Origin of the sequence: Terrisporobacter othiniensis, assembly GCF_000808015.1 — a bacterium.
Taxonomy (GTDB): Bacteria; Bacillota; Clostridia; order Peptostreptococcales; family Peptostreptococcaceae; genus Terrisporobacter; species Terrisporobacter muris.
In genome coordinates, this window is the sequence record NZ_JWHR01000091.1 from 1 (window position 1) to 40,417 (window position 40,417).

Here is a 40,417-nt window from a genome sequence, read left to right on the forward strand (position 1 = left end):
ATTTAGGTAGATGACTATATAGATTATTATAATAATTTCAGATACCAATGGAATTTAAAAAAGCTGACTCCTATTCAATTTAGAAATCAGCTTTTGATGGCGTCTTAGCCATGTCTTTTTCTTGTGTCCTTGACAAAGGATCCACTTTACTTTTTTATTAAATATATTCATTTGAATTTTATAAATAATTCCTTCATTATTTGTTTATATCTAAATGTATTATTATATACTATTGTAAGAAATCCACCCATCATCTTGCAAATCCAAATAATATTCCTATAATAGCAGAACCTACTATAAAGAATACCGGATGAAGTTTTTTAGTTTTTTTCACATGATTAGACAGTAGATAAATTATTACTGCTAAAATTAAAGCTTTCCAATTAAATAAATCTAATACTTTTCCACTACTTTTAAATAAATCAATTTGAAGTAGTGTTATTGTCACAACAGTCATACCTGCTGCTGCAATCAGTCCTGTAGATGCTGGACGAAGTGCATAGAAAGCTGCATCTACATATTTATTTTCTCTAAAAGATTTTAAGAAATATGAAATTATTACAATAATTATAATAGAAGGTGTTATTAGCCCTATAGTTGCTATTATTGCTCCTCCTATTCCTGCAGTTGTAAACCCTACATATGTAGCCATATTTACACCTATTGGCCCTGGTGTAGATTCTGAGACTGCTATCATATCCGCAAGTTGGCCTGACGTAAACCATCCTGTTTTTTCTGACATATCATAAAGAAAAGGAAGTGTTGCCATTCCTCCACCTACTGCAAATAAACCAGTTTTAAAAAATTCAAAAAATAATTGAAGGTAAATCATTCAGACTTCACCCCCAAATTCTTAATTATTATACCTGATACTGCAGTAATCAATACAAATAATATTGGTGATAAATCTGTAAGTACAGACCCTAAGAATACTCCAATAAAAGTAATCATCGTCGCCTTATCAACTACAGAACTTTTCCATAATTTAACCACAGCGTTAAATATAAGAACACACACACAAACTCTTACTCCAGCAAACGCATTCTTCACTATAGCCAGGTCTGAGAAATTACTTATAAAAGCTGCTATTGCTGTTATTATTATAAGAGATGGCATTACTACTCCTAAGGTTGCCATAATCCCACCTATGATTCCTTTGTTTTTCTGACCTATAAATGTTGCTGTATTTACAGCTATTACTCCTGGTGTACATTGCCCTATGGCATAGTAGTCCATAAGCTCTTCATCAGTTGCCCAATTATTTTTTTCTACAATTTCCCTTTGTAAAATTGGTAGCATGGCATATCCACCGCCAAATGTAAGCACTCCCACTCTTGCAAACGCAATAAATAAATCCATTAATCCCTTCATATATTACCTCCTCTTTATCTATTTAATAAACTGCTTTCTTTTAGATGAAGATAATATATTCATTTCTTCTCTATATTTTGCCACAGTCCTTCTAGCTACTGTTATACCTTCATCTTTTAATAATTTACATATTTTATCATCACTTAAAGGCTTTAATTTATTTTCTTCGTTTATAAAGCCTTTTATCATATTTTTAATTTTAGTACTTGATGTCCCTTCCTCTTCCTTACTTTGGATGGCAGTACTAAAGAAGTATTTAAATTCAAACAATCCAAAAGGTGTTAGCATATATTTGCTATTTATTCCTCTACTAATAGTTGATTCATGGTATCCAAGCTCTAGAGCTATATCTTTTAACCTCATTGGTTTAATATATTTTACTCCCTTACTAAAAAACTCATTTTGCTCTTTTACTATTACTTCTGCAATTTTTAATACAGTACTTTTTCTAGTCTCTATATTTTTCAAAAGATTAAGAGCATAGTTAAGTTTATTTTTTATAAATTCTTTAGCATTTTCATCTGATGTAGGATTGCTTAATACACTTTTATAATAATTATTTATACATAAATGAAAATTAGCATTGTCATTCATATAAACAATAAATTCTCCATTGATTTTTCTAACCATAACATCAGGTTGAATATATATTGTTTTTTCATTACTACACAATCTTCCTGGCTTAGGATCAAATTCTTTAATTTTTTCAATATATTCCACACAATCTTCTATATTTATATTGTATTTTTTACTTATAGATTTTATTTTATTTTGTCCTATTAAATTTAAATCTTCTATTATAATAGATTTTAGAATATCATCATTTATATTTTTATTTTCCATTTGAATCAATAGGCATTCACTAAGATTTCTAGCCCCTATTCCACTAGGTTCTAATTGTTGAATATACTTTAAACACTTTTCAAAATAATCTTTATCTATTTTTAGTTCTTTAATTATGAATTTTTCCTCAATTCCTAAATATCCATCCTTATCTAAGCAATCAACAATATACTCACAAACTTCCTTTTCTTTCTTATTTAATTTTAAAAATGATAACTGATCTTTAGCATAATCATATAAATTACTTTCATATTTGGCTAAGTTTTCCAAAGTAAAATCATTATCTAAATCATAACTTTTTATATTGTAACTCTTGTTATCAATATTTTTAGCAAACTCTTCCCAATCTACATCACCCTTGCTTTCCATTTCCAATACAGGATTTTCTTCTGCTTCTCTTTTTATTTCATCTTCTAGTTCTAAATTACTCATATTTAAAATATCTAGGGATTGTTTTAATTGAGTTGTCATAACGAGTTTTTGCGATTGAATTATATCTAGCCTATTATTTAAGTTCATACTATCTTATCCCCTTTTCAATATTCACAATAATTATTAAAAATTATTATTTTTAAATTTAAATATCTAAATCCATTATAGTTAATATATTTCAACACTTCAATAAATCTTCTTACTTAACTTGACAATTTCCATGTATAATAAATATTGAAGCCTATAAACTTATTACAATAAATAATTTCAAGGAGGTAATATGAAAACTCTATGGCAATACACATTAAAGTATAAATATCAATTTTTATGCAGAATAATAACCATCTCTTTAGTCGCTCTAGCAAGTATTTGCTTTGATTTTCTAATGGGATTTATAGTAGATATATTCGCAAGTGGAGATAGTAGTAAATTTACAACTATAACAGTAGCCAGTATAACTCTAATAGTAATTATGTTTTTAACAGAATATATAGACGGTCTTGTTATGTCATCTTATATAAAGAATACTGTTAATTACTTAAGAACAGATATTTTTTCTAAAGTAATCAACAAGGATATAAAAGATTTTTCTCTAGACAATAGTGGAAAATATATTTCAATTTTATATAACGATATAAAAATTATCGAGGATAGTTTTTTTAATAATCTTTTCCAAGTTATATCATGTATCATATCCTTTACAATTTCTTTAGTTGTTTTATTTTCAATTAGTCCAAGTATAGTTATTTTTATTTCTATTTTTGGAGTTTTAGGATTTATAATACCAAACGCCTTATCAAAAAAATTAGTTGTACAAAAAAATGAGTACTCTGAAAATTTACAACAAGTTACTTCTATTACAAAAGATTTGTTCTCTGGTTTTGAAGTAATTAAAGGATTTAATATAAGTAAAAAAATAAATGAAATTTTTAGTAATGCATCTAATAATGTAGAAACTTCTAAGAAAAAATACTCTGTCTTAGAAGCAATCATAAGAGGATTTTCATTATCTTTCAGTGTTACAATTTATCTAGGAGTTCTTCTTCTTGGAGGATATCTAATGTACAAACAAAGTATCACTGTTGGTACTGCCATAATTATTATTCAACTAAGTACTCATATTGTTGGTCCTGTAAAACTAAGTATTTCTTTAATAAATCAAATTAGGTCTGTATCTCTTATAGCAGATAAAATAGAAACTATTTTAGAAGATACTAAAGATAGCTTTGAAAATACTAATTTAAATAATTTTGTAGATTCAATAGAAATTAAAAACCTTGATTTCTCTTATAATGAAGAAAGAAAGGCACTGGATAACATTAATTTAAGTATAGATAAAAATAAAAAATATGCCATTGTTGGTGAAAGTGGTTCTGGAAAAAGTACATTAATAAAACTTCTTATGAGATATTATAATGATTATGAAGGAAGCATCCTTCTAGATAATAATGATTTGAAAAATATTTATAGCTCTGACTTATATAAAAACATGTCTATGATTCAGCAAAATGTATTTATGTTTGATGATAGTATAAAAGAAAATATAAGACTTTATTCAAATCATACTGATGATGATATTATAAATGCTTGTGAACGCTCTGGCTTAACTAAATTAATTGATAAATTACCTGAAGGAATTAATTCCTTAGTCGGTGAAAATGGTAATAAACTATCTGGTGGCGAGAAGCAAAGAATTGCCATTGCAAGAGCTTTAATAAATAATACACAAATACTTATTTTAGATGAATCCACTTCTGCTTTAGATAATGAAACTGCTTATAATTTAGAACATTCACTGTTAAACTTAGATGATTTAACTTTAATAACAGTTACACATAAATTAATAAAAGGCATTTTAATTAATTATGATGAAATAATTGTAATGAAAAATGGTAAAATTATTGAAAAAGGTTCATTTAATGATTTATTAAATCAAAAAGGCTATTTCTATAGTTTATATACTATTCAAAATGATAGCTTAGTTGTGTAATAAATTTACTTACCTATAGATATATCCTTTATTATATTCAAATAGTACAAAAAAAGGTTGAATCATTGATTCAACCTTTTTATATTAAATAATAAATTAACTTATAAATTATTCTGCTACAACCTTAGCTTCTTTTCCTAAGTTTTTCATTGCACCAGCTATCATACTAGCTCCAGTGTAAACTAAAACTGCCATTACAACCCATTTTAATGTTTCTATTGGTAATGACTTAACTATAAATGCTGCTACAAATACTCCTACTGCTCCACATAAACTCAATACTAATGAAGCTTTTCTTGGATATGCTCCTTCTTTTATAAACTTAACAGAAGATACTGGTTGTAACATTGCACAAGATCCCATCATTATTGGGAATGTAACTTGTGGAGATAATCCTAAGAAATAAGTTAATGCCATACATGGTGCAAATAGACCAACACCAGCTGTCATTAACGCTCCAAGAATTGCGTTACCCACAACACCTATTGCAAGCTTTGCACCAGAAAGTCCTATTGCATCTCCACCTCCTGGCATATATCCCATTTTGCTACAGAACATTAATACTGCAGTAGCTAAAAGAGCTAGTCCCATTACTAATTGGATCTTTGCTTCATCCATCTTAGATATTATACCTGCTCCTACGTATGAACCTACAGCTGCAGCAATTAACATTGAAAATAATGTTACAGGATCTACCTCTATAACTGTAGTAAATATAAATGCTTCACACATAACTGGTAAACAACATCCAACATTTAAAAATCCTGGAAGTTCTTTATCTTTTATTCCTATTTTAAAGAATTTGTTTGCTGCTACTATAATTGCAAATGAACCTATACCTAATGTATCAAAGAAGTTAGCCACCCATCCTAGAGCTCCAACTTTAACTACAGAAGTATTATCTAATTCTCCTGCTTCTTTTACTTGTCTATAATCTTTAAAGAATGTATAGTAATAAACACCCATTAAAGATAATAGAATTCCTCTTAATGCTAATAACATCTGTTAATTCCCCCTAAAATTTATCTTTTATTATATAGTATAATATTCAGCTCGACAATATTTTTTTCATCGCCAAACGTTTACATTTTTATTATAGTAATTTGTTAAAAAATATTCAATCGATTTATTAATATTTACATAAATCTATTTTTTAATGTATAAAAGTTTTTAGAAATAATTAATAATAACTTCTTTATTATAGAAATATTCTATATTTTCTCATATTTGAATTTCAGTAAAATAAAAAATTCGCTTCGCTCATATCGCTAACGAGATGCCTTCGCCCCTCTTCAGGCAACTTTGTTGCTCAAAAATCAACTTTTTTTACATCTCAATATTTGTTGATATTACTTAATTCTAGTAGTTTTCCACAGATTTGAAAATAATATAATGTCCTTGTATGTAAAAAATATGCCACGATAACTCGTGGCATATTCTTATTCAAATACATTGTAATCTCTTAATTTTCTATTTTGTTTCAACGCTTTTGCTAGCTTTGTTAGCAGCCATTAACATAGATGCAGAAGTATAGAATATAACAGCTATTACTAACCAAGTTAATATATTCATTGGTAAATTACTAACAAACGTAGCTGCTATGTATACACCTACAGCTCCAGATAAAGCTATTATTAAAGCTGCTTTTCTTGGATAAGCTCCTTCTTTTATGAATTTAACTGATCCTACTGGCATTAATGTTGCACAAGATCCCATCATTATTGGGAATGCAACTTGTGGAGACATTCCTAAGAAATAAACTAAAGCCATACATGGTGCATATAATCCTATACCAGCAGACATTAAAGCCCCAAGTATAAAGTTACCTACTACACCTATAACTAATCTTATTCCAGTTAATCCTATAGCGTCTCCTCCACCTTGAATTAAACCTAATTGCTTAAATACCATTACTATAGCAGTTATTAATAATGCAAGACCCATAACTTTTTGGACTTTTAATTCATCCATTTTAGCTATTACACCAGCTCCAAGATATGATCCTAAAGCTGCTGCTGCAAGCATTGATATTAGTGTTATTGGCTCAACTTCTATAACTGTAGTAAATATTACTGCTTCAACCATAACTGGAAGAGTATCAGCAACATTTAATAATCCTGGAAGTTCTTTATCTCTAACTCCCATTTTCATAAACTTGTTTAATGCAACTGTTGGCGCAAATGAACCTATTCCTAATGTATCAAGGAAGTTTGTAAGAAAACCTATAAAACCTGCTTTTCCTACACTTACATCCTCTAATTCACCTGCCGCAGATACTTGTCTGTAGTCTTTTATGAAGAAGTATCCATATACAGACATTAACACTGCCCAAACTACCCTAATAATATTAACCATAATATGATTCCCCCTATTTCTTCTTTTGTAATTATTGCATTTATAGTTGAAATCTTGATTAAGTTATTGGTTTAGATACTATTTTAATATAAAACCGTATTTAACTGGATCTTCATCATCTATAACAAAATGATTAAATCCTGTTATATAAGCTGATGCAGTTATTTCAGGTCTTACTGCATCAAATTCACCAACTTTATCAAGACCTACTATCTTTCCTTTGAAAAGAGTTCCTAATATACTTTCGTATACGAAATCTTCTCCTTCTTTGATTTCTCCTTTTGCATATAAAGTCGCAAGTTTAGCACTTGTTCCAGTTCCACATGGAGATCTGTCTACTTGTCCTTGACCAAATACAACTACGTTTTTATAAGTTGCTTCTGGATGAGTAGGGTCATCATATATTTCAACTAAGTCAACTGTTTTTATATGATCTAGTGTTGGATGTTGTACTGGTATTTCTCTGTTAACTATTTCTCTCATTTCCATACCTATGTTGTTTAATAATTGAGTATTTTTAGGATCAACTTTAACACCAAATTGACTAGCATGAACTATAGCAAAGAAACTTCCTCCAAATGCTATATCAAATTTTATTTTCCCATATGGTGCCATTTCTATTTCACAATCTCTCTTATATAAGAATGCTGGCACGTTTACAAAAGATACTTCTCTAACTTTTCCATCAACTATTTTAGCATCTGCTTCTATCATTCCAGCTGGAGCTTCCATTCTAACATGAGTAACTGGCTCTACCATATCTACCATTCCAGTTTCTATAGCAGCAGTTATAGCACCTATTGAACCATGTCCACACATGTTTAGGTATCCTCCGCCATCCATGAATATGATACCAAAATCAGCAGTTGGATCACAAGGTTGAGTTATTATTGAACCAAACATATCATTATGTCCTCTTGGCTCTAACATTATAGCTGTTCTTAAATGGTCAAGATTCTTTTCTAAGTATTCCTTTTTCTCAGCCATAGTGTTTCCTTTTATGTTAGGAATTCCTCCTGTAACTATTCTTGTAGGTTCTCCCATAGTATGAGAGTCAATTGCTTGAATGCTTCTTGAAAATTTCATTTGCCTGTTCCCCCTAATATCATTATTAAAATAAATATTTATAATATATTTATTAAATTAATCTATGATAAATAGATAAAAAAACGGTTTCATCTCTATGCACTTGCTCCCTAATGTTAATTAATTGTCAATAAAATATATATGCTTAGCGTGAATACCGTTTATACAAAAAAAGTAAATTTTCAGTCATTTATCGACTAGCTTTTACAACTTATCCATTTATCTACCTTCATTATAGTTAATTCAAATAAACTATTCAAGAAAATTTTTACATTTTTAGATAATGTTTTTTTATTACAAAAAATATATGCCATACATAGAAAATATGGCATATATTTAATATTAATTCAATTTTATTTGTTAAATTTTATTCAATCTATACCATACATTTGGTATTTTATAACCATTTTTATAATACAATTGTTATTTTTTTTATTTATCATCATTACTATTTTCTACTATTACATCTTCTCCTGAACCTTTACCTTTATTTGCTGAAACTAACATAGATATAGATGTATAGAATATAACAACTATTACTAACCATCTTAATATATCTAATGGTAGTGACTTAACTATATAAGCTGCGAAAAATACGCCTATGGCACCAAATAGTCCAAGTAATAAAGACGCTTTTCTAGGATAAGCTCCTTCTTTAATAAACTTAACTGAGCAAACTGGCATTAATGTTGCACATGACCCCATCATTATTGGGAATGCTACTGCAGGAGACAATCCTAAAAAATATACTAATGCCATACATGGTGCATATAATCCTATTCCAGCCGTCATTAATGCTCCAAGTATAAAGTTTCCGACTATACCTAATACTAATTTACCACCAGTAAGTCCTATAGCTTCTCCGCCACCTTGTATTAAGTTTAACGCTCCTAAAACCATTAAAATACCCGTTACAAATAAAGCTACTCCCATAATTTTTTGGATTTTAATTTCATCTAATTTTGAAATTATACCAGCTCCTAGCCAAGAACCAACTGCTGATGCAGCTAACATGGTAACCAATGTTATAGGCTCTACATCGATAACTGTAGTAAATATTACGGCCTCACACATAACTGGTAAAGTATCCCCAACATTTAATAGTCCAGGTAAATCCTTATCTCTTACACCCATCTTTAAGAACTTATTAAATGCTACTGTTGGCGCAAAGGAACCTATCCCTAAGGTATCAAAGAAATTAGTTATAAATCCAACAATACCTACCTTTGCCACGCTCACTTCATCAAGTTCATTAGCTGTCTTAACTTGCTTATAGTCTTTAATAAATACATAGTAGTAAAACGCCATTAATATCGCCCAAACAACTCTTATAAAGTTTAACATACTACTCCCTCCTTATTTTTTCATAGTTAGGTCTCATCTATCTAGATTTAAAACTAGCTGGTTTTATTTCTAGAATGCTCACTATATATTTATTACTGCAAATATGTTTTTAGAATATTTCTTTAACAATATACATAATACATCTAATAAGTATATAAAAAGACCTTCCTTGTATTTCACAAAGAAGGTCTTTTTATATATCTAGCAAGCTTTGCTAATTTTTTTCTCAATTTTATTTTCTTTTTTCTTTGACATAAAGTAAGTTAAGAATCCGTAGAATCCTGCTCCACCAACTAAGTTACCTAACGTTACAAACAACATACTATATAATGCATTTATAACTGTAACATCATTTGGTACTGGTGAGAATAAACATACTAATAAAGTAGTCATATTTGCTATACAGTGTTCAAATCCACTTGTTACGAATGCAAATATTAATAAGAATACTATAGCTATCTTAGCCATCTCATCTTTTGTTTTATATGCTGCAAGTACAGCTGCACAAACTAATATATTAGCAAGTATTCCTCTACAGAATAATTGTAGCGCTGGTGCTGCAACCTTATATGCTCCAGAGTATGCAAAGTATTCCATTGTAAGTTGACCTTCTGCAGCAAATCCTGTTCCTACAAATAAAAGCGCTACAATTATAGCTCCTAAAAAGTTTCCAAAATAACTATAACCCATTATTCTTATTCCATCTTTTACACTAGTAGCCTTTGATAAACTTCCCATAGTCATTATCATTGTATTGCTTGTAAATAATTCATATCCTAATACTATAATGGCACTAAGTGCAAATGAGAATGACATACCTACTACTATTTTAGTTGCAGGTGAATGAACTGCATGTAATTGTCCACCTATAGTAAATATTAATATACATCCAAGTCCTATAAACATGCCTGCAAATATCGATAATACTAAGTACTTTAATTTACTCTCATTAAGCGTATTAATTTTGTCTTCAGCCTTGTGAGCTAATAATTTAATTGTCTCTTCATTCATTACCTATGTCTCCTATTCATCATTTATTCCGTTTTGTATTCTGTATACAACATTAACTATTTTAGCATATAGATATGCTTTTTTAAAATAAAAAATAAAGTTTTAAACAGGAAAAATTTTCATTCATATAAAATTTATATTTTTCATAAATCTCTCTACTTATATTCTATATATAAGTAAAAAATAAAAAGAAGTCATATTAAATATAACTTCTTTTTATTTAACTTATAATATATAACTTCTTGCTAACTCCCCTTCTATGCAGCTAGCATAGTATTTTAAATATTTTATAAACTGTTCTTTTCTCTCATCATTTAATCTGATAGTTGGTGTAGCAATACTTATGCTTGCTATTGCAGATCCATCTTTACTTTTTATAGGTACAGCTAAGCAAGATAAATATTCTATATATTCTTCATCATCAAATGCATATCCATTTAATTTTATATCCTCTAACTCTTTAATTAACTCTTCACTTCCTACAATAGTTTTTTCAGTAAACTTCTCGAAATTTATACTTGTAAAATCCCTTCTATTACTATATGCTAGTATAGCCTTTCCCAACGAGCTACAGTATATAGGTACTTTTTTTCCTACTTCTAAATCAATTCTCAATGGTTCTTTTGTCATTATCTTATCCAAGTATATAATATTATCACCAGTTACTACTGCTAAATTTACTGTTTCATTACATTCATCATAGAGCCTTTGCAAATAAGGTTTTGCAATTTTTTTTATGGGCATTTTATCTGTAACACTATTTCCTAGTTCGAATATTTTTATAGTTGCATAATAAGTATTGTCTTCTTTACTTTGATCTATATAATTCATTTCTTTGAATGTTGCTAAAATCCTATGAATAGTACTTTTACCTAAATTAGTTATATCATTAATTTCTTTTAAACTCATTCTTTCATTTTTAACAACTAATTCTAATACTTCAAAGGATTTCATTAATGATTTTATTAAATATCTATTTTCTTCTTCCATCAAGCTATCTATTCTATCCCCTCTACATTTATATTAAAGCTATACTCTGGTGATGGGAAACTTCCTTCTTTTACTTCTTCATTAAATTCATCATACGCTTTTATCATTATATCTCTTATATTTGAATATTTTTTTACAAATTTAGGTGTAAATTTATCATACATTCCCATCATATCTTGTGTAACTAAAACTTGTGCATCAACATCTGGTCCTGCTCCAATTCCTATTATCGGTATATCAACTGATTCTGACATTAATTTAGCAACTTTAGATGGGACACATTCAACAACTGCTGCAAATGCTCCAGCTTTAGCAACTGCTTTTATATCCTTTATTAATTTTTGAGCTGTTTTTAAATCTTTTCCTTGAACTTTAAATCCTCCAAGTTGTGCTGTTGTTTGAGGTGTTAATCCTAAGTGAGCCATTACAGGTATACCTGCTTTTACTATTGCTTCTATTGTATCTGCAAATTCTACACCACCTTCCAATTTAATACAATCACATCCTGCTTCTTTCATTATTCTATTCGAATTTTTTATAGCTTCTTCCACTGAAACATTATATGATCCAAATGGCATATCTCCAACTATAAATGTATTTGGAGCTCCTTTTACAACTGGTCTTATATGATGTATCATTTCTTCCATTGTCACACCTGTTGTTGAATCATACCCCAACATTACCATTCCTAGAGAGTCTCCTACTAATATCAGCTCCGCTGTTGATGAATCGACTATTGATGCACTTGTATAGTCATATGCTGTTACCATTGTAAATTTTTTACCTTCTTGCTTCATTTTCTTCATATCTAATACACTTACTTTTTTTTTCATATCTTTTCCTCCCCTAATTATAATTATATATTATTTTTGAATATAATTTACTTAGAATATACTCCCCAGAACAATTCTAGAATTTCATATGATGGTGACTTTGTTGATTTTGATACTATTATAAATGAAACTAATGATATAACTAACGGAAGCACTATTGTATGCATTCCCAAAGGTCTTGGCCATACATAACTAAATAATACATAAGTACCTATTCCGGATATAATTGCTGCTAATGCTCCCTGTGCGTTTGCTCTTTTCCAATATAGTCCTAATATTATTGGCCATAAGAAAGTTGCTATTATACCTGCATTTGCATATAAGTTTAACCAAACTATTAAATCTGGTGGGTTAAAAGCAACTATATATATGATTACACCTAAAACACTTGTAGCTAATATACTAATTTTGCCTATTTTTTTTGAATTAGATTTTATTTTAGGATTTATATAATTTATATATAAATCATTTACTATTGCACCTGATGCCACTAATAATTGAGAATCTACCGTAGACATTATTGATGCTAAAGGACCTGCTAATAATAAACCTGCTACAACAGAAGGAAATAATTGTGTAGTCAATGTTGGTACAACTAAATCCCCCGATTCTATACCAGTTACTAGAGTACTTCCAAATGCACCTACTAGATGCATACCTAATAATAATATTGCGGAAACTATTGTTCCATATTTTAAACCATCATGTAGACTTTTCGTATCTTTATAACTCATCGCTCTTTGTGATACTGATGGTATTCCTACTACTGCAAAACCAACTAAGATCCAGAATGATGTTACCCAAGCTACTGTCATATGACCTTCAGTTACACCAAAAGGTGTTATAAGTCCTTCATTTATACCTTGCATATTAGTTATTATATTTTCAACTCCGCCACCTGCTATAACCGCTCCTATAAATATACCTATAGTTGCAATTGTCATTATTACACCTTGAACTGTATCTGATATAGTAACTGCCCTAAATCCTCCTATAACTGTATGAACTACAACAGTTACACCAAATGCAGTTAAAGCTACTGAGTATGGAAGACCTACCGATCCTTGTAATAGTCTTGCAGCGCCTACCCATTGAGCAGCCATAGCTGCTATAAAAAATACTACTATAGATAAGGATGTCAATATAACTACTGCATCAGACTTATATCTTTCTCTTAAAAAGTCTGTTATTGTAACGGCATTTATTTTTCTTGAAATTATAGCAAACTTCTTGCCTAAAACGGCTAAAGTAAAATATCCAGTCGGCATTTGTGCCATTGCTAAAAACACCCATGCTAATCCTTGAGTATATGCTGTTCCAGGTCCACCTATAAAACTTCCTGCACTAAGATATGTTGTTACAAGAGTCATAGCTAAAACAAATCCTCCAAGTCCTCTTCCACCTGTCATATACTCATCCATAAATTCACCATCATCGCTATTTCTAGCTTTGTTTACGAACTTCATAGAGTAAAATCCAACTCCAAATACAACTATAAAGTATAATAAAATCGGTATTAATACACCGTAGTTTATAGAGTTCATTATTTATACTCCTTTCTATATTCTTCAATTTCTTCTTCTGATAATGCTTCTAGGGACATATTTTTAAAATATTTATTTATCATTACAACTGTAAGAATTGAAAAAAGAATGCTACCTACTATACAACTCATAAAAAACCATGTTGGAAATCCCATAATATAAGTATATTCTGAAACTGGTTTTGATCCTAAACCATATCCCCAACTAAACCACCATATTAAGTTGAAAATTCCAAGACCAAGGCCCATCCAAGCTTCCTTGTTACATTGCTTATATCTAGGATCTTCTATAAAAATATTTTTTTTACCCTTATTATCTTCCATAGGATTACTCTCCTTTTTTAGCATATTAATATTCTTCATTCAAATAATATAAAGCTGTAAGTGCATACATTTTAGATGTTTCTATAATATCGTCTATTTCACACCACTCGTCAACTTGATGCGGTACTTCTCTATCTCCTGCTCCTGTTACAATTACAGGTATACCTTTTTGACATTGAATAAATGTTCCATCAGTTGCTCCTGGTACTCCATTATAAATTGGCTCTGCATTCATTACCTCTTTATACGCTTTAGCTATAGATTTAACAACTGGTTCTTCCTTAGAAGTTTCTGTCCATGGTCTATCATCTAACACCTCCATTGTTGCAGTAAATTTATCATCTCCTTCTCTAAATTGAGAAGTGAATTCGTCTATAATTCCTTGTATCTGACGTTTTATAGCTTCATGATCTTGACCCGGTACTGTCCTTATATCTAAAGTTATATATGCATCTGAAGGTATAACATTTATTTGAGCAACTCCATTTATTGGCGCTTGTATCATTGTAGGTGTCATACTTGGATATCCTAAATACTCATGTTTACCAAGTCTTAGTTTTTCAAATGTTTCTAATCGTCTAACTTCGCATATAACTTTACCTATTGCCCAATTAGGACAATTTCCCGATAATGGCATACATCCATGTGCCATTTTCCCATAAAAATTAATTTTAATTCTAAGAGCTCCTTTTTGGAATATACATAAGTTTTTTTCTTCTGGTTCACAAATAACTGCTGCATCTACTTTATCTGCCCATCCATTATTTATGAAACTTTTTATTCCAAGCATTAACCCTTCTTCATCACAAGGTATACATAATAATATATTTCCACTAAACTTTTCCTTAGCATCTTTTATAGCTTTAACTGCATATACAGCAGCTGCTAAATTTTGTTTAGTATCGCAAGATCCTCTGCCATAAATTCTTTTTTTACCATCTACTTCTACTATCTCCCCACCAAATGGATCATACGTCCATTGTTCATAATCTCCTGCAGAAACAACATCTGTATGTCCTTCAAATAATATAGTCTTACCTGAGTCTTCACCTCTTAGAAAAGCAATCACATTTGGTCTATTCTTTACTGCATCTTCAATATAAACTTCAAAACCTTCTTTTTTTAAAAAATCAAATACATATTGGGCTACCCTGCTTTCATTTGCATCTTCATCTTCTGAATCAAATACACTATTAATTTGTATTAACTCCCTGGTAAAATTAATAAGACCTTCTGAATCCAACATCTCTAATACCTTTTCATAGTCACATTTCATAATATTACTCCCCCCTATTTTAAATCGTTTATTGATTTTACAAGCTTGACAATTGTACTGTTAATTGGAGTACTAATTCCAAGTTTTTCGCCAACTTTTACAACTGCTCCATTTATCTTATCTATCTCTGTTTCTCTTTTATTTAAAATATCTTGTAACATTGATGATTTATTGCTGTAAGTATTGCTAGCCACATTTTTAACTTTTTCTAATGTTTCATCCTTTTCTAAATTTATTCCTATTTCTTTAGCTATAGATACACTTTCATCAACCAAATCTTTTATTAAATCAAGACTATAGCTTGATTCAAGCAACTTTCCATTTTCTATTTTCAAAATCGCAGTTAATGGATTTATTGCAATATTTATAATTAATTTTGACCATATTAGTTCTAAAATATTTTCACTTATATCTGTGTCTATGCCACAATACTCCATATTTTTTTTTATTTTTTCTGCTTTATACTTTGACTTCTCATCTAATGGTCCTATATATGTCATACCAACACCTGCATGTTTAATTTTTCCAGGCCCAAGTAAAGTAGCTCCATGAGAAGTAGTTCCTACAATTATATTTTCTCTTTTTACTACAGTTTCTATGTCTTCTGTGTTTCCATACCCATTTTGTAATGACAGGACTATAGTATCGTCACATATTATATCTTGATTTGACTGAATTGCTTTTAAAGTATGTATGGATTTTACAAATACTATAACTAAATCAAGATGTGGTACTAATTTTGAATCTGTTGTAGCTTTAGGATATACTATATTCTCTACTTTATCTTCTACTATTTTTAATCCATCTCTATTGATACAATCTATATGTTCTTTCCATATATCTATTAGATATACATCATTTTGTTTAGATAATATTCCTCCATATAAACTTCCCATAGCCCCTGCACCTATAATTCCTATTTTCATACATCCACCACCTTGTATTATACATTTAAATAATTTTCGTTCTACAATGTGAAACATCGTTTCATATTGTTATATTTAGATTATAATTCAACACTTCCCCAAATGTAACCGTTTTCAAAGAAGTATACAGTATTTTTTTTATATATAATTTTTACATAACACAATAAAGATGTTATTTATTTTAATTATTAAGAATACTCCTAATATCTAATTCTTTTTCATTATAGCAATTAGAAGTTGATTAAATGCAACTTCTATATTTTATTCATCATCTTAATATTCGTTGTTATCACTTAGTTTCACGAATTTCTCATAGATTTGAGATCAATAAATTTCCTGATAGTATAATATTTAGTTGACTTTTAAATATTGACTTTTTTCAAAATAACGTAAAAGTCAATTATGTAATAAAAGTAGTTGGCTATCAATAAAAAAATATTACTGCAAAAATAATTGGTAAAACAATTAATGATATTCAAAGTGAGATATTAGATAAGTTTTTAGATACTAGATGGAATAAATCAAAAAATAAAATAGTTCTTTGGATATACTCACACTGTAACAAACGTAGTTTTTTTGTCAAAATAGGCCATAAATTAGGAAAGTTAAAAATATTGGAAGGTGAGATAAAGTTTAATTTATATCAAGTTACATGTAAATCTTGTAGAAAGATATTTTCACTATTTCCGCAGTTATTAGGATTAAAATAAAGAGATTCTGAAATATATCTTGTAATTTAACCAGTAAAAATAACTGTTAAAAATGGTAAAACTTATAATGAAGAAGACTATTTGCTTTTATGCTAACAAAAGCTTAAAATCCCAACTATCAAAACATTCTTTTGATAATGTAATAGTCGATGAATATACTAGTCATCTAAATTTAGTTAAGGATGTATTTGAAGAGACTACGCATATAAAGATGTAAATGGCACATAACGAGGCATTTAAATGTCAAGAAAAGCTTGCACTATTAATTTCCTCATATTATAAAAAAAGGAAGAAAATAAAAATTTTCTTCCTTTTTTGCACTACTTATTCACTTATAAATTTTGCTTCTATTAATAATGCTCTAGATTTTTCTAGATTAGTAGGACTAACAAGTACTATTGGTCCTGTACAACCCATTCCACTTTCAGCGTATATTTTATTTTTCCATAAAACTTCTACTGCATCTTCCAAGTCCATTACGTCTATTCCAGATATTTGCTCTGTAACAACTTCTTTTTCTGGAGCTTCTACTTTTTCTTCAGATGTTGTAGTTGATTCCGGCTTAGATTTTTTTAGTCCTTGTAAAACTTCATTAAATCCAGCATTTTCAACTTTTGCAAATTCTTCTTTTGATATGTTATGAACATCATTATTTACAAGTTCAGCTGCAAACTTAATTGCTCCTTCTATAACTGGTGCACCTGATGCTCTTGATATAATCATTATTAATTTATTGAAATCTTTCCCTATTCCTGGTCCGTATCCATAACCTACTGATTCATATTTCCCACCTGAATTATAAGCAGAGAACATCTTAATTAATAAATTTCCTGTTAATGAGTCTGTAACCATTACATCAGCTGATGCTGTCATCAAATCGTTACCTCTCATAACTATTCCACCATCTGCTCTATCAGACTGTGCAAAGTTTATATCATATCCTTTTTCTTTTAAAGCTTTCAGTGCTATTTCCACTTGTCTAGCACCATCTACATTAGCTATACCTACAGTTGGATTTTTTATTCCACAAGCCTTTGCAGTTATTATTCCATAGATAGCATTTTTAACCATTCCTTCTACTCTATCAGCAGAAGAAGTTCCTGTTGTAGTTGCTATGAACATTTCTCTTCCTTTTTCAGGAGTTATAACCCTACCTACTGTTGATACTCCTATTGGGAATGGATAATGCATAGTTACAGCTCCATCAACTTTTTTACTGTCTAAAAGCCCTTCCATTAACTCATGAGCTTCTTTTTCACAGTCAGTTTTAACATGCTTTAGCCCTTCAGCACTTTCACTGCCTATAGTTGTAACCGAAATATTTGACTTAGTAGCTTTTAGAGCACCTTCTATTACATTAGCTTCCCCATGCTCACTACCTAAAGTAGTTATTGCTATTTTAGGTATCTTAACATCTACTGATTCATCTTCTTCTAAATCTTGGATTTTCTTAGCTTGGTTTTCTTCTATTACAAAAGATATACCATCAAATAGATTTGTCATTCTTCCAAGGAATAAACTTCCTTTACCAACTATCATGGCATTTCTAATTTTACCATTCATTATATCTTCTCTTGCAAACCCTAAATAAGGTACTCCTGATGGAATATGTCCTTGAGTTGGAGCCCAACCCACCATTCCATGTTTTTCTATAAATGATAGTAATTCTTTTCTATCTAAATCACCCTTTTTAACTGCTAGAGCACCTATCATTTTGTAGTTAGAATTTGGAACATCTCCAGCGCCTGCAGGCTTAGTTATATCAGGGTTTTGCATTTCTGCTGAATACTTATCTATATCAGTAATTTTAAGTCCTGCTTTATCAAGTGGTTCACTAACTAGTGAAGTTATTACAGCTTGTGGAGAAGATCCAGTTCCAACATTATGACGTCCCACCATATCATTTCTTATTTCAGGGCTTACACCATCATTTTCACTTACTAATACTGCAAATCCAGCAACCATATCTTCAAGAATTGGCATACCTTTTTTTACATGGTCTTTACCATTCATTCCAAGTTTTGCAGTAGAACCACCAGCACAAACTATTACATTTTTAAAAGTTCCACTCTTAACAAGAGCTGCAGCATGAACCATTGCATGAGCTGGCCCTGCGCAGAATCCTCTAACATCTGAACCTGTTGCATTGTTAAGTCCTGCTATTTCAGCAGCAGCTTTGGCAAAGTTTCCTCCACCTCTTTGGTTCATATCACCACACGCTTCTTCACAACAATCTATAACATAATCTATGTCATCCTTATTAACATTATTTTTATCAAGCATATTCATTATAGAGAATGAACAAGAAGCTTTTGATACTAAGTTTTCAAATAATACATGTGCAGATAAGTTAGTGTCTACATCATGAGCATTTTTTATGCAACCTACTACTTCTCCATTATTATATAAAGGTTCTGCATGCTCTTCTTCTATAAATTTCATTATAGTATCTAATTCTTCACCTTCTTTAATTTTTTCAACTAAATCAGATGAGATTAACTTATTCTCACTTAATAAATTCTTGCTTAAAGATGCAAAGTTTTTTTCTAATTTAACTAAATCAAATACATCACATATTTGCATTAATCCTATAAACTCTTCTTGTGGCATTATTTCTCCAAACTTACCATATTTACTAGCGTCTGGAGCTTCTTTATCATGCCAAGGCATTTCATATTTCGATAATTCATCTGGAGTTATATTCCCTATATATGCTTGATTTGGTGGATATTTTACCACTTCATCATAAGTTCTTATATGATCTTTTAATACTTTTAAATACTCAGAATCTGGATTAACTACTCTCTCAGTAGTTTGAGTAGTCCCGTTATGAATTACCATATCAGGAGTATGAGCAAGTATGTATCCTGCTGCTTTTAATACACTATTCATATTGTTCCCCCTATTTTGAAATTAGCTAATCAATAAGAGTTATAAGTAATCCTTACCGATTAGCTAATTTATTTTAATATTTATAGATTTTCTTAATATTTACAGAATTGATCTCTTATAGATGACATTTCGCCTACTATATCATCAACATCTAATACCATTTCCATCATACCTATTTGCTCGTCATAAACACCAGCATCAAATTCTTCTTTTACTTGTGGCTCACAAGCATGGTATACTTGAAGTCCTAACTGGACTCCTGTCAATGGACCTGCATATGTTGGGTCACCTGCAGTTACAGTTTCTGCAGCAAGTCCTGCAGCTTCACCTTCTGCAGCACCTAGCATAACAACAACATTTTCACAACCAAATTCTTCAGCAAATTCTTTTACTCTTTTTTGGTTTTCTAGATCCATTGCTCCAGCAGCAGTTCAGACAAAGCATTCAGTTGAAGAGAAAATTACCTCTCCACCAGCTGTCTTTACACATTCTTCTATTGCTGGACCAGGAATACCATCTCTGTCACCGATTATGATGACTTTCTTATTTTCTAATATACTCATTAGAAATACCTCCTGTCCTTATTTTTTTATTTTAATAACAGATATATAACTAATTTACAGTCACACATCCATCATACTATAAACCATTTTTTATAGATGTTTTAAGCAACGCATATATCTACAGTGAAGCAAAGATATACCGTTGGCGCCATACCTTATAAGTATTTTTTGATCATTGCTTCGATGTTTTCTTCAGTTGCATCATCTTTAATAACTTCGTCAATCTTAGCTCCATCTTTATATATAGCAATAACTGGTAAACCTAATATTTTTTCACTTATAGCAAGTCTTCTTGCTTTAGTTGTATTTAATTTAGTGAACTTTAATTGCTCTCCATATTTTTCACTTAAGGCCTCAACTGTAGGCATTAAAGCTGCACAAGGCTCACAACCATCACCAAAAAAATCTACTAATACATATCCTTCACCTTCAAGAACTTCTGTCTTAAAAGTATTTTTATCAACTACTAACATTTTATATCCTCCTTTTTTATTTAAGCAACGGAGTTGTCTGATGTTAAGCAAAGACAACTCGTTGGCGTTATGAGCATGGCGAATTTTCTATATATTTCTCAGCTTGAACAGCTGCTATAGCACCATCTGCTACTGCAGTTACTACCTGTCTTAAAGATTTAACTCTAACATCCCCTGCAGCAAATACTCCATCAATATTTGTCTTCATGTCTTCATCTGTAACTATATATCCATTTTCTAGAGTTAATATATCTTTGAATAATTCAGTCTTTGGAAGATATCCAATAAATCCAAATAATCCAAAAGTCATGTCTTCTTCATCAGCTTCTATAGTTGTTAATTCGCCTGTTTTCACATTTTCAACAACCATATAGCTTAAGATTCCATCTCCACCTAACTCTTTAACTTTAGAGTCCCACATGAATTTTATTTTTTCGTTCTTAAAAGCCTTATCTTGTATAGATTTAGCAGCTCTAAGTTCATCTCTTCTATGAATTATTGTTACGCTTCTACCAAACTTCGTAAGATACATAGCTTCTTCTACAGCTGTATCCCCACCACCAACTACATATATATCAAGGTCTTCAAAGAAAGATCCATCACATGTAGCACAATATGAAACACCTTTTCCTGTATATTCTTTTTCGCCTACACAGCCTATCGGTCTTGATGAAGCTCCTGTAGCTACAATTATTGTTTTAGCTTTATATACATCTTTTTTGCCTCTTAGTTGTTTTATAGAACCCTCTAAAAATACAGATTCTATCTCATCATAAACAACCTCAGCTCCAAAATTAAGTACTTGTTTATGCATTCTATCTATTAAAGTAGGGCCAGACTCACCTTCTAAGCATCCTGGGTAATTTTCAACCTCAGAAGTTAATGCTATTTGGCCACCTTCTTTTTTCTTTTCAATTACTAAAGTGTTTAATCTTGCCCTCCCTGCATATAATGCAGCTGAAAGTCCTGCTGGGCCTCCACCGATAACGATGACATCATATAGCTTACTCACTATATCCCCTCCCATATTATTAAAATTTTTAGATTTTAAAATCTTAAATTTAAGCAAATTTTTTATTCAAATACAGTTTGGTCTTCAACTTCAGTTTGTAAAGCTTTTAATGCTTTTTCAACTAAGTGTCTTCTTATTTTTTGTTCTTCCTCTAATGGTAATGCTGGATTTCCAAGAGGATGAGGGATTGCTATTGTTGGTACTATTCTATTAGCTCCAACTGTTAAAGAAATAGGTACTACTGTACACATGTGTACTACTGGTATTCCAGCTCTTTCTATTTCTTTTACCATCGTTGCACCGCAACGAGTACAAGTACCTCACGTACTAGTTAGAATTACAGCGTCAACACCATCTGCAACTAATTCTTTAGCTATTTCAGCAGCATACTTCTTAGCATTTGCAACTGCAGTTCCGTTACCAACAGTTGTATAGAAGTATTGATGTAAACTTCCTATTACACCTTGCTCTTCAAATTCTCTAAGTACATCTACTGGTAAAACTCTATCTGGCTCTTCATTTGCATAAACTGGGTCATATCCACCATGAGCAGTTTCATGATCAGCACTACTTAATACCTTAAATGAACTTATATCATATTTTCCAAATTTAGAAGCACTTGAAGATTCTATATGATCTGGATTTCCTTTTGGAACTATACCACCAGAAGTAACAAGAGCTATTTTAGCTTTACTTATATCTTTAACTGCTTTATTTGGCTCTACTCTATCAAAATTAGGCATTGGATACTCAGTAGTAAACTCCTTACCATTTAACTTTTTAATTAACATTTCTACTGCTCTCTTAGATCCTCTTTCTTTTTCAAAGAAGTTCTTTCTTATACCATTAGGCATATATCCTTCTTCAACAGATGCACCTATTTCTTCACCTTTTGCAAGTTTAAGGGCAAGAGGAGCCATAACTTTAACAGCATCCCTCATTCCTACTGCTGAATTTTTAGTAGAAACCATGTAAACTTTATTTTTGAACATATCTGCACCTGGATTTTCTACGTACATACCAGTTAATGAAGGTATTTCTAACTCTTCTTTAACAGCAGTAGCTATAGTTCCACAAGCAACACCATATCTACCTGCATTAAATGCTGGACCTGCTATAAACACATCCGGATTATACTTTTTAACCATATCTAAAACTTCTTTTTTAGCTTCTTCTAAATTTTCATTAAAGTAAGAGTCACCACATATTACTGTAGCTACTATTTCTGCTTCTCCTTTAAATGCTGCATTGAAAGCAACACCTGGCCCCACTATTCCCTCTCTAACCTCAGGTTTAACATGAGCCATTTCTTCCCCACCTATTTGTGCGAAAAATTGATTTATATATTGAACAACTTTTATCATCTTCAAACCCCCTTTCAACTATCTAGCACTTAATTTATTAAATCCAAGTTCATTAGTAGCTCCAGTTATTACTTGAAGCTCTGCAACTATTGAACCATCTGGTTGTAAACTTCCATCAAATCCACCAGCTATAACATCAGCTACCTCAGCATATCCAATTACTTTATCCATTGGAGGAAGAGTAACTACCATATTTGCATTTCCACCTGTAACAACTGCATTTGCAAGAGGATCAGCATCAGCTAATGATTGAGATTTTCCATCTCTACCTGCATATTCATCAGTAACTATAACTGTTTTTATACCTTTTTCCTCTATCTTTTTACAGTTCATTATTAAGTCTGTATCTGGGTTACCAAATCCTTCTTGAGTTATAACAACCCCATCAAGTCCTAAAAACTCTGCTAATTTTGCACTCCAGTTAGAAGATCTTTCCTTATCAGCAAGGTAAACGTTTTCATTAGTTAGAATTACCCCAACAAAGTTTAACTCTTTACCATGCTTTTCAAATAAATCATGTATAACTGGGTTATTTAAATGATGATAAGTTGTGTTTTTGTCACATGCAGAAACACAGTTACCACTTACTACTGCACCATCCATTATTTCTGTTGGATTTATCAAGGTAGATATCGTTTTCTTAGCATCTACTCCATAAACATAAGTATCATGTAATAATCCTTGAGTTTGAAGCATATACACATAAGCTACTCTTGGTAGTTCTGGGTATTTTTTGTATCCTTCTATTATTGAATCTGTTTCATAAACTTCAACTTCATCTGGAGTTATATCTTTAGCTAACTCACCTAAGTATATAGCCGCTTTATATCCAGCATATCTTACAGCTTCTTCGTGATTATGTTGTTTTAAACCATCTGCTGGTTCACAAACTACTACCAAGTTGTTTAATTGAGAGAAAGGTGTATATTTAGAACCCTCACCACTCATATCTATTATTCCTTCTTGGAAACCTACTATCTTTCCTGTTGTAACTACAGCAGAACCTTTAAGTACATTAGTTTTACCCGAGCCAACTGTTGTAACCTTGTTTATCATACCTGGGAAAATTCCACCTGGTCCTTCAACTTTAACTCTTGGTTCTATAACATCTTTAACTGGCATAATACGAGTACTATCGCCTGGTTTTGCTATTTCTAAGTCAACTGACTTAATATTTTCATCTTCCATTAACAAGTCAATTAATTCTTGCTTATTAACATAAATAACTCCATCTTCCACTTTTGAAACATCAGAAAAACATATGTCCTTAATTTTTACATATCCTAATTCTAATTTCAAAAAAATCACCTCCATAAATTTTATTACTTGAGCTAGGTATTTATTTAAAAGCACTCTAAGTGCTATTAAAACATATTAGTATTTCTATGGAATAATCAATTCTACTAAATATATTGCACTTACTTCTAAATACACAATCTTTAAGAAAGAGCGTTTTGAATTATTGATAAATCTACAATTTTAAAATCTTCAATTATTCTATCTGTTAATTCAATAGTGTAATCTTTATCTTTTTTAAATTTATCATAAGTTATAATTGCATTTTCAATAATCATTAAAGATTTGTAATCTAGGATTTTTTTATAATCAGATATTAAGACTGACTTATATGGAGTTTCATTTGGTTTTATGCTACTAGATAGTGGATGAGTCAAAAGTACATATCCTTCATGCACTCTGTCTCTTACATAAAGTAAGATTTCTCTAAAGGAACATTCTTTATAATAGATTTTATAATCATTTTTATATTTTTCATGTACCTTGTTGTTATTAGTTATTATCATATATTTATCCCCCCAGAATATTTCTTTTTGGCAATAAAAATAGCAGAAAGCTACCCTAGCTTTCTGCTCTGTATTTAACCTGAGAGTTTTCCCCTAATATGTAGAGTTGCCCCTTCGGTGCACATATATCTAATGATAAAACTTAAGATATCATGCTTTCCAGAGTTAAGTCGTACTACGGTCCTTTTGCCTGAGAGTATCCCCAACATTCGCTTTATATTGGCTTATTCCTTCGGCGCTTATTACAAGTCTCTCCCGTAATAGTCATCCTTAATATAATAATTATCTTATTATTCTGTCATTTTAATTTTTTATTAATTTTATAGATTTTTTCTATATTAATTTTTTATTAATTTTATAGATTTTTTCTATGTTAATTAGATTATAATTAACTTTATCTATAATAAGCAACAAGTTTTTTTATGTTTTTTCATGTTTTTTTATGTTTTTATTTTTACCATACTCATCACTTTTCACATATTATATTAAGGATAACTAGTTATAAGTTTTTAGTATTTACAATATTGTTCTCTAATAGTAGCCATTTCATTAACTATATCATCAACATCAAGTACCATTTCCATCATTCCTATTTGTTCATCATATACACCTGAGTCAAATTCGTCTTTTACTTGTGCCTCACAAGCATGATATACTTGAAGTCCTAACTGGACTCCTGTCAATGGACCTGCATATGTTGGGTCACCTGCAGTAACTGTTTCAGCAGCAAGACCTGCTGCTTCACCTTCAGCTGCACCTAATAAAACTACAACATTTTCACAGCCGAATTCTTCTGCAAATTCCTTTACTCTTTTTTGATTTTCTAAGTCCATTGCTCCAGCAGCAGTTCAGACAAAACATTCAGTTGAAGAGAATACAACCTCTCCACCTGCAGTTTTTACACACTCTTCTATTGCTGGACCAGGAATACCATCTCTGTCACCAATTATGATGACTTTCTTTTTTTCTAATATACTCATTAGAAATACCTCCTGATCTACATTTTATTCAAATACAGTTTGATCTTCTATTTCAGTTTGTAATGCTTTAAAAGCTTTTGTTACAAGATTTCTTCTTATTTTTTGTTCTTCTTCTAATGGTAATGCTGGGTTTCCAAGAGGATGAGGTATTGCTATTGTTGGTACTATTCTATTAGCTCCAACTGTCAAAGAAATAGGTACTACTGTACACATGTGTACTACTGGTATTCCAGCTCTTTCTATTTCTTTTACCATCGTTGCACCGCAACGAGTACAAGTGCCTCACGTACTAGTTAGAATTACAGCGTCAACACCATCAGCTTTCAACTCCTGAGCATATTTTGCTGCAAATCCTTTTGCATTAGCAACTGAAGTTCCATTTCCTACTGTTGCATAATAATATCTATGAAGCTCTCCTATTACACCTTGCTCTTCAAATTCTCTCATTACATCAACAGGTAAAACCCTGTTTGGATCATCATTAGCATAAACTGGATCATATCCACCATGAGCAGTTTGATGATCTTGACTACTTAATACTTTAAATCCTTCCAAGTCATATTTACCATATTTTGAAGCACTTGAAGATTCTATATGATCTGGATTTCCTTTTGGAACTATGCCTCCAGAAGTAACAAGGGCTATCTTAGCTTTAGACAAATCTTTAATCGCTGGATTTGGAGCTACTCTATCAAAATCAGGCATTGGATATTCAGTTATGAATTCTTCGCCCTTTAATTTTTTGATTAACATTTCTACAGCTCTCTTAGATCCTCTTTCAGCATCAAAGAAATTCTTTCTTATACCATTTGGCATATATCCTTCTTCAACAGATGCACCTATTTTTTCACCTTTTGCAAGCTTAAGAGCAAGAGGGGCCATAACTTTAACAGCGTCTCTCATACCTACTGCAGAGTTTTTAGTAGGAACCATATAAACCTTATCCTTAAACATATCTGCACCTGGGTTTTCTACATACATACCAGTTAATGAAGGTATTCCTAATTCTTCTTTAACAGCAGTAGCTATAGTACCGCAAGCAACACCATATCTCCCTGCATTAAATGCTGGGCCTGCTATAAATACATCTGGGTTATATCCCTTAACCATATCTAAAACTTCTTTTTTAGCTTCTTCTAAGTTTTCATTAAAATAAGAGTCACCACATATTACTGTAGCTACTATTTCTGCTTCTTCTTTAAACGCTGCATTAAAAGCAACTCCTGGCCCAACTATACCTTTTCTCACCTCAGGCTTAACATGAGCCATTTCTTCTCCACCTATTTGTGCGAAAAATTGATTTATATACTGAACAACTTTTATCATCTTCAAACCCCCTTTCTACCTATCTTGCACTTAATTTATTAAAACCAATTTCATTTGTAGATCCTGTAATAACTTGAAGTTCTGCTACTATTGATCCATCTGGTTGTAAGCTACCGTCAAATCCACCAGCTATAACATCGGCTACTTCTGGATAACCTATTACTTTATCCATTGGAGGAAGAGTAACTAATTCATTTGCGTTTCCTCCTGTAACAACTGCATTTGCAAGAGCATCTGCATCTGCTAATGATTGAGATTTTCCATCCCTACCTGCATATTCATCAGTTATTATTACTGTTTTTATTCCTTTTTCTTCTATCTTCTTACAGTTCATAATTAAATCAGTATCTGGATTACCAAATCCTTCTTCGTTGATTATTACACCATCTACACCTAAGAATTCAGCTAGTTTTGCACTCCAGTTAGAAGATCTTTCTTTATCAGCTAAATAAACATTTTCATTTGTTATTATTACGCCAACAAAGTTTAGTTCTTTGCCATGCTTTTCAAATAAATCATGAATAACTGGGTTGTTTAAATGATGATAAGTTGTATTTTTATCACATGCAGAAACACAGTTACCACTTACTATTGCTCCGTCCATTACTTCTGTTGGATAAATCAAAGTAGATATAGTTTTCTTAGCATCTACACCATATACATAAGTATCATGCAATAATCCTTGAGTTTGAAGCATGTACACATAAGCTACTCTTGGTAATTCTGGATATTTCTTATATCCTTCTATTATTGAATCTGTTTCATAAACTTCTGTCTCATCTGGAGTAATATCTTTTGCCAAATCTCCTAAGTATGTTGCTGCTTTATATCCAGCAAATCTTAAGGCTGCTTCATGGTTATGTTGTTTTAATCCATCAATAGGTTCACAAACAACTACCAAGTTATTTAACTTAGAAAATGGAGTATATTTTGCACCTTCACCGCTCATATCAATAATTCCTTCTTGGAATCCAACTATCTTACCTGTTGTAACTACAGCTGAACCTTTAAGGACATTTGTTTTTCCACTTCCCACAGTAGTGACTTTACTCATCATACCTGGGAATATTCCTCCAGGACCTTCAACCTTAACCCTTGGTTCTATAACGTCTTTGACTGGCATTATACGTGTACTATCCCCTGGTTTAGCAATCTCTAAATCAACAGATTTAAGATTCTCATCTTCCATTAATAAGTCTATTAATTCTTGCTTATTAACATAGATAACACCATTTTCTACTTTTGAAACATCGGAAAAGCATATGTCATTAATTTTTACATATCCTAATTCTAATTTCAAAAAAATCACCTCCAAATTTTTTAATTTTTAACTAGGTTTAACATGATTATTTAAAAGCACATTTAAGGCTTATAAATCTTATTTGGTTTTAAATCTGTTGAAATTTATCATATGTCGATATGTTATTTAAGAAGTTTTAGAAATTTATAATCTAAATTTCATTTAGTATTTGATATTATAAATTGGTTTGAGTAAATTTAATTTATTAGTATTTGATGATAGGTAAGATAATATGCCAAAATTTTTACAACAAAAAAGCAGAAAGTTATATAGCTTTCTGCTCTGTATTTAACCTGAGAGTTTCCTCTAAAAGAGTTGCCCCTTCGGTGCAATATGCTCTATCATGTTGTATTATTTGCTTTCCAGAGTTAAGTCCTACTACGGTCCTTTTGCCTGAGATCATCTTTAGCACTCGCTTAGTACTGAATTATTCCTTCGGCTCTTAATTTAATAAGTATCTCCCGCAGTAATCAACCTTATAATATGTATTTTTATTAACATATTCATATACTAGAAAAATATTGTATAAAAATTTATTTCCTTTATTTATTAATTATTTTTATATTACTTATATTATATAAATATTTTTTATAATTTTCAATAAGATTTAGAACTTTTTTATATTATTAAAAAGAAAGAACTACAACATAAGGATTAAAAATCACTTATGTTATAGTTCTTTCTAAAATGTGGTTAAGTCATTAAATTAAGCTTTAAATATAGTATTACCTTCTTTCATAGTTTCCATAACTTTAATATTTCTTATATCATCTGACTCTACTTTTAATGGGTTTTTGTCAAGTATAACTAAGTCAGCTAATTTGCCTTCTTTTATAGTTCCCTTAATATCTTCTTCAAAATATTGATATGCTCCATTTTTAGTAACAGCTTCTAATGCTGCAAGTGCTGGTATTTTTTGATTTTCACCAAGAACTGTTCCATCTTTCATTTTTCTATTTACAGCTATCCACATTGTTTCTATCATATTTGGTTCAATAACTGGTGCATCTTGGTGGAACGTAAATTTAATACCTTCATCTAAAGCAGACTTAGCTGGTGATATTTGACTAGCTCTATCAAATCCAAAGTTATTAACATGAATATCTCCCCAGTGATAAACATGAGCCATAAAGAATGATGGTATCATACCAAGTTTTTTAACTTCTGGCAATTGATCCACACCAATTAATTGGGCATGTATAATTACTGGTCTTATATCATTTGTTGCATTTAACTTATCTTTAGCTATTTTATATTGTTCTAAATATTGAGCTACAGCTGCATCACCATTGCAGTGAGCTAAAAGTTGCATATCTTCTTTTAATGCAGTTTCTATAATTTTTTCTAATTCTTCTTCACCCATAACTGGATAAGCTCTATATCCTTTTTCTTCTCCTAAGTAATCCGTTCTCATATATGCTGTTCTTCCTTGTGGGGATCCATCTAAGAAAGTCTTAAATCCTCCAACTTTGAAATGGTTTTTATATTCTTTTATACATCCTTGCATTTTAGGTAATATTTTATCTTTTTCTCTAATATCAACAAATCCTATATAGTCTAGTTTTAACATATTTGCATTGGCTATGTATGCTAAAAAGTCAGCAAGAGCCGGAACAATCATACCTTCTTGCATTGTTGTTATACCAAAAGATGCATAATCATCTTGCGCTGCTATAACAGCTTTCATAATATCTTCAGTAGAAGGCATTGGAGCTCTTTGAACATTATTAATATATGCATTTTCTTCTACATAACCAGTTAACTTACCATTTTCTTTATAGAATATTCCTCCCTCTGGATCTGGAGTATCATCTGTTATCCCCAAACCTTTCATTGCTAATGAGTTGAATACACCATTATGTCCTGATTTATTTGAAATTATAAGAGGATTGTCTGGAGCAATTTGGTCAACAAAATCAATTCTTGGATAAGTTTTTTCTGCTAAAGTATTGTAGTCAAAATTATTAGCAACTATCCAGTCACCTTTTTTAACATTATTTTTTTCAATAAATTTTTTTATTCTATCAGCTATATCATTAAAATCAACTGCATCTTCTAAATTTACTTGTAATTTAGAGTTTGCATAACCAAAAAAGTGGCTATGTGGGTCAATAAATGATGGTATCAATGTTTTTCCTTGTAAGTCCACCATTTCTGCATCTCCTGCGTCTTTCATTAATTCATCTTTTTTGCCTACTTTAGCAATTTTCCCATCTTGAACTAATACAGCTTCTGCATAAAGTTCATCTTCTAATGTAATAATATCACCATTATAAAATAATTTTTTTGTCATAGATTAACCTCTTTTCATTTATTATTAAATTAGTAATCAATTATATATTGAGCAAATTAAGAGGTTAAAATGTATACATTTTGAAATTTATTATTATTTACTTATAAATTAAAAAAAGATGTCTCAAAAATGAATTAACTCATTTTGAGACATCCTTTATAAATTATATTATCATTTAAAATGTTAATTTTCACTATCATCCTCAAACAAAACTTTTTTCATTATTACAAGTCCAAAACTTTCTCCAAACTTTGTTCCTATATCTGATATAGTTCCACAAGTTCTAAATCCATTGGTATGATAATATCTAACTCCTACTTTATTTTTTGTAGGAATAATTGCTAAAATATTTTTTATACCTAGCTGTCTTGCATCTTCTTCTAACTTTATTAAACAGTAATCTCCTATGCCTAATCCCTTTACTTCATAAGCTAAAAAACAATTAATTACAGCGGTTTCCTTAAATGTCTTGTAACTTTTATAAGAATTTAAAAAACAAAAACCTACTACTTTATCTCTGTTTTTTACTACATAAGCTGGATATCCATTTATTTCTTCTATTAATTTATCAAAAAATCTAGAAGGTAATCTGCTTCTTGGATAAGCTGCATATGTGTTTTCAATATAATAATTATAAATTTCCATTACTTCTTCTGTATATTTATCTGTTAATTTGTCAAAGGTAACTTTCATACTATCCACCTCCTTATATTTATAATTCATTTAGCCTTTTTCCTTTATATTAAATATTCATAAAAAAAATTAGTATGCGATTTATTTTTCACATACTAATTAAATTTCTTTATATTAAATTTCTCCTGCTAATTTTGCTCCTCCAAATATACCTGCATCATTTCCTAATATTGCTAATTTAAATTCTGTATCAGCAGTAGCATAAAATACATTTTCTAAGTAATGCTTTTTTATGCTATTTAACAACATATCTCCTGCTTTTGAAACTCCACCACCTATTACAAAAACTTCTGGGTTACAAATACAAGCTATATTTGATAGCGCCCTCCCTAGAATAGAACTAAACTTTTCTATAACTTTTATAGATAATTCATCATTCTCTTTTGCTAAGTCAAATACATCTTTAGCTGTTATATTTTCAATATATCTTAATTTTGAGTCGCAACTTTCTCTTTCTAAGATTTCCTTAGCTAACCTTGCTATTCCAGTAGCTGATGCATATTGTTCTAAGCACCCTTTTCTTCCACAGTTACAACTTACTTTCTCATGTGGATTTACATTTATATGACCAATTTCTCCACCAGCACCAGTAGCACCAGCTATTACGTGGTTATTTATAATAACACCACCACCAACTCCAGTTCCTAGAGTAACCATTATCATAGTTCTGTAACCTTTTCCTCCACCTTTATACATTTCACCAAGTGCAGCAATATTGGCATCATTCGCCACCTTTACAGGTATATTTAGTAATTCTCCCAATGCTTTTGATACATTAAATACTGACCATCCTAAATTTACACATCCTAACACTGTTCCATCATCTTTTACAGGTCCTGGTACTCCAACCCCAGCTCCTAAAACTTCATCTTTAGATATATTTCTTTCTTCTAAAATAGCATTTATAGACTGTGCAATATCAGATAAAATATATTTTCCATTCTCTATTTTTCTAGTTTCAATCTCCCACTTATACAGTAATTCTCCTTCACTATTAAATAAACCAAATTTTACTGTAGTTCCACCTATATCAATTCCTAGCGAATATTTCTTCATAATAACCCTCCTATTTACTATATATATTTATTGATTTAATTTCAAATATTTCTATTATATAAGACTTTACTTTTCATTTTTTCTACTAAAGATTCTTTTTCAATTAACTTAGTATTTATTATATAATATTTTTCCCCTGGATCTTTACTTTCCAGTTTATCCATCATTATCTTAGCTACATATTGACCTAGATATTTTCCATTTGCCTCATGTATAGATTTTTTCTCATCATCTTCAAAGAATAAAGCCTCTTCCAAATTTTTAGGTAAACTTACTGATACAAAAGGAAATTCTATATCTTTTAAAAACTGAGTAGTAATTTTATCCTCTTCTTCGTGAAATAATAAAATACCTTCTACAAAATTACTCTTTATGAATCTATTAATCCAAGTGTCATCGTTTTCCTTAAAAGCATACATAATAAAATAATCTCTATCTTTAGCACAATTGCTTATACCTCTAAAAACTTGAAGAAAGAAAGGATGGTAAAAGGAATCGCAAATCCATTGTGGTATAATTACTGCTAATATATTAGTTCTTTTGCTTGCTAGACCTCTCGCCATTTCATTTGGAACATAGTTTAATTTCTTTACTGCATCCCAAACTTTTATTTTTGTCTTTTCACTAATTTTACTACTATCCGAAAGAACTCTAGACACGGTAGAAACAGCAACATTAGCTTCTCTTGCTACGTCTTTAATTGTAATCTTCATCCTCATCTCCCCAATTTATAATATCATTTGCTCAATTGTAAGTGTATTCTTATTAATTATATTATATTTTATGTTATAATCAAATACCTCTCATAAGGAAGTTTTATTATCATGTAAAAAGTCCTCTTTATTAATAACTTAAAAAGAGGACTTCTTTTAAAATATAATATTTATATATTCTTTACAATTAGGGCACTTGTCTCCTTTAATATGAGGATTTGTTGTATAAATATCTCTAGTTATAAGATTATATCCGCAATTGGGGCAATATGTATTATTATCTACACCTGCTACATTTCCTACATACACATAATTTAAATACTTAATAGCTTCTTCTTTTGCTTTCATCATATTTTCTACTAAGGTTGGAGGATTTTTCATTTTATATTTTGGAAAGTATCTGCTTAAATGAAGAGGAATATTTTTATCTATTGATGCTAAAAATTTTGCAATTTCTACTATTTCTTCTACTGAATCATTCTTATCACTAACCATTAAAGTTGTTATTTCTACATGAGTATGTTTACTAGCTATTTTTATAGTTTCTAAGACTGAATCTATTGTAGCTCCACAAACTTCATTATAGTATTGTTTTGTAAACCCTTTTAAATCTATATTCATTGCATCTATAAAAGGTAAAATCTGTTCTAAAGGCTCTTTATTTACAAATCCATTGGTAACTAAAACTATACTAATATTCTTATCATATTCTTTTATTTTTTTAGCTACATCATAAATATATTCATACCACATAAAAGGTTCATTATAAGTAAATGCTATCCCTACATTATTAGGAATATTTATTATTAGGCTTATTAGTTTATCTATGTCGATAAATTCTGTTGGTGGTTTATTCTGTGATATTTCATGATTCTGACAAAAACTACAACTCATATTACATCCAAAAGTTCCTATAGATAAAATATCCTTTCCTGGTTTAAAATGATATAAAGGCTTTTTTTCTATTGGATCTACATTTACAGATGTGACTTCTCCATAATTTATAACTATAGGAATATTATTTTTCACCGTCCTAAGATTACATACTCCAAACTTTCCTTCTATCAAACTACAATTATGAGGACAAAGCTGACATTTTATATAATTTCCTTCATCTTTATAAAATCTTAGTTTTTCTTCCATCTATTCACCTTCTTTGTATCTTGTCACCTGGAATCTTTCTATTTCATATTCTTCAAGTGGATTTATATTTGCTTTTTCACAAGCTATTTGAAGTTGGTAGTCAACAGTATCCACTCCTTCTAAGTCAGGAAGTAACAACCCCTTTTTATGGCCTTGCATAACTATAACTCCATATTTTTTAGGATCTAATTCTTCTTTTGTAGATTTATGTGGTCTACTTAGTATATCTACTGATATATCTATATCTAGCAATTCATTTTCTGTGACCCTTGGAAATCTCGGATCATGTATAGCAGCTTCCACTGAGTTCTTTATTATCTCTTCTGCTACTGAGTCTGTTGTTGGTAAAAAAGTTCCTATACAACCTCTTAAGTTTCCAAATTTTTTAAGAGATACAAATACTCCACCTTTTTCTTTGCTAAGTTCTTTTGGTAATTCACTTGGTTTTGCCATAAAGTGGCCATAAGTATAATAATGATTTAAACTTTCCCTTGCTAATTTTACATATAAGTTATTGTTTGAAATTTTTTTATTGTAAAGTTCCTTCTTCATATTAATTAACTCTTGTAAATTACTTTGTGCCTTTAATTCATTATTAAAAGCCATAACTCCATATCCCACACCAAAAGGACCTTCATAAGATAATAATTTACCCTTAACTTCTTCTCCTTCCATAGCGCCAAGCATTATAAATACGGATCTTAATCCACATTCTCCTGCGCATTCTACCATGTATTTGTCCATATTAAATACACTTAGCACATTACCTTTTTCTAAATTATATAATAATAACTTATCAAATTTTGAACCCTCTGGTGAATATTCATAAGGTCCATCTTCACTTAATCTATGAGACAAATCTCCACTTGCTATAAGCACTATCTTTTTATTTAAGTTTTCAGCACTTTTTCTTATTGCCATTCCAAACTTATATAACTCGATATCGCTAAGAGTTGCATACGTAACGTGAACAATTTTATAATCTTTATAATACTTATTTATAAAATACATAGGTATCATAGCTCCATGATCCAATTCGTATTCTCTATTAAATTTTCTAAGAATATCTGAGTCTATTCCTACTGCTGGTATATTTTCTACATTACAAGTATTAATCAACTCTTCATTAAACTCTTTATCAATTCTACCTTCTATATAAGTATCAAAATCTTTAAATTGGCTAAAATCTCCTCTTATACGTTCTTCATTTGAAATTGCAAGAGCATCTGAAAACATAGTTCCATGAGGAGTTATAAGTACTATAGTCTCTGGTTTTAAATTACTTATTTCTTCTCCTACCTGATTACAAGCATCAATAGTATTTTGTATTGCCCTCTCTTGTCCCTTTCCCACAGATGGAATTATTAAAGGTGGATGGGGCATTAAATAATATCTTAATATATTTTCCATGATATACACCTCACTTTATATTTAAAATCTGTCTTCTTATTATTTTGCCTATTTTTTTAAGTAATATTTTTCAATACAAAAAAATACCTATTATTATAGATATTTTAGAATTGTGACAAGATACCTTCTTTTTTCTATAAATAATAAGGTTAAAATTTTATTATCATGCTTTTATAAACTATAAAGAGGCTATGAGATTTATTTAAATCTCATAGCCTCTTTATAGTTTATTTTCATTATAATTTTACATTTTTAAAAGTTAGATGAATATATTATTTTATAGCATCTGCTATTTCGTCAATCATTATATTTGTTGACTCTATACCACCAGTCATTGTATACCAAACAGCTGAATCTAAGTAAACTATATTGTCATTTTTAGCCACATCTGTTTTATTCATTATTTCATTATCAAATAATGTTTGAGCTGCTTCACCTTTGCCAGTAACAGCTCCTCTATCTACAACAAATACATAGTCTGAATTATTTTCTAAGAAATATTCAAATGTTATTTGTTGTCCATGAGTAGATTCTTCTATGTTTTTATCTAATTGTTTGAATCCTAAATCACTATATATTATTCCATATCTTGATGCTTGTGAGAATAAGCTTATTCCACCTTCATTAGCCATTACAACTGATGCTGATAATCCCTTTTCACTTACTACTTTATTCAAATCTGCAACCTTAGTTTCTATTTTACTTAAAGCACTTTTAGCTTCTTCTTGTTTATCAAATAAGTTTCCAAGATCTGTTACGACAGCTGAGAATGAATCCATGTAATTTTCTCCATCTACTGCTAAATAAACTGTTGGTGCTATTTCTTTGAATGAATCTATTTGATCAGCTTGTCTTCCACCAATTATTATTAGGTCTGGATTTAAAGCCTCTATTGCCTCAAAATCAGGTTCTTTTAAATCACCAACATTTGCATACTTATCATCTGCATAAACTGATAATACTTCTGGTAAAGTTCTACTCTTAGGTAGTCCAACTATATCTACACCTAAGTTTTTTAATATATCTGCCACACCATAATCAAATACTACTATTTTCTCTGGATTTTTACTTAATTCAACTTTTTCTCCATTTGCATCAGTCACTGCTACAGTAGTCGTTGCTTCATTGTTTGATCCATTATTTTTATCCTTTTTCATTCCTATTGAAAATACACCTATTATTGCTATTAATACTATACTAACTATACCTGCTACTTTTTTGTTCATTTTGTCCCTCTCCTATTCTTAATATAGATAATCATTATCATATAATATTTAAATTTTTAAGCCACTATTTTATCTAAAATATATAACCCTCTTAGCCGCTTAAATAAGTAATGTTAGAAATATATACTTATTTTATTTCCATCTATTTCTTCAACTTTAAAGTCCATTTCATATATGTTTTCTAAAGTTTCTTTATTAATTACTTCATCTACAGTTCCCTCTTTTACTATAACTCCATTTTTTAAACAGATAATATAGTCCGAGTAACAAGATGTAAAGTTAATGTCATGCATTACAAGTATTATTGTTTTACCTAAATCATCACATAACTTTCTAAGAACTTTCATCATTTGTACCGAGTTGTTCATATCTAAATTATTAAGTGGTTCATCAAGGAATATATATTCCGTTCCTTGAGCTATAACCATTGCTATATAAGCTCTTTGTTTTTGTCCACCACTTAGTTCATCTAAATATTTATCTTGTATGTCAGTAAGTCTCATATATTCTATTGCTTCTTCTACATACTTAATATCCTCATCTTTTAATTTGCCATCACAATATGGAAATCTACCAAAGCTTACAAGTTCTTTTATTGTAAGTCTAATATTTATATTGTTAGACTGTTTTAGTATTGCTATTTTTTGAGATAATTCTTTTTTGTCCCAGCTTTCTAGTTCTTTACCTTCTATAAAAACTTGTCCACTATCCCTTTTCATTAATCTTGTTATCATAGAAAGAGCAGTACTTTTTCCAGCTCCATTTGGCCCTATAAAAGAAGTTATCTTTCCTTTTTGTATTTTAAGAGATACATCATGTACCACTTTTTTATCATTATATTGTTTACTTAAATTTCTTACTTCTATCATATTCTGCTCTCCTTATAAAGTAGATACATAAAATAAATTCCACCGATCATATCTATTATTACACTTACTGGTGTAGTTAAATGTAATACTCTTTCTATCATTAATTGACCAAATACTAAAGCAAATATACTAACAAGCATTGATACAATTATTAAATAACTATGTTTATATGTTTTCATCATTTCACGAGTAACATTTGCAACTAGTAACCCTAAAAAGGTTACTGGTCCAACTAAAGCTGTTGATATAGCTATTAAAACAGATATTACTATTAATGATTTTCTCATTAATTTGTCATAATCAACTCCTAAATTAATGGCTTGATCTTTTCCTAAGCTCATAACATCGAAGTATTTAATATCATCAACAACAAATGGAACTATTAAAAGTATTACTACTAATGATAAAAGTAATATATCTACATTTACATTATTGAAACTTGCAAACAATTTAGATTGTAATACTAAGTATTCATTTGGATCTATTACCATTTGCATAAATGATGATAAACTTTTAAAGAATGTTCCTGTTATCATTCCCACCAATAACACAAACATTATATTAGAGTTTTCTCTTTTAAATATTAATTTATATAGTGCCAATGAACCCATAACCATAAATACTACACATAATAAGAAATTTATTTTTTTATTTGATGCAAACATGCTACTTGAGCCAAATACAAATATGATTACTGTCTGTATTGCCACATATAAAGAGTCTATTCCCATAACACTCGGTGTTAATATTCTATTATCTGTTACAGTTTGGAATATTATTGTTGAGAAACCAATACATCCTCCTGTAATTACTATTGCTATTAATTTGGGTATTCTTTTTGATAAAGCATACTCCATACTTCCAGAGTTAATTTCAAGTGTTAAAAATAATGCACCTGAAATTAAAATTAATGCTGACAAGATTACTATGGGGATATTTAAATTTTGTTTTTTATTTCTTATTTTTTTATTTTTATTAATATAGTTTTTATTTTCTAAATTAGCTTGCATATGACTTCCTCCTAAATATTAGATAAAGGAATATTGCACTTCCTATTACTCCAACTGTAAGTCCAACAGAAAGTTCATATGGATAAATTATCACTCTAGCAGCTATATCACATACTAAAACAAATATTGATCCAAATAAAGCAGTGTCCCATATATTTTCGTGAACATTATCACCTTTATATAAAGAAACTATATTAGGAACAATTAATCCTATATAAGGGATTTCTCCTGCTGTTATTACTACGCATACTGTAACTATTGAAACTATCACAAGACCAAGGTTAACTATTTTTTTATAATCAAGACCTAAGTTCGTTGCAAAATCTTCTCCCATACCTGCCACTGTAAATTTATGAGCAAATATAAATGCCAAAATCATAAGTGGTATTGCTAAATATAATAATTCATAATTACCTTTTAATATCATTGAGAAGTTTCCTTGCATCCAAGAACCTACATTTTGCATTATCTCAAACTCATATCCTATATAAGTTGTTATTGATCCAATTATATTTCCAAACATTATACCAACTAATGGTACAAATATTACATTTTTAACTTTTAAGTTTCTTAAGAATGTCATAAATATTAATGTACCAGCTAGGGCGAATACAAATGATACCATAGCCTTTTGCATTGTTGTTGCACCTGGTATTAGAACCATTGCTATAACTATTCCCAACTGAGCCGAATCTATTGTTGCTCCTGTAGTTGGAGAAACAAATTTATTTTGACTTATCTGTTGCATTATTAATCCACATATACTCATAGCACTTCCTGCCATTAATATACTTAATAGTCTTGGAAATCTACTTACTATCATAAGATGTATGGCATCTTTATTTCCACTTAAAATATCTACTATATTTATATTCTTAGCTCCTAAAAATATAGAAACTAAAGATAATCCAGTTAACATTATGATTAAATGTCTTTTTTTCATTTTTTTCTCCTGTTTCACTTTTCTTTCCGAAAGTGTTTTTCATATTCATTTGATATAGATTATCAATTTCTATTTATATACTACATTAAATGATAATAGTTTTCAATACTTATTTTGCAATTTTATTAATATTTTTGTATTAATTTATAAACATTTGTAATTTTTACATAAAAAACACCCTAATTATAATGAACTGCACCCTTCATGTGGAACAATATAAAACAACCTAGGCTACCTTTTTCTTGTATTTTACAGGAGAAAGGTAGTTTAATTTTGCCTGTATTCTTTCTTTGTTATAATAATCTATATATTGAG

37 protein-coding genes, 1 pseudogene and 2 riboswitches are annotated in these 40,417 nt (G+C 30.0%); of the genes and pseudogenes, 3 read left to right on the forward strand and 35 right to left on the reverse strand.

Annotated features, from left to right (window positions below; genetic code table 11):
• Positions 1-6: 6 nt before the first annotated feature.
• Positions 7-108: pseudogene (locus QX51_RS19980) on the forward strand (IS3 family transposase); the annotation flags it as partial.
• Between the two features lie 142 nt (positions 109-250).
• Here QX51_RS19980 and QX51_RS09825 read toward each other — a convergent pair.
• The 3 genes from QX51_RS09825 to rpoN are packed head-to-tail and all read right to left on the reverse strand — an operon-like array spanning position 251 to position 2,733.
• A complete protein-coding gene (locus QX51_RS09825) occupies positions 251-832 on the reverse strand; it encodes a chromate transporter (protein ID WP_039679741.1) in 582 nt (193 codons plus the stop codon).
• Complete coding sequence (locus tag QX51_RS09830) at positions 829-1,371, reverse strand: chromate transporter (protein WP_039679742.1); 543 nt, start codon at positions 1,369-1,371, stop codon at positions 829-831. The genes QX51_RS09825 and QX51_RS09830 overlap by 4 nt, the downstream gene beginning before the upstream one ends.
• 18 nt (positions 1,372-1,389) lie before the next feature.
• Positions 1,390-2,733, reverse strand: coding sequence for an RNA polymerase factor sigma-54 (gene rpoN / locus QX51_RS09835; RefSeq protein WP_039679743.1), 1,344 nt, complete (start codon positions 2,731-2,733; stop codon positions 1,390-1,392).
• A gap of 193 nt (positions 2,734-2,926) precedes the next feature.
• On the opposite strand from rpoN, the gene QX51_RS09840 reads away from it, so the two are divergent.
• Positions 2,927-4,636: an ABC transporter ATP-binding protein gene (locus tag QX51_RS09840; protein ID WP_039679744.1), complete on the forward strand. Its 1,710-nt coding sequence runs from the start codon at positions 2,927-2,929 to the stop codon at positions 4,634-4,636.
• Positions 4,637-4,744: 108 nt separating this feature from the next.
• On the opposite strand, the gene QX51_RS09845 is transcribed toward QX51_RS09840, so the two are convergent.
• From QX51_RS09845 to QX51_RS09895, 11 genes are all read right to left on the reverse strand, one after another.
• A complete protein-coding gene (locus tag QX51_RS09845) occupies positions 4,745-5,638 on the reverse strand; it encodes a sulfite exporter TauE/SafE family protein (RefSeq protein WP_039679745.1) in 894 nt (297 codons plus the stop codon).
• A 468-nt stretch (positions 5,639-6,106) separates the two neighbouring features.
• Complete coding sequence (locus QX51_RS09850; RefSeq protein ID WP_039679746.1) at positions 6,107-6,991, reverse strand: sulfite exporter TauE/SafE family protein; 885 nt, start codon at positions 6,989-6,991, stop codon at positions 6,107-6,109.
• Between the two features lie 78 nt (positions 6,992-7,069).
• A complete protein-coding gene (locus QX51_RS09855; protein ID WP_039679747.1) occupies positions 7,070-8,077 on the reverse strand; it encodes a proline racemase in 1,008 nt (335 codons plus the stop codon).
• Between the two features lie 432 nt (positions 8,078-8,509).
• Complete coding sequence (locus QX51_RS09860; RefSeq protein WP_039679748.1) at positions 8,510-9,421, reverse strand: sulfite exporter TauE/SafE family protein; 912 nt, start codon at positions 9,419-9,421, stop codon at positions 8,510-8,512.
• A gap of 201 nt (positions 9,422-9,622) precedes the next feature.
• Positions 9,623-10,432, reverse strand: coding sequence for a formate/nitrite transporter family protein (locus QX51_RS09865; RefSeq protein WP_039679749.1), 810 nt, complete (start codon positions 10,430-10,432; stop codon positions 9,623-9,625).
• Positions 10,433-10,657: 225 nt separating this feature from the next.
• Complete coding sequence (locus QX51_RS09870) at positions 10,658-11,422, reverse strand: IclR family transcriptional regulator (RefSeq protein WP_039679750.1); 765 nt, start codon at positions 11,420-11,422, stop codon at positions 10,658-10,660.
• An 8-nt stretch (positions 11,423-11,430) separates the two neighbouring features.
• Positions 11,431-12,255, reverse strand: a complete 825-nt coding sequence (gene panB, locus QX51_RS09875; RefSeq protein WP_039679751.1) for a 3-methyl-2-oxobutanoate hydroxymethyltransferase — start codon at positions 12,253-12,255, stop codon at positions 11,431-11,433.
• Positions 12,256-12,302: 47 nt separating this feature from the next.
• The gene (gene panF / locus QX51_RS09880; protein WP_039679752.1) at positions 12,303-13,799 is read right to left on the reverse strand and encodes a sodium/pantothenate symporter; all 1,497 of its coding nucleotides are present in this window, start codon (positions 13,797-13,799) and stop codon (positions 12,303-12,305) included.
• The gene (locus QX51_RS09885) at positions 13,799-14,122 is read right to left on the reverse strand and encodes a YhdT family protein (RefSeq protein ID WP_052232985.1); all 324 of its coding nucleotides are present in this window, start codon (positions 14,120-14,122) and stop codon (positions 13,799-13,801) included. Before QX51_RS09885 ends, panF begins: the two co-directional genes overlap by 1 nt.
• A 25-nt stretch (positions 14,123-14,147) precedes the next feature.
• A complete protein-coding gene (locus QX51_RS09890; protein ID WP_039679754.1) occupies positions 14,148-15,398 on the reverse strand; it encodes a M20 family metallopeptidase in 1,251 nt (416 codons plus the stop codon).
• 14 nt (positions 15,399-15,412) lie between these two features.
• Positions 15,413-16,324, reverse strand: coding sequence for a ketopantoate reductase family protein (locus QX51_RS09895; protein ID WP_039679755.1), 912 nt, complete (start codon positions 16,322-16,324; stop codon positions 15,413-15,415).
• 777 nt (positions 16,325-17,101) lie between these two features.
• Between QX51_RS09895 and QX51_RS20665 the strand changes: the two genes are divergently transcribed.
• Complete coding sequence (locus QX51_RS20665; protein ID WP_161791918.1) at positions 17,102-17,251, forward strand: hypothetical protein; 150 nt, start codon at positions 17,102-17,104, stop codon at positions 17,249-17,251.
• 107 nt (positions 17,252-17,358) lie between these two features.
• Here the strand turns inward: QX51_RS20665 and grdC are convergent, their stop codons facing one another.
• The 21 genes from grdC to QX51_RS21800 all read right to left on the reverse strand — a co-directional run bounded on the left by grdC (position 17,359) and on the right by QX51_RS21800 (position 40,409).
• Positions 17,359-19,926: a glycine/sarcosine/betaine reductase complex component C subunit beta gene (gene grdC / locus QX51_RS09900; RefSeq protein ID WP_039679756.1), complete on the reverse strand. Its 2,568-nt coding sequence runs from the start codon at positions 19,924-19,926 to the stop codon at positions 17,359-17,361.
• 92 nt (positions 19,927-20,018) lie between these two features.
• On the reverse strand, positions 20,019-20,489 hold the full coding sequence (grdA, locus tag QX51_RS09905) for a glycine/sarcosine/betaine reductase complex selenoprotein A (protein ID WP_082007822.1): 471 nt from the start codon (positions 20,487-20,489) through the stop codon (positions 20,019-20,021).
• Between the two features lie 155 nt (positions 20,490-20,644).
• Positions 20,645-20,962, reverse strand: coding sequence for a thioredoxin TrxA (trxA, locus tag QX51_RS09915; protein WP_039679759.1), 318 nt, complete (start codon positions 20,960-20,962; stop codon positions 20,645-20,647).
• A 67-nt stretch (positions 20,963-21,029) separates the two neighbouring features.
• Positions 21,030-21,974 carry a thioredoxin-disulfide reductase gene (trxB, locus tag QX51_RS09920; protein ID WP_039679760.1) on the reverse strand — a complete coding sequence of 315 codons (945 nt, stop codon included), beginning with the start codon at positions 21,972-21,974 and terminating at the stop codon, positions 21,030-21,032.
• A gap of 62 nt (positions 21,975-22,036) precedes the next feature.
• Positions 22,037-23,338 carry a glycine reductase complex selenoprotein B gene (gene grdB / locus QX51_RS09930; protein WP_079764867.1) on the reverse strand — a complete coding sequence of 434 codons (1,302 nt, stop codon included), beginning with the start codon at positions 23,336-23,338 and terminating at the stop codon, positions 22,037-22,039.
• 18 nt (positions 23,339-23,356) lie between these two features.
• Positions 23,357-24,637, reverse strand: coding sequence for a glycine/sarcosine/betaine reductase component B subunit (locus QX51_RS09935; protein ID WP_039679763.1), 1,281 nt, complete (start codon positions 24,635-24,637; stop codon positions 23,357-23,359).
• A gap of 140 nt (positions 24,638-24,777) precedes the next feature.
• Entirely contained in the window at positions 24,778-25,140 is a 363-nt protein-coding gene (locus tag QX51_RS09940) for a GrdX family protein (RefSeq protein ID WP_039679764.1), read from the reverse strand.
• A 168-nt stretch (positions 25,141-25,308) separates the two neighbouring features.
• Positions 25,309-25,408, reverse strand: a riboswitch (glycine riboswitch).
• A gap of 241 nt (positions 25,409-25,649) precedes the next feature.
• Positions 25,650-26,120 (reverse strand): glycine/sarcosine/betaine reductase complex selenoprotein A, encoded by a 471-nt coding sequence (gene grdA, locus QX51_RS09945; RefSeq protein ID WP_079764866.1) that lies wholly within the window; start codon positions 26,118-26,120, stop codon positions 25,650-25,652.
• A 24-nt stretch (positions 26,121-26,144) separates the two neighbouring features.
• Complete coding sequence (gene grdB, locus QX51_RS09960; RefSeq protein ID WP_152607228.1) at positions 26,145-27,452, reverse strand: glycine reductase complex selenoprotein B; 1,308 nt, start codon at positions 27,450-27,452, stop codon at positions 26,145-26,147.
• A gap of 13 nt (positions 27,453-27,465) precedes the next feature.
• Entirely contained in the window at positions 27,466-28,746 is a 1,281-nt protein-coding gene (locus tag QX51_RS09965; protein WP_039679768.1) for a glycine/sarcosine/betaine reductase component B subunit, read from the reverse strand.
• Positions 28,747-29,117: 371 nt separating this feature from the next.
• A riboswitch (glycine riboswitch) is annotated at positions 29,118-29,220 on the reverse strand.
• A gap of 232 nt (positions 29,221-29,452) precedes the next feature.
• Positions 29,453-31,039 (reverse strand): amidohydrolase, encoded by a 1,587-nt coding sequence (locus QX51_RS09970; RefSeq protein ID WP_039679769.1) that lies wholly within the window; start codon positions 31,037-31,039, stop codon positions 29,453-29,455.
• Positions 31,040-31,222: 183 nt separating this feature from the next.
• Complete coding sequence (locus QX51_RS09975; RefSeq protein ID WP_039679770.1) at positions 31,223-31,732, reverse strand: GNAT family N-acetyltransferase; 510 nt, start codon at positions 31,730-31,732, stop codon at positions 31,223-31,225.
• A gap of 114 nt (positions 31,733-31,846) precedes the next feature.
• Positions 31,847-32,788, reverse strand: a complete 942-nt coding sequence (locus QX51_RS09980; RefSeq protein WP_039679771.1) for an ROK family glucokinase — start codon at positions 32,786-32,788, stop codon at positions 31,847-31,849.
• A 41-nt stretch (positions 32,789-32,829) separates the two neighbouring features.
• Positions 32,830-33,501: a LacI family DNA-binding transcriptional regulator gene (locus tag QX51_RS09985; RefSeq protein WP_052232986.1), complete on the reverse strand. Its 672-nt coding sequence runs from the start codon at positions 33,499-33,501 to the stop codon at positions 32,830-32,832.
• 156 nt (positions 33,502-33,657) lie between these two features.
• Positions 33,658-34,644 carry an AmmeMemoRadiSam system radical SAM enzyme gene (gene amrS, locus QX51_RS09990; protein WP_039679772.1) on the reverse strand — a complete coding sequence of 329 codons (987 nt, stop codon included), beginning with the start codon at positions 34,642-34,644 and terminating at the stop codon, positions 33,658-33,660.
• Positions 34,645-36,054 (reverse strand): AmmeMemoRadiSam system protein A, encoded by a 1,410-nt coding sequence (amrA, locus tag QX51_RS09995; RefSeq protein WP_039679773.1) that lies wholly within the window; start codon positions 36,052-36,054, stop codon positions 34,645-34,647. It abuts the gene before it with no gap.
• 272 nt (positions 36,055-36,326) lie between these two features.
• Positions 36,327-37,280: a siderophore ABC transporter substrate-binding protein gene (locus QX51_RS10000; protein WP_039679774.1), complete on the reverse strand. Its 954-nt coding sequence runs from the start codon at positions 37,278-37,280 to the stop codon at positions 36,327-36,329.
• A gap of 113 nt (positions 37,281-37,393) precedes the next feature.
• Entirely contained in the window at positions 37,394-38,149 is a 756-nt protein-coding gene (locus tag QX51_RS10005) for an iron ABC transporter ATP-binding protein (protein WP_039679775.1), read from the reverse strand.
• Complete coding sequence (locus tag QX51_RS10010) at positions 38,146-39,159, reverse strand: iron chelate uptake ABC transporter family permease subunit (protein WP_052232987.1); 1,014 nt, start codon at positions 39,157-39,159, stop codon at positions 38,146-38,148. The genes QX51_RS10005 and QX51_RS10010 overlap by 4 nt, the downstream gene beginning before the upstream one ends.
• Positions 39,149-40,102 carry an ABC transporter permease gene (locus QX51_RS10015; RefSeq protein ID WP_039679776.1) on the reverse strand — a complete coding sequence of 318 codons (954 nt, stop codon included), beginning with the start codon at positions 40,100-40,102 and terminating at the stop codon, positions 39,149-39,151. The genes QX51_RS10010 and QX51_RS10015 overlap by 11 nt, the downstream gene beginning before the upstream one ends.
• A gap of 226 nt (positions 40,103-40,328) precedes the next feature.
• The gene (locus QX51_RS21800) at positions 40,329-40,409 is read right to left on the reverse strand and encodes an IS3 family transposase (protein WP_408645542.1); all 81 of its coding nucleotides are present in this window, start codon (positions 40,407-40,409) and stop codon (positions 40,329-40,331) included.
• Positions 40,410-40,417: the final 8 nt, after the last annotated feature.

Excerpts from the sequence above, each read along its gene's own strand:
- QX51_RS09870 (WP_039679750.1), bottom strand. The coding sequence starts at position 11,422 with ATGGAAGAAGAAAATAGATATTTAATAAAATCATTAATGAAATCCTTT.
- amrA (WP_039679773.1), bottom strand. The coding sequence starts at position 36,054 with ATGGAAAATATATTAAGATATTATTTAATGCCCCATCCACCTTTAATA.
- QX51_RS09830 (WP_039679742.1), bottom strand. The coding sequence starts at position 1,371 with ATGAAGGGATTAATGGATTTATTTATTGCGTTTGCAAGAGTGGGAGTG.
- QX51_RS09865 (WP_039679749.1), bottom strand. The coding sequence starts at position 10,432 with ATGAATGAAGAGACAATTAAATTATTAGCTCACAAGGCTGAAGACAAA.
- QX51_RS10000 (WP_039679774.1), bottom strand. The coding sequence starts at position 37,280 with ATGAACAAAAAAGTAGCAGGTATAGTTAGTATAGTATTAATAGCAATA.
- QX51_RS10015 (WP_039679776.1), bottom strand. The coding sequence starts at position 40,102 with ATGAAAAAAAGACATTTAATCATAATGTTAACTGGATTATCTTTAGTT.
- QX51_RS09840 (WP_039679744.1), top strand. The coding sequence starts at position 2,927 with ATGAAAACTCTATGGCAATACACATTAAAGTATAAATATCAATTTTTA.
- panF (WP_039679752.1), bottom strand. The coding sequence starts at position 13,799 with ATGAACTCTATAAACTACGGTGTATTAATACCGATTTTATTATACTTT.
- rpoN (WP_039679743.1), bottom strand. The coding sequence starts at position 2,733 with ATGAACTTAAATAATAGGCTAGATATAATTCAATCGCAAAAACTCGTT.
- QX51_RS09825 (WP_039679741.1), bottom strand. The coding sequence starts at position 832 with ATGATTTACCTTCAATTATTTTTTGAATTTTTTAAAACTGGTTTATTT.
- QX51_RS10005 (WP_039679775.1), bottom strand. The coding sequence starts at position 38,149 with ATGATAGAAGTAAGAAATTTAAGTAAACAATATAATGATAAAAAAGTG.
- QX51_RS09985 (WP_052232986.1), bottom strand. The coding sequence starts at position 33,501 with ATGAAGATTACAATTAAAGACGTAGCAAGAGAAGCTAATGTTGCTGTT.
- QX51_RS09885 (WP_052232985.1), bottom strand. The coding sequence starts at position 14,122 with ATGGAAGATAATAAGGGTAAAAAAAATATTTTTATAGAAGATCCTAGA.
- QX51_RS20665 (WP_161791918.1), top strand. The coding sequence starts at position 17,102 with ATGAAGAAGACTATTTGCTTTTATGCTAACAAAAGCTTAAAATCCCAA.
- trxA (WP_039679759.1), bottom strand. The coding sequence starts at position 20,962 with ATGTTAGTAGTTGATAAAAATACTTTTAAGACAGAAGTTCTTGAAGGT.
- QX51_RS09980 (WP_039679771.1), bottom strand. The coding sequence starts at position 32,788 with ATGAAGAAATATTCGCTAGGAATTGATATAGGTGGAACTACAGTAAAA.
- QX51_RS09850 (WP_039679746.1), bottom strand. The coding sequence starts at position 6,991 with ATGGTTAATATTATTAGGGTAGTTTGGGCAGTGTTAATGTCTGTATAT.
- grdC (WP_039679756.1), bottom strand. The coding sequence starts at position 19,926 with ATGAATAGTGTATTAAAAGCAGCAGGATACATACTTGCTCATACTCCT.
- QX51_RS09970 (WP_039679769.1), bottom strand. The coding sequence starts at position 31,039 with ATGACAAAAAAATTATTTTATAATGGTGATATTATTACATTAGAAGAT.
- QX51_RS09895 (WP_039679755.1), bottom strand. The coding sequence starts at position 16,324 with ATGAAAATAGGAATTATAGGTGCAGGGGCTATGGGAAGTTTATATGGA.
- amrS (WP_039679772.1), bottom strand. The coding sequence starts at position 34,644 with ATGGAAGAAAAACTAAGATTTTATAAAGATGAAGGAAATTATATAAAA.
- QX51_RS09860 (WP_039679748.1), bottom strand. The coding sequence starts at position 9,421 with ATGTTAAACTTTATAAGAGTTGTTTGGGCGATATTAATGGCGTTTTAC.
- QX51_RS09975 (WP_039679770.1), bottom strand. The coding sequence starts at position 31,732 with ATGAAAGTTACCTTTGACAAATTAACAGATAAATATACAGAAGAAGTA.
- QX51_RS09855 (WP_039679747.1), bottom strand. The coding sequence starts at position 8,077 with ATGAAATTTTCAAGAAGCATTCAAGCAATTGACTCTCATACTATGGGA.
- QX51_RS10010 (WP_052232987.1), bottom strand. The coding sequence starts at position 39,159 with ATGCAAGCTAATTTAGAAAATAAAAACTATATTAATAAAAATAAAAAA.
- QX51_RS09940 (WP_039679764.1), bottom strand. The coding sequence starts at position 25,140 with ATGATAATAACTAATAACAACAAGGTACATGAAAAATATAAAAATGAT.
- QX51_RS09890 (WP_039679754.1), bottom strand. The coding sequence starts at position 15,398 with ATGAAATGTGACTATGAAAAGGTATTAGAGATGTTGGATTCAGAAGGT.
- QX51_RS09845 (WP_039679745.1), bottom strand. The coding sequence starts at position 5,638 with ATGTTATTAGCATTAAGAGGAATTCTATTATCTTTAATGGGTGTTTAT.
- panB (WP_039679751.1), bottom strand. The coding sequence starts at position 12,255 with ATGAAAAAAAAAGTAAGTGTATTAGATATGAAGAAAATGAAGCAAGAA.